The organism is Rhodococcus sp. IEGM 1408 (assembly GCF_033142235.1).
Lineage (GTDB): Bacteria > Actinomycetota > Actinomycetes > Mycobacteriales > Mycobacteriaceae > Dietzia.
The window spans coordinates 313,839-368,772 of the sequence record NZ_JAWLRW010000004.1; the positions used below are offsets into that span (position 1 = coordinate 313,839).

Annotated in this window: 58 protein-coding genes, 1 pseudogene and 1 riboswitch (1 of these 60 running past the window's edge); of the genes and pseudogenes, 31 read left to right on the forward strand and 28 right to left on the reverse strand. The window is 70.6% G+C overall.

All coding sequences use genetic code 11. From position 1 onward, the window contains the following. Positions 1-127 precede the first annotated feature (127 nt). Positions 128-1,150: a hypothetical protein gene (locus tag R4P08_RS08810; protein ID WP_317813422.1), complete on the reverse strand. Its 1,023-nt coding sequence runs from the start codon at positions 1,148-1,150 to the stop codon at positions 128-130. A 158-nt stretch (positions 1,151-1,308) separates the two neighbouring features. Between R4P08_RS08810 and R4P08_RS08815 the strand changes: the two genes are divergently transcribed. The 3 genes from R4P08_RS08815 to R4P08_RS08825 all read left to right on the forward strand — a co-directional run bounded on the left by R4P08_RS08815 (position 1,309) and on the right by R4P08_RS08825 (position 5,542). After that, a complete protein-coding gene (locus tag R4P08_RS08815; RefSeq protein WP_317813423.1) occupies positions 1,309-2,064 on the forward strand; it encodes an ABC transporter ATP-binding protein in 756 nt (251 codons plus the stop codon). Beyond that, the gene (locus tag R4P08_RS08820) at positions 2,061-4,625 is read left to right on the forward strand and encodes an ABC transporter permease (protein WP_317813424.1); all 2,565 of its coding nucleotides are present in this window, start codon (positions 2,061-2,063) and stop codon (positions 4,623-4,625) included. The genes R4P08_RS08815 and R4P08_RS08820 overlap by 4 nt, the downstream gene beginning before the upstream one ends. Before the next feature lie 185 nt (positions 4,626-4,810). Further along, complete coding sequence (locus R4P08_RS08825) at positions 4,811-5,542, forward strand: hypothetical protein (protein ID WP_317813425.1); 732 nt, start codon at positions 4,811-4,813, stop codon at positions 5,540-5,542. A 70-nt stretch (positions 5,543-5,612) separates the two neighbouring features. Here the strand turns inward: R4P08_RS08825 and R4P08_RS08830 are convergent, their stop codons facing one another. Next, positions 5,613-5,957, reverse strand: a complete 345-nt coding sequence (locus R4P08_RS08830) for a DUF4229 domain-containing protein (RefSeq protein WP_317813426.1) — start codon at positions 5,955-5,957, stop codon at positions 5,613-5,615. Between the two features lie 39 nt (positions 5,958-5,996). Between R4P08_RS08830 and R4P08_RS08835 the strand changes: the two genes are divergently transcribed. Beyond that, positions 5,997-6,167 (forward strand): hypothetical protein, encoded by a 171-nt coding sequence (locus tag R4P08_RS08835; RefSeq protein WP_317813427.1) that lies wholly within the window; start codon positions 5,997-5,999, stop codon positions 6,165-6,167. Between the two features lie 16 nt (positions 6,168-6,183). On the opposite strand, the gene R4P08_RS08840 is transcribed toward R4P08_RS08835, so the two are convergent. Further along, positions 6,184-6,708 (reverse strand): protein-tyrosine-phosphatase, encoded by a 525-nt coding sequence (locus R4P08_RS08840; protein WP_317813428.1) that lies wholly within the window; start codon positions 6,706-6,708, stop codon positions 6,184-6,186. Between the two features lie 30 nt (positions 6,709-6,738). Next, entirely contained in the window at positions 6,739-7,515 is a 777-nt protein-coding gene (locus tag R4P08_RS08845) for an enoyl-CoA hydratase (RefSeq protein WP_317813429.1), read from the reverse strand. Between the two features lie 237 nt (positions 7,516-7,752). On the opposite strand from R4P08_RS08845, the gene R4P08_RS08850 reads away from it, so the two are divergent. Then, a complete protein-coding gene (locus tag R4P08_RS08850; protein WP_317813528.1) occupies positions 7,753-8,484 on the forward strand; it encodes an alpha/beta hydrolase in 732 nt (243 codons plus the stop codon). Between the two features lie 18 nt (positions 8,485-8,502). Here R4P08_RS08850 and R4P08_RS08855 read toward each other — a convergent pair whose 3' ends face one another. From R4P08_RS08855 to R4P08_RS08870, 4 genes are all read right to left on the reverse strand, one after another. Further along, positions 8,503-8,634, reverse strand: a complete 132-nt coding sequence (locus R4P08_RS08855; RefSeq protein ID WP_317813430.1) for a hypothetical protein — start codon at positions 8,632-8,634, stop codon at positions 8,503-8,505. 43 nt (positions 8,635-8,677) lie between these two features. Next, a complete protein-coding gene (rfbC, locus tag R4P08_RS08860) occupies positions 8,678-9,334 on the reverse strand; it encodes a dTDP-4-dehydrorhamnose 3,5-epimerase (protein WP_317813431.1) in 657 nt (218 codons plus the stop codon). A gap of 68 nt (positions 9,335-9,402) precedes the next feature. Continuing rightward, the gene (locus R4P08_RS08865) at positions 9,403-9,954 is read right to left on the reverse strand and encodes an LpqN/LpqT family lipoprotein (RefSeq protein ID WP_317813432.1); all 552 of its coding nucleotides are present in this window, start codon (positions 9,952-9,954) and stop codon (positions 9,403-9,405) included. 1 nt (position 9,955) lies between these two features. Next, complete coding sequence (locus R4P08_RS08870) at positions 9,956-10,762, reverse strand: SDR family oxidoreductase (RefSeq protein WP_317813433.1); 807 nt, start codon at positions 10,760-10,762, stop codon at positions 9,956-9,958. 197 nt (positions 10,763-10,959) lie between these two features. Here R4P08_RS08870 and R4P08_RS08875 point away from each other — a divergent pair, with 197 nt between their 5' ends. Beyond that, a complete protein-coding gene (locus tag R4P08_RS08875; protein WP_317813434.1) occupies positions 10,960-11,826 on the forward strand; it encodes an oxygenase MpaB family protein in 867 nt (288 codons plus the stop codon). A gap of 117 nt (positions 11,827-11,943) precedes the next feature. On the opposite strand, the pseudogene R4P08_RS08880 reads toward R4P08_RS08875, so the two are convergent. The 5 genes and pseudogenes from R4P08_RS08880 to R4P08_RS08900 form a co-directional block, all read right to left on the reverse strand. Beyond that, positions 11,944-12,249, reverse strand: a pseudogene (locus tag R4P08_RS08880) (ElyC/SanA/YdcF family protein); the annotation flags it as partial. A 179-nt stretch (positions 12,250-12,428) separates the two neighbouring features. Continuing rightward, entirely contained in the window at positions 12,429-13,373 is a 945-nt protein-coding gene (gene rfbD / locus R4P08_RS08885) for a dTDP-4-dehydrorhamnose reductase (RefSeq protein ID WP_317813529.1), read from the reverse strand. Positions 13,374-13,432: 59 nt separating this feature from the next. After that, positions 13,433-14,314, reverse strand: coding sequence for a glucose-1-phosphate thymidylyltransferase RfbA (rfbA, locus tag R4P08_RS08890; RefSeq protein ID WP_317813435.1), 882 nt, complete (start codon positions 14,312-14,314; stop codon positions 13,433-13,435). After that, a complete protein-coding gene (gene rfbB / locus R4P08_RS08895) occupies positions 14,311-15,348 on the reverse strand; it encodes a dTDP-glucose 4,6-dehydratase (RefSeq protein WP_317813436.1) in 1,038 nt (345 codons plus the stop codon). Before rfbB ends, rfbA begins: the two co-directional genes overlap by 4 nt. Before the next feature lie 40 nt (positions 15,349-15,388). Next, complete coding sequence (locus tag R4P08_RS08900; RefSeq protein WP_317813437.1) at positions 15,389-16,450, reverse strand: YihY/virulence factor BrkB family protein; 1,062 nt, start codon at positions 16,448-16,450, stop codon at positions 15,389-15,391. A gap of 309 nt (positions 16,451-16,759) precedes the next feature. On the opposite strand from R4P08_RS08900, the gene R4P08_RS08905 reads away from it, so the two are divergent. The 6 genes from R4P08_RS08905 to R4P08_RS08930 all read left to right on the forward strand — a co-directional run bounded on the left by R4P08_RS08905 (position 16,760) and on the right by R4P08_RS08930 (position 23,567). Then, the gene (locus tag R4P08_RS08905; RefSeq protein WP_317813438.1) at positions 16,760-17,980 is read left to right on the forward strand and encodes a C4-dicarboxylate TRAP transporter substrate-binding protein; all 1,221 of its coding nucleotides are present in this window, start codon (positions 16,760-16,762) and stop codon (positions 17,978-17,980) included. Positions 17,981-18,005: 25 nt separating this feature from the next. Beyond that, positions 18,006-18,542, forward strand: a complete 537-nt coding sequence (locus R4P08_RS08910; protein ID WP_317813439.1) for a TRAP transporter small permease — start codon at positions 18,006-18,008, stop codon at positions 18,540-18,542. Beyond that, the gene (locus tag R4P08_RS08915; RefSeq protein WP_317813440.1) at positions 18,535-20,037 is read left to right on the forward strand and encodes a TRAP transporter large permease; all 1,503 of its coding nucleotides are present in this window, start codon (positions 18,535-18,537) and stop codon (positions 20,035-20,037) included. Before R4P08_RS08910 ends, R4P08_RS08915 begins: the two co-directional genes overlap by 8 nt. A gap of 84 nt (positions 20,038-20,121) precedes the next feature. Next, positions 20,122-21,279 carry an acyl-CoA dehydrogenase family protein gene (locus R4P08_RS08920; RefSeq protein WP_317813441.1) on the forward strand — a complete coding sequence of 386 codons (1,158 nt, stop codon included), beginning with the start codon at positions 20,122-20,124 and terminating at the stop codon, positions 21,277-21,279. Between the two features lie 31 nt (positions 21,280-21,310). Next, positions 21,311-22,849: an acyl-CoA synthetase gene (locus tag R4P08_RS08925; RefSeq protein ID WP_317813442.1), complete on the forward strand. Its 1,539-nt coding sequence runs from the start codon at positions 21,311-21,313 to the stop codon at positions 22,847-22,849. Between the two features lie 118 nt (positions 22,850-22,967). Continuing rightward, entirely contained in the window at positions 22,968-23,567 is a 600-nt protein-coding gene (locus R4P08_RS08930; protein WP_317813443.1) for a TetR/AcrR family transcriptional regulator, read from the forward strand. A 14-nt stretch (positions 23,568-23,581) separates the two neighbouring features. On the opposite strand, the gene R4P08_RS08935 is transcribed toward R4P08_RS08930, so the two are convergent. Continuing rightward, positions 23,582-24,655 (reverse strand): YihY/virulence factor BrkB family protein, encoded by a 1,074-nt coding sequence (locus R4P08_RS08935; protein WP_317813444.1) that lies wholly within the window; start codon positions 24,653-24,655, stop codon positions 23,582-23,584. 155 nt (positions 24,656-24,810) lie between these two features. On the opposite strand from R4P08_RS08935, the gene R4P08_RS08940 reads away from it, so the two are divergent. After that, positions 24,811-25,206 carry a hypothetical protein gene (locus R4P08_RS08940; protein ID WP_317813445.1) on the forward strand — a complete coding sequence of 132 codons (396 nt, stop codon included), beginning with the start codon at positions 24,811-24,813 and terminating at the stop codon, positions 25,204-25,206. 111 nt (positions 25,207-25,317) lie between these two features. Here R4P08_RS08940 and R4P08_RS08945 read toward each other — a convergent pair whose 3' ends face one another. Further along, a complete protein-coding gene (locus tag R4P08_RS08945) occupies positions 25,318-26,130 on the reverse strand; it encodes a 3'(2'),5'-bisphosphate nucleotidase CysQ (RefSeq protein ID WP_317813446.1) in 813 nt (270 codons plus the stop codon). 419 nt (positions 26,131-26,549) lie between these two features. Between R4P08_RS08945 and R4P08_RS08950 the strand changes: the two genes are divergently transcribed. From R4P08_RS08950 to R4P08_RS08960, 3 genes are all read left to right on the forward strand, one after another. Next, the gene (locus tag R4P08_RS08950; protein ID WP_317813447.1) at positions 26,550-27,479 is read left to right on the forward strand and encodes a sulfite exporter TauE/SafE family protein; all 930 of its coding nucleotides are present in this window, start codon (positions 26,550-26,552) and stop codon (positions 27,477-27,479) included. 82 nt (positions 27,480-27,561) lie between these two features. Then, positions 27,562-28,044, forward strand: a complete 483-nt coding sequence (locus R4P08_RS08955; protein WP_317813448.1) for an Rrf2 family transcriptional regulator — start codon at positions 27,562-27,564, stop codon at positions 28,042-28,044. 110 nt (positions 28,045-28,154) lie between these two features. Beyond that, positions 28,155-29,294, forward strand: coding sequence for an NAD-dependent epimerase/dehydratase family protein (locus tag R4P08_RS08960; RefSeq protein WP_317813449.1), 1,140 nt, complete (start codon positions 28,155-28,157; stop codon positions 29,292-29,294). Positions 29,295-29,334: 40 nt separating this feature from the next. Here R4P08_RS08960 and R4P08_RS08965 read toward each other — a convergent pair whose 3' ends face one another. The 4 genes from R4P08_RS08965 to cysD form a co-directional block, all read right to left on the reverse strand. Further along, positions 29,335-30,597 (reverse strand): cation:proton antiporter, encoded by a 1,263-nt coding sequence (locus tag R4P08_RS08965; RefSeq protein WP_317813450.1) that lies wholly within the window; start codon positions 30,595-30,597, stop codon positions 29,335-29,337. Between the two features lie 115 nt (positions 30,598-30,712). Next, on the reverse strand, positions 30,713-31,624 hold the full coding sequence (locus R4P08_RS08970; protein ID WP_317813451.1) for a sulfite exporter TauE/SafE family protein: 912 nt from the start codon (positions 31,622-31,624) through the stop codon (positions 30,713-30,715). Between the two features lie 4 nt (positions 31,625-31,628). Beyond that, positions 31,629-33,524: a sulfate adenylyltransferase subunit CysN gene (cysN, locus tag R4P08_RS08975; RefSeq protein WP_317813452.1), complete on the reverse strand. Its 1,896-nt coding sequence runs from the start codon at positions 33,522-33,524 to the stop codon at positions 31,629-31,631. Continuing rightward, positions 33,524-34,441, reverse strand: coding sequence for a sulfate adenylyltransferase subunit CysD (gene cysD / locus R4P08_RS08980; protein ID WP_317813453.1), 918 nt, complete (start codon positions 34,439-34,441; stop codon positions 33,524-33,526). Before cysD ends, cysN begins: the two co-directional genes overlap by 1 nt. Positions 34,442-34,608: 167 nt before the next feature. On the opposite strand from cysD, the gene R4P08_RS08985 reads away from it, so the two are divergent. The 4 genes from R4P08_RS08985 (at position 34,609) to R4P08_RS09000 (ending at position 40,416) form a co-directional block, all read left to right on the forward strand. Next, positions 34,609-35,547, forward strand: a complete 939-nt coding sequence (locus tag R4P08_RS08985; RefSeq protein WP_317813454.1) for an IclR family transcriptional regulator — start codon at positions 34,609-34,611, stop codon at positions 35,545-35,547. 88 nt (positions 35,548-35,635) lie between these two features. After that, positions 35,636-37,480, forward strand: coding sequence for a helix-turn-helix domain-containing protein (locus R4P08_RS08990; protein ID WP_317813455.1), 1,845 nt, complete (start codon positions 35,636-35,638; stop codon positions 37,478-37,480). A gap of 151 nt (positions 37,481-37,631) precedes the next feature. Then, positions 37,632-39,191 (forward strand): aldehyde dehydrogenase family protein, encoded by a 1,560-nt coding sequence (locus R4P08_RS08995; protein WP_317813456.1) that lies wholly within the window; start codon positions 37,632-37,634, stop codon positions 39,189-39,191. 112 nt (positions 39,192-39,303) lie between these two features. After that, complete coding sequence (locus tag R4P08_RS09000) at positions 39,304-40,416, forward strand: NDMA-dependent alcohol dehydrogenase (protein WP_317813457.1); 1,113 nt, start codon at positions 39,304-39,306, stop codon at positions 40,414-40,416. A 218-nt stretch (positions 40,417-40,634) separates the two neighbouring features. Here R4P08_RS09000 and R4P08_RS09005 read toward each other — a convergent pair whose 3' ends face one another. Then, positions 40,635-41,537: an SDR family oxidoreductase gene (locus R4P08_RS09005; protein ID WP_317813458.1), complete on the reverse strand. Its 903-nt coding sequence runs from the start codon at positions 41,535-41,537 to the stop codon at positions 40,635-40,637. 168 nt (positions 41,538-41,705) lie between these two features. Here R4P08_RS09005 and R4P08_RS09010 point away from each other — a divergent pair, with 168 nt between their 5' ends. Continuing rightward, entirely contained in the window at positions 41,706-41,930 is a 225-nt protein-coding gene (locus R4P08_RS09010; RefSeq protein ID WP_317813459.1) for a hypothetical protein, read from the forward strand. A 142-nt stretch (positions 41,931-42,072) separates the two neighbouring features. Here R4P08_RS09010 and R4P08_RS09015 read toward each other — a convergent pair whose 3' ends face one another. From R4P08_RS09015 to R4P08_RS09025, 3 genes are all read right to left on the reverse strand, one after another. Further along, entirely contained in the window at positions 42,073-42,573 is a 501-nt protein-coding gene (locus R4P08_RS09015; protein WP_317813460.1) for a hypothetical protein, read from the reverse strand. A 67-nt stretch (positions 42,574-42,640) separates the two neighbouring features. Continuing rightward, the gene (locus R4P08_RS09020) at positions 42,641-43,006 is read right to left on the reverse strand and encodes a hypothetical protein (RefSeq protein ID WP_317813461.1); all 366 of its coding nucleotides are present in this window, start codon (positions 43,004-43,006) and stop codon (positions 42,641-42,643) included. A gap of 134 nt (positions 43,007-43,140) precedes the next feature. Further along, entirely contained in the window at positions 43,141-43,905 is a 765-nt protein-coding gene (locus tag R4P08_RS09025; RefSeq protein ID WP_317813462.1) for a 3-oxoacyl-ACP reductase, read from the reverse strand. A 115-nt stretch (positions 43,906-44,020) separates the two neighbouring features. Beyond that, a riboswitch (TPP riboswitch) is annotated at positions 44,021-44,118 on the reverse strand. Between the two features lie 74 nt (positions 44,119-44,192). Here R4P08_RS09025 and R4P08_RS09030 point away from each other — a divergent pair. From R4P08_RS09030 to R4P08_RS09050, 5 genes are all read left to right on the forward strand, one after another. Next, positions 44,193-45,812, forward strand: coding sequence for a GMC family oxidoreductase (locus tag R4P08_RS09030; protein WP_317813463.1), 1,620 nt, complete (start codon positions 44,193-44,195; stop codon positions 45,810-45,812). Further along, positions 45,809-46,303, forward strand: a complete 495-nt coding sequence (locus tag R4P08_RS09035) for a hypothetical protein (protein ID WP_317813464.1) — start codon at positions 45,809-45,811, stop codon at positions 46,301-46,303. Before R4P08_RS09030 ends, R4P08_RS09035 begins: the two co-directional genes overlap by 4 nt. After that, on the forward strand, positions 46,300-46,608 hold the full coding sequence (locus tag R4P08_RS09040) for a hypothetical protein (RefSeq protein WP_317813465.1): 309 nt from the start codon (positions 46,300-46,302) through the stop codon (positions 46,606-46,608). The genes R4P08_RS09035 and R4P08_RS09040 overlap by 4 nt, the downstream gene beginning before the upstream one ends. 3 nt (positions 46,609-46,611) lie before the next feature. Continuing rightward, positions 46,612-47,148, forward strand: a complete 537-nt coding sequence (locus R4P08_RS09045) for a hypothetical protein (protein WP_317813466.1) — start codon at positions 46,612-46,614, stop codon at positions 47,146-47,148. A 141-nt stretch (positions 47,149-47,289) separates the two neighbouring features. Then, the gene (locus tag R4P08_RS09050; RefSeq protein WP_317813467.1) at positions 47,290-47,808 is read left to right on the forward strand and encodes a DUF6114 domain-containing protein; all 519 of its coding nucleotides are present in this window, start codon (positions 47,290-47,292) and stop codon (positions 47,806-47,808) included. Here the strand turns inward: R4P08_RS09050 and R4P08_RS09055 are convergent. Then, positions 47,762-48,235 (reverse strand): SRPBCC family protein, encoded by a 474-nt coding sequence (locus R4P08_RS09055; protein ID WP_317813468.1) that lies wholly within the window; start codon positions 48,233-48,235, stop codon positions 47,762-47,764. The genes R4P08_RS09050 and R4P08_RS09055 overlap by 47 nt on opposite strands. Before the next feature lie 275 nt (positions 48,236-48,510). On the opposite strand from R4P08_RS09055, the gene R4P08_RS09060 reads away from it, so the two are divergent. Beyond that, positions 48,511-48,810: an EthD family reductase gene (locus R4P08_RS09060; RefSeq protein WP_317813469.1), complete on the forward strand. Its 300-nt coding sequence runs from the start codon at positions 48,511-48,513 to the stop codon at positions 48,808-48,810. A 61-nt stretch (positions 48,811-48,871) separates the two neighbouring features. Here R4P08_RS09060 and R4P08_RS09065 read toward each other — a convergent pair whose 3' ends face one another. Next, positions 48,872-49,264 (reverse strand): hypothetical protein, encoded by a 393-nt coding sequence (locus R4P08_RS09065; RefSeq protein WP_317813470.1) that lies wholly within the window; start codon positions 49,262-49,264, stop codon positions 48,872-48,874. Between R4P08_RS09065 and R4P08_RS09070 the strand changes: the two genes are divergently transcribed. From R4P08_RS09070 to R4P08_RS09080, 3 genes are read left to right on the forward strand one after another with little or no spacing between them, the layout of a single operon-like run. Next, entirely contained in the window at positions 49,263-50,132 is an 870-nt protein-coding gene (locus R4P08_RS09070; protein ID WP_317813471.1) for an aspartate dehydrogenase domain-containing protein, read from the forward strand. The genes R4P08_RS09065 and R4P08_RS09070 overlap by 2 nt on opposite strands. A 36-nt stretch (positions 50,133-50,168) precedes the next feature. After that, positions 50,169-50,435 carry a hypothetical protein gene (locus R4P08_RS09075; RefSeq protein WP_317813472.1) on the forward strand — a complete coding sequence of 89 codons (267 nt, stop codon included), beginning with the start codon at positions 50,169-50,171 and terminating at the stop codon, positions 50,433-50,435. Between the two features lie 3 nt (positions 50,436-50,438). Continuing rightward, entirely contained in the window at positions 50,439-51,647 is a 1,209-nt protein-coding gene (locus tag R4P08_RS09080) for an FAD/NAD(P)-binding oxidoreductase (RefSeq protein WP_317813473.1), read from the forward strand. A 72-nt stretch (positions 51,648-51,719) separates the two neighbouring features. Here R4P08_RS09080 and R4P08_RS09085 read toward each other — a convergent pair whose 3' ends face one another. From R4P08_RS09085 to R4P08_RS09095, 3 genes are read right to left on the reverse strand one after another with little or no spacing between them, the layout of a single operon-like run. Beyond that, on the reverse strand, positions 51,720-52,406 hold the full coding sequence (locus tag R4P08_RS09085) for a TetR/AcrR family transcriptional regulator (RefSeq protein ID WP_317813475.1): 687 nt from the start codon (positions 52,404-52,406) through the stop codon (positions 51,720-51,722). A 19-nt stretch (positions 52,407-52,425) separates the two neighbouring features. Further along, positions 52,426-53,382 carry an ABC transporter permease gene (locus R4P08_RS09090; RefSeq protein ID WP_317813476.1) on the reverse strand — a complete coding sequence of 319 codons (957 nt, stop codon included), beginning with the start codon at positions 53,380-53,382 and terminating at the stop codon, positions 52,426-52,428. Beyond that, positions 53,375-54,493, reverse strand: a complete 1,119-nt coding sequence (locus R4P08_RS09095) for an ABC transporter permease (protein WP_317813477.1) — start codon at positions 54,491-54,493, stop codon at positions 53,375-53,377. Before R4P08_RS09095 ends, R4P08_RS09090 begins: the two co-directional genes overlap by 8 nt. Positions 54,494-54,768: 275 nt before the next feature. On the opposite strand from R4P08_RS09095, the gene R4P08_RS09100 reads away from it, so the two are divergent. Next, a protein-coding gene (locus R4P08_RS09100; protein WP_317813530.1) for an ABC transporter ATP-binding protein crosses the window boundary here: on the forward strand, positions 54,769-54,934 show its 5' portion. Its footprint extends 797 nt past the window's final position; the window shows 166 of its 963 coding nt (coding positions 1-166); it begins with the start codon at positions 54,769-54,771; its stop codon lies beyond the right edge, outside the window.

Sequence of the window (54,934 nt, forward strand, 5' to 3'; positions counted from 1 at the left end):
TGCCCCCCGGGGGGGGGGGGGGGGCCGGGGCCCCCCCACCAGGGTGTGGGGGGCGCGGGGGGGGTGGGGGGGACGCACGGGGGCTGGGGGGCCCCGGGGGGGGGCTTCCCCGGGGGCGCCCCGGGGGTCATCCGCCGAGACTGCCGGCACCCGTGGTGAGCATGCCGAGCAGCGCCGCGGGGGCCCCGCCGAGGTCGGCGCCGGCCGTGGTGTCGCCGCCGGTTGCGGCGCCACCGGCCTGGTCGGCGGGCGCACCGCCGAGGAGCGCGGGCGAGATGGTGCACAGGAGCTGACCGGCCGAGCCGAGGTCCTCGGTGGAACCGCTCTCGCCGAGGAGCGAGGGCAGCATGCCGACGATGGCGTTGACCAACATCATGACCAGCCCGGACGAGGCCGACTCGTCGCCTCCGGTGAGCATCGGCACGAGACCGCTGGCCAGCGAGGCCGCGTCCGTCCCGCCGTCACCGAGGACCGCGCACAGATCGGGCGAGGTGCCGGGCTCGTCGTCGCCCTCGGTCGCCTCTCCCGCGTCGTCCCCGGCCGGGGCGCCGTCCAGCGCCGGGTCGCCGGGCGCCGCGGACAGGGTCGGTACGGCCTGCGCGGCGGTCGTGGAAGGGCTGGTCGTGGCGGACGGGCTGGTCGTGGTCCCGTCGGCACCCGACTCCCCGTCGGCCCCAGCGGTCGCGGCGCCGCGCGCAGCGGAGGGAGCGGACGTGGTCGTGGGCGCGGCGGCCGGCGAGAGCTCGTCGGTCACGGTGATGGTGACCTTCTGGGACTGGGAGACGCCGGCATTGGAGACGGTGACCAGCACGTCGTAGTCGCCCGCATGGGAAGGCGTCCCGGAGATCACCCAGCCGTTCTGGGTGAGTCCGTCGGGCAGCCCCGTGACCTGCACGGTGGTGCCGGCCGGAACGGCGCCACCGGCCGCGCGCGCCACGACGGGCTCGAGGTCGAGATTCACCGGCGCACCCAGCTCCATCTCCTGGGCGCCGGTGTTCTGCGCCAGGAGGATGTCGCCCGCGACGACCTCGGCCGGGGCAGATACCACGGCGACGGTGCCGCCGCCGACCACGGCGAGCGCGGCCAGCGCGCCACCGAGGGCGAGCGAGCGGGTACGAGGGGCGGAGCGGTGCGAGCGGCGCTGGAACATGGGGTCACCTTGTCGTCCGGGAGCTGGGCACGACGGTTCCGGCCCAGTCACATCTGCACCATACGTCACACCATTCACATGAGCCACAGATTGGGGCGCGTGTTCCCGGGCTGTCCCTACACTCGCCTGCGGATGCCACGCCCGATGGAAGGACACCTGTGACCCCACCCCCCGAGATCGCGATCCGGGCACACGGCCTGCGCAAGACCTATTCTCACGGCCGAGTGAAGGTCCGGGCGCTCGACGGAGTGGACGTGGCGGTGGACAAGGGGCGGTGGACCGCCGTGATGGGACCCTCCGGCAGCGGCAAGTCCACCCTCATGCACTGCCTGGCCGGACTCGACTCCCCGGACGGCGGCACGGTGACCATCGGATCCACCGAGATCACGCGGCTGGGTGACGCCGGCCGGACCAGGCTCCGCCGCACCCGGGTCGGGTTTGTGTTCCAGTCCTTCAACCTGGTCCCCGCGCTCTCGGTGCGGGAGAACATCGTGCTGCCCGTGCGGATGGCGTTCAAGCGCCCGGATCGCACGCGACTGGACGACCTGGTGAGCGAGCTCGGCATCGGCGACCTGCTCCGCCGGCGTCCGCACGAGCTGTCGGGCGGCCAGCAGCAGCGGGTGGCCATCGCCCGTGCCCTCCTACCGCGCCCGGACGTGGTGTTCGCGGACGAGCCCACGGGCAACCTCGACTCCGAGTCGGGCGAGACGGTCCTGGGGCTGCTCGGGGCGTGCGTCCGCGAGGCCGGCCAGACGGTCGTCATGGTCACCCACGACGCCCACGCCGCCGCGTACTCGGACCGGGTCCTGGTGCTGGCCGACGGCCGGATCGCTGACGAGGTCGACTCCCCCACCCCCGACGCGATCGATGCCGCGATGCGCCAGCTGACCGCCCGCCGGTCGGCCACGGCGTGAGTCCCCGGCTGGTCCTGGGCCAGCTGCGCGCGCACGCGGGCAGGTATCTGGGCACGATCCTGGCGATCGCGGTGGCCGTGGCGTTCGTACTCGCCTCGGTCGGCGTGCTGCGGACGATGTCCGCCAGCGCCGACGCCACCTTCGGCATGCGCTACTCGGACACCGCCGTGCTCGTGCAGAACCTCGGCGACCGCACCTCCGCCGGCTCCGATGCCACCCGGGAGGAGGCCGCCGAGGCGCAGCGGCTCGGCCTGGCGGCCATCGCCGCCACCCCCGGCGTCCGCGCGGTGACGGTCGACGCCCAGACCTACGTCCGGGTCCGCGCCGAGGGACGTCCACAACAGTTGACGACGGCAACAGCGCTCTCCCCCGACGACGGCCTGCGTTGGCAGCCACTGGCGTCGGGGCGCCTGCCCGCCGGACCCGGCGAGGTCGCCGTGCGCGCGGACGCCGAACTGCCGCTGGGCGCCACCTTCGACGTCCAGCCGGCCGAACGCTCCGAGCCCGCCCCGGTCACCGTGGTGGGGCTGTTCGACCTGAGCGGTCAACCGGACCTCGAGGCCGCGTTCCCCCTGTACACCGTCGACGATCAGGTCCAGCAGTGGTCGGCCGCGGGCGCGGGCGGGGACGTCCGCGTGGCGGGGGACGGGTCGGTCCCCGACGCCGAACTCGCGGCACGGATCGGGACACGTCTGGCCCAGATCCCCGGGACCTCCGCGGTCGCGGTCTCCACCGGCACCGCCGAGGCGGACGCGCTCGCGGAGTCGTTCATGGGTGGCCGCGACGTCTACACGCGGGCCCTGCTCGCCTTCACCGTGTTGGCGGTGGCGGTGGCCGCCCTGGTGATCGGCACGACCTTCGCGGTGGTGTTCGCCGCGCGGGTGCAGGAGACGGCACTGCTGCGCTGTCTGGGCGCCTCGCGGTTGCAGCTGCGCCTGTCCGGAATGCTGGAGGCGCTGGTGGTTGCGGTGCTGGCCACCGCGATCGGCCTGGCCCTGGGCAGATTCGGGGTCTCCCTGGCCTCCCGGGAGGCGCCCAGGCTCGGGGTGACGATCCCCCTGCAGGAGGTGACCGTCCCGGGGCCCGCGTACGTCCTCGCCGCCGCGGTCGGGGTGGGTGTCACCCTGCTCACCGCCCTGCCCTCGCTGTGGCGGGCCACCTCGGGCAGCCCGCTGGTGGCACTGCGCCCGGCGGATGTCCGCCCCGACCCGTGGTGGCGCCGGGCCGTGATGGTCGTGGCCGGGGCCGGGGTGGCGGCGGCCGGATGGGTGGGCATGACCGCGGCGGTGGACTCCCGGTCCGTCGTGGCGGCCGGCGCCTGGGGGGTGCTGATGTTCTCCGGCGTGCTCGCTCTGGCCGCCGGGGCCCTGCCCACCCTGCTCGGCGCGGTCGGCACGGTCATCGGCGTGCCCCTCGGCCCGGTCGGCCTGCTCGGCGCGCGCAACACCGCGCGCAGCCCACGCCGCACGGCCGCCACCTCGGCCGCGGTCCTCGTGGGCGTGACGCTCACCGCGACCATGGTCACCGGGATCGCGGTGCTCGGCCCGGCCATCCAGGCGAGGTTGGTCGAAAGGGTCCCGCTCGACGTGGTCGTCACCGCGCCCGACGGCGTGTTGCCCGCCGGGCTGCCCGATCAGCTGGCGGGCCTGCCCGGGGTGTCGGGATCCCTCGTCGTCGTCGACATGTACGCCGAGGACGCACAGGGCAAGCGGACGGTCCTGCGCGTCGCCGAGCCCTCCGGGATCGAGGCGGTCATGCGCCGCGACGTGGTCCTGCCCGGCCCGGGCGAGATCGTGCTCCCCGAGTCCTCCCCCGTGGCCGCGGGGGCCCGAGACGGCGAGACGGTGCGGTTCACCTTCTTCTCCGACGACGACGGCCGCGACCTCGTCGTGCGCCGCTCGAACGACCAGTGGGCCCTGGCCGCGCCGGGGAGCGTGCCCGCCTGGCCGGTCGCGCAGCTGCCGGACGGGTCGCCCTGGCCCGAGGGCGTGGAGGTACCCACGCAGTTTGTGCCCCGGTCCGAACAGTGGCTGCGGATGGACGGCGGGCTCGAGGGCGACCGACTCGACGCCGCGCTCGAGGGCGTGCGCTCCGCCGTGGTGGACGCCGGACCGTCACTGGCCGTCACCGAGACGTTCGCCTCCCGCGAGCAGATCGCCGGATCCGTCCGGACGGTGCTCACCTCCAGTTCGCTGCTGCTGGCGGTGGCGGTGGTGCTGGCGCTGGTGGGGGTGGTCAACGCGCTCACGCTCGCCGTCCGCGAACGCACGCGGGAGGTCGCCCTCCTGCGCGGTGTCGGGGTCACCCGCGCCGGGGTGTGGCTGATGCTCGTGCTGGAGACGGTGCTGGTGGCGGCATGCGCATCCGCACTCGGGGTGGCCCTGGGGGCGATGTTCGGCCGACTCGGAGCGGTCGCCCTCGTGGGCCCCGGGACGGCCGGTAACATTTCAGTACCGGTCGGCGATCTGGTCATGGTGGGCGTCGCGGGGGTCCTCGCCGCGGTCATCGCGGCCGCGGTAGCCGCCCTGGGCGCGGTCCGGACTCGAGTGGTCGGGATCTGACGATCCGGTCTCCTCGCCTGGCCGATCCGGTAGCCATTCCTTGACAGAACTGAGACACTATCGTTATGCGAATTTGGGTGCCCCTCTCAGCCTGCGCGTTTGCGCTGGTGGCGGCGTCATGCGCACAGACGGAACCGCAGGTCCTCTCGGAATCTCCGCGATCGGCCTCCGCGACCGAAGTGTCCGTGTCGACCGAACCGACGGACCGTGAGTCCCCGCCCGGACGGTTCATCGCCCGATGCGCCACCGAGGCCGACGGCGGCACCCCGGGGATGACCTTCTTCACCGACGGTTCCCAGAACGTCACCGATCACTGCCTCAGCCGCTATTACATCGGGGTGCAGCCCGACCCGGGCGCGCTGTACGTGGCGGACGAGGACGCGGGCACCTATGCCCCCTCGCGCGGTACCGAGAGCGTCACCGAGGACACCACCGCCCAGTGGACCCCGGCGCAGCCGCGGACGGACGCCGGAGCGCTGGACCCCACCCTCGAGGGCCCGGACGGTCGGGATCCCCTCGACGGCGACCCCCGGAACGACGACGACGAGACGGATGCCGACGGCACCGAGCCCACGGACTCTGAGACGAGCACCCCGGCCACCCCGACCGATGGCACGACGCCCACCACCGCGCCGCCCGCCACCCCGGGCGTGCCGGGAACCACCTCCCCCGAGGGCACCGTCCCCGCGAATCCCGACCAGAGCGATCCGGCCGCCCCGGGCTCCTCAGAGGAGCCCACGACCGTCCCGACGGTCACCGAAGCCCCGGCGCCGCAGCAGTCCGCGCCGCCGACGTCGGTGCTCTCCACCAGTCCGTTCGAATCCGCAGGACAGGGCTCGGCCGGTTCGGAGGGCTCGCACCGGCTCCCTCCGCTGCCGTGGCCCCTCGCGCCGCGGCCGGGCGGTTCCGCCGGCTAGGTCCGCTGGGGCAGCCGGGTCAGCCGGGTCAGCGTGATCGACGGGTCAGCCGTTCCGCCAGGCCTGACTGTCAGGCCTCGTCCATCCGGCGACGCAGGTCCTCCCGCTTCTCACGCCGCCCGACGTCCACGGCGGCGATGTCGGAGTTGATGTCCGCGCGCATCCGGGTGAACAGGATCATCGACAGCGGCAGCGCGATCACCACGGCGATGATCGCGGCCACGATCACCGGCACCTTGACGTCGACCAGCAGCCCGATCCCGATGATGAGCAGGGCCAGCGCCAGGACGAGAACCAGTCTCAGGACGGTGTAGAGCGCCATGTTCCGGGCCAGGCGGCCGCCGGGCTTGGCCCCCACCTCCGACGGTGCGGGGTGCGTGGACGCGGCGTGTGTCGAATTGTCTGGCTCGCTCATGAACTCAAGGATACGTATCGTGGTGGAAAGGAGGTTCCAGTGATCTGGCTGTTCGCACTCATCGGCGTGATTACCGTGGCGATCCTGCTGTGGCGTGCCTTCGGGCCCGGGTCACGGCCGGATCCGCGGATGATCGCACCGGACGACGACCCCGACTTCTTGCGCGACCTCGACCGGCGTAAACCGCTCGACCCGCCCCTGGACCCGTAGGGACCGCGGCCGGGGGTCAGCCTCGGGCGAGGAGCCGCACGATCGAATCGACGGCGTCGCTGATCTGCGCGCCGGTCCGGTCGAACACCTCTGGCTCGCGGCCGATCGGGTCCTCGACGTCCATCGCGGGGTCATCGGTGTCGATCCCCAGCCGGGCCCTGGCCAACCCGGCGAGGGTCAACGACTCGTCGGCGTCAGCCAGACGGGCGGCCTCGAGCAGTGTGTACGTCCGCTTCCACAGCAGCGGCGCGATCTCCTGCACGGCGTTGCGGTGGGCGCGGGTGGCGGTGAGGACCAGGTCGCGGCCCGTGAGCAGCCGGGACGAGAGGAGCCGGGACGCGAAATCGCCGGCGTTGCCGCCGTAGCCCTCGAGCACCCTCCGGGTCTCGCGGTGGATCTCCACCCCGTTGGCGGCCCGGGTCCCGGCCGAGTCCACCACCACCTCGAGCCCCGCCTCGGCCGCACGGGCGGCGAGCAACCGCTCGGCCAGCGGCGATCGACACATGTTGCCCGTACAGACCGTCATCACCGCGAGCGCCATACCGCCGATCCTAGTCGGCGGCCCCCTCAGTCACTCCCCACGCCACTGCGGCGAGCGCTTCTCCAGGAACGCGCTCATCCCCTCCTGGGCGTCGCACGTGACCGCGTTGGTGGCCATGGTCTCGGCCATCTCGCGGTAGGCCTCCTCCTGCGGGAGATCGATCTGCCGGTAGAAGGCCTGTTTGCCGATCTCCAGGGTGAGCGGGCTGGCGTCGGCGATCTGCGCGGCCAGCTCGTCGACACGGGTGCGCAGCCGGTCGGCGGGCACGGCCTCGTTGACCAGGCCCCACTCCACCGCGGTGGCCGCGTCGATCGTCTCGCCGGTCAACAACATCTGCAGCGCGCGCTTGCGGCCGATGCTGCGGGAGACCGCGACCATCGGGGTGGAACAGAAGAGCCCGATCTTGACCCCCGGGGTGCCGAAGCGCGCGGTCTCGACGGCCACCGCGAGGTCGCAGGTCGCCACGAGCTGGCACCCGGCGGCGATAGCGTGGCCCTGGACCTCGGCGATCACCGGTTGGCGGATGGCCTGGATCGACTCCATGAGCTCGACGCAGGTGTCAAAGACCTCGCGCTCCTGCTCCAGGGTGCGGTCGATCATCTCGCTGATCTCGTGCCCGGCCGACAACGCCGGCCCGGAGCCGGTGAGGACCACGACACCGCAGGTCGGGTCGCTGCCGAGCTCGCCGATCGCGGCGGTGGCCTCCCGCATCATCTGCATCGACAACGGGTTGCGCCGGTCGGGGCGGTCGAGGGTCACGCGCGCGATCGGACCGCTGCGGTCGACGAGGACGTATGGGGTGCTCACTTGAGGGCCTCCTGGAGGGACGGGAGTGCGTGTCCCCTGGTTCTACCCCGCCCGCGGTCACGGTGACCCCGGAGTCGGTCGTGGCCGCCCCCGCGCGGCACCGCCGACGAGGCCGACCGGCCCGATCGACAGAGCCCCGGGTCGGCGAGTTCGCACCTTCCGCCCGCCCTCGTGGAGGACTATCGTCGACCGTTGTCCCCACGGGACCGGGAGGTGATGATCGTGACCGGTGCGGCGCTGCGGTTCACCTCCGAGCAGAGTGACGACGACGTCGCGGAGCACGCGTTCACCGTGGGCGAGGTGCCCGGCATCCTGTGGATGCCCCCTGCCGACTCCGCACCCTCCGCCCTCGTGTTGCTGGGCCACCCCGGCGGTCTGGACCTGATGTACCCGCGGGTGGCCGGGCGGGCGCGGTACTACGCGAGCCGGTTCAACTTCGCCGCCGCGACGATCGAACTACCCGGCGGCGGCGACCGGCCCCGCCTGCCCGATGTCGAGCAGGCGCGGAGCGAGTTGCGCCGAAGGATGTCGGACGGGGTTCCCGTCACCGACGAGATCGTCGACGCCCTCGTCCTCCCGCTGGTCCACAGGGCCGTCCCGGAATGGCAGGAGACCCTCGACGCACTCCGGTCGCTCCCCGGGCTCGGGTGCCCGGTCGGGGTCGAGGGCGGGGTGATCGCGGTCGGCGTCCGGATGGCCGCCGTGGAGAGCAGGGTCTCAGCGGCAGTGTTCTTCGCGGGCAGCGCCGTCCCCCGTGCCACCTTCGAGGAGGCGCGGCGGGTGACGATCCCGCTCCAGTTCCTGCTGCAATGGGACGACGAGTGGAACGACCGGGGCCGGAGCCTGGAACTGTTCGGGGCCTTCGGTTCCACTGAGAAGACGCTGCACGCCAACCTCGGCGGGCACACCGGAGTCCCGGCGTTCGAACTCGAGGCCGCCGGCCGGTTCCTCGCCCGCCACCTCACCTGAGCCGGCGGCCGGGTCTACTCAGCCCGCGTCGGCGTGCTGGCCGCCGCACCACTGCCCGGCGGGCACGGAGGCCTTGACTGCGTCGATGTGCTCGCCGCAGCCCTCCCAGGTGGTCTTGCCGCAGACGGGGCAGGGAACGGGGTAGCACATGGTGGTCTCCTCGTGATCGGTGATACCCCGCAGGGTATTGGATTCAGGGGTTCGGGCGCCACTCGTCGTCGACACGGGCGGTGGCCTCGCGCAGTCGCTCCACGTGGGCGGTGCAGTCCTCCCACTGGGGAAGCAGGCCGGCGGCCGCCGCGTCCAACAGGCTCGGGGCGTCGCGGTCCTTCTGGCTCATCAGGTGCTCGATCGGGGTGCCGTCGAGGGCCATCGACGGCCAGTCGATCGCGATGTGGGGGTCGAAGGCGTCCACCGCGTGCTCGGCGCCGGGCCGCCAGCCCTCCGAACACAGGTACATGACCGTGGACTGCGGTTCGAGCGCGAGGAACCCGTGCGCCACACCCTCCGGGATGTAGACCGCGCGCTGCTCCTGCGCATCGAGGATCACCCCCGACCACTCCCCGAAGGTCGGCGACCCCACGCGCACGTCCACCAGGACGTCGAACACCGTTCCGGACGGGCACAGGACGTACTTGGCCTGCCCGGGCGGCACGTCGGCGTAGTGCAGGCCGCGCAATACGCCCTCCCGCGAGACGGACACGTTGAGCTGCGCCAGATCGAAACGGTGCCCGGTCATGCGCCGGAAGGCGGGGTCGGTGAACGCCTCGTGGAACACCCCGCGGTCATCGGTGATCTGGCTCGGCGTGATCTCCCACGCCCCTGTCACGCTGAGTTCGCGTAGCTGCACCCGGTCCCGCCTTCAACTAGTTGGTCGCCGCCCATCGTATCGAGGTCAGGCGCCGTGGCGCCCGCGCGTCAGCCCCGCATCGCCTCGACGATCTGCGCGGCCGACCATTCGCCGATCAGCAGGCAGTCCAGGGCCGATTCGTGCAGCGACGCATCCTCGCGCCAGCCGGTGACGACGAACTGGAAGACATAGGTCGCCTCGTCGTCGCTCCATCCCACGATCAGGCTCGAGGTGGCCATCTCCCCCGGCTCGGCGGTGTAGGTGCCCCGCAGGAACCGGTAGACGCTGCGGACGGCGCCGGCGTCCTCGTCGCCCTCCCCCGCCACCTGTTCCAGGGGCGTCCAGTCGGTGAGGACCTCCGCCGTGACGACGATCTTGGCGACCGCGTCGTCGGTGGGCATGGCCGGCGCGATGCGGGCGCACGTGGCGATCGCGTTGGGCGAGAAACCGTCCCGGTGGGCGCCCGGGTCCACGTAGATCACCGCCGAGGGCTCCGGGGACTCGATCCGCTCCCACGGCGGGCTGTCCACCCAGGTCAGCGGCTGCGCGGCCACCGCCATGGGCGGACTGGCCTCGAGGGTGCGGCCGGTCGAGGCGCAGAACTCCTGGATCGAGATCATGTCAGCCCTGCAGTCCGGCGCCGACGATGTGGGCGCCGCCGTCCACGACGATGGTCTGCCCGGTGATCCAGTGGGCGTCGTCGGAGAGCAGGAACGCCACGGGCCCGGCGATGTCGTCCGGCACCCCCAGCCGACCGGCCGGCAGCGCCGCGGACATCTGCTCCTCGCGCCCGGAGTAGAGCGCCTCGGCGAACCGGGTCTTGACCACGCCCGGGGCCACGGCGTTGACGCGCACCGCGGGACCGACCTCCACGGCGAGCTCCTGCGTCAGCCGCATCACCAGTGCCTTGGTGGCGCCGTACCACCCGATGCCGGGCGAGGGCGCCAGACCGGCGATGGAGGCGATGTTGACCACGGCACCGCCGCGCTCGCCGAGACCGGAGTGATAGACCTTCTGCGTCCAGGCCAGGGTGCCCAGCGCGTTGACCTCGGTGATCTTTCGGGCCGCAGCCAGATCGACGTCGATCGTCCGGCCGAACACCGGGTTGATGCCGGTGTTGTTGACCAGCAGGTCCACGGGGCCGAAAGCCTGCTCGGCCCGCGCGATCACCTCGTTCTGGTGGCCCTCGTCGTCGGCCTTCCCCGCCACCGCGAGCACCCGGTCCGGCGCGCCGAGCTCGGCGACGGCCTCGTCGAGGCCCTCCTGACCGCGTGCGGTGATGACCACCGCCGCGCCCTCGGCCAGGAGACGGCGCGCGACACCCAGACCGATCCCGCGGCTGGCACCGGTGACGATCGCGGTCCGGCCGGCGAACCGGCCGGGCACGGCGGGCCCGGTGCGGGGGGCGGGGAGGGGGGTAGCGGTCACGTCGGTCTCCTCGTTCATGGCAGAAAATTGTTGTGGCGGGTAACCCGCAGCCTAGAGGTCACGACCTGTCACAGGTTCTCGGGATTACCTCAGCCTGCCAGCAAAAAGTCCTTCGTATCGCGGCGAGTCCGCGTTAAAGTTGCCGCAACGAACCAGCCAGCCGCCGAGCGCGGCGCTCCGACCCCGAGGCGTGTCTGATGTCACCACTCGCTCCACACGGTGCAGCCGACACCCTCGCGTGTTCGATCCTGGACATCCCCGGGCCCCGCTGGTTCCACTCGGGCGAGCCCATCTGGCGCGTCCACGGCGACGCCGCCACCCCGATCGGCATCACCACCGGACTGCTCATGCTGGCCGCCAACCCGGCCTACGCCGCCATCCTGGACGCCAGCGACGTGGTGGAGAAGCCCTGGGCGGCCGATGACTACCTGCACGACCTCACCGAGATCAGCACGTTCGGCACCGTCGACGACGCGATGGTCACCATCGACCACGCGCACCGGGACCGCGGCTCGTACCGCGGCACCACCGAGCACGGGGACTACTTCTACGGCTCGGATCCCGAGCTCGTGGAATGGGCCCACTCCGCCACCACATGGGCTCTGCTCGCCGCCTTCCAGCGGTTCGCCGTCCGGCCCCTCACCCCGGCCGAGTCGGACCACTACGTCCGGCAGTGCGCGAGCATCGCTCGCCTCCACGGCGCCCGGACCTCCCCCACGACGGTCCGCGAACTCGAACAGTTGCTGCGCGGGTCCCGCGGACGCGCCCGCGCCACGGCCACCGGTCGCCGGGCCGCCGCGCGCCTGCGCGAGACCGCCCTCGACTGCTCCGACGTGGTCGACACCTCCGCCACCGCTCATCGCTCGTGCGTGACCGTGGTGGACGCCGCCGCCAGCCTCGTGCCCTCGGATGTGCGCCGCGCCCTGGACCTACCGCACCGACCCATGGACCGGACTGCCGTGTTCGGCCGGATCACCCGGGCCCACCAGGGTCTGGACGCGCCGATGCTCACCACCCGCGCGCCCATAGCCGCGCCGTCCGCACTGCGGGCGCGACCCGCCTGAGCCTCTCCAGTGGCCGTTGATGCGGCCTTCGACGAATCCCGCGATCTCCCACACCAGGTGCACCGGCAGCATGGTCCGGTCGATCTTCCTGATGGGCGTCATCCGCACGTCCAGCCCGGTCGCGGCGCGCATCCAGCGGCCGGCGCGCAGTGTGTGGGGACGGTTTGTGACGACGAGGACCCGCTCCCATCCCCGCGCCCCGGCGATCGCCGCGATCGCCTGCGCCTCACCCCACGTGGTCCGCGGCTCCGGGGAGAAGCAGACGACCTCGGCGTCGGCGGGGCGGGCGATGCCGGTGCACAGCCGGCGGGCGACGAACTCGGAGTTCCCGCCGGGGTTGCTCACCAGCAGCGTGTCGGCGTAGCCGGCCTCGACGAGGTCACGGGCGTGGAGATGGCGGCCGTCGTCGGCGCCGGCGAGCATCACCACCGCGTCCGCGCGCACCGGTTCGTCGGCACGGGGCTGCAGCAGGAACGCGCCCCAGGCGGTCAGGGCGAGGGCGGCGACGGCGACGGTGGCGGCCGTGAACGCGGTGGCCGTGCGCAGGGCTCGGCGCCGGCCGGGGCCGGGACCGGGGTCGGCCCCGCGGCGGCTAGCCCTGGTCACGCATCCCGGTCCCGCGCCGAGCCACGGGACGACTGGTTCCGGGACGAGGCCAGGTAGGTCAACCCCGGGCCGAGGTCCTCGCGCCACTCGCCCAGGGGGTCCAGGCCCAGGTCGCGCCACGATCTGTCCGAGAGGACCGAGAACTCCGGGCGGGGCGCCGGGCGCGGGAACTCCTCGCTCGTACAGGGCTGCACCCGCTCGGGGTCGGCGCCCAGGAACTCGAACACCGCGCGCGCCAGCTCGAACCACGTGGCCCGCCCGCCGCCGGCCAGGTGCAGGGTGCGCCCGCGGGCGTCGACCGAACCCGCTTTCTCGGCGGAGAGCAGGCCGAGCAGCTGGTCTGCCATGCTGCCCACGTAGGTGGGTGAGCCCCACTGGTCGTTCACCACGTTGACCGTCTCGCGCTCGGACTCCAGGCGGATCATGGTGGCCACGAAGTCGCCTCCGGGCTGATCGAGGATCACCCGCCACGGGCCCGTGTACAGCCAGGCCGTGCGGATGATCGTCGCCTCCGGGTAGGCGGTCAGTACCGCCCGCTCCCCCGCCAGCTTGGTGCGCCCGTACGCCGTGGTCGGGCCGGTCGGATCGTGCGGCTCGAACCCGGGCGCCGTGGCCGGGTCGCCGCCCCGCGGAACCTCACCGGAGAAGACGTAGTCGGTGCTGATGTGGATCAGCCGGATCCCGCGATCGCGGCAGGCCACGGCCAGCGACTGCGCGCCGTCTGAGTTGATCGCCCGGGCGCCGGCCTCGTCGGACTCCGCGCCGTCGACGTCCGTGTACGCGGCGGCGTTGATCACGACCTCGGGCGTGTACGCCTCGAGCGCTGCAGCGATCGAGGCGGGTTCGGTGAGATCCAGATCGTCGCGGCCAGGGGTGTCCGCGTACCGGGAGAGCGCCACGCCCAGCTGACCTCGGCCTCCCGTGACCAGCAGCCGGGGCAGATGCGGTGAGCGGTACGGCTCGCGCCCGTCCGACCCGGGATCACGGGTATCGCCGGCGCTCACCGCTGCCGGCCCATCTCGCGACGGAGTATGTCGAGGAGGTAAGAGCCGTATCCCGATTTCCTGAGGGCGTGGGCGCGCTCCGTCAGCTCGTCGTCGTCGAGATACCCCATCCGCCACGCCACCTCCTCCGGGCAGCCGATCTTGAGGCCCTGCCGGTCCTCGATGGTCCGGACGTAGTTGCCGGCGTCGAGCAGCGAGTCGTGCGTGCCGGTGTCGAGCCAGGCGGTGCCGCGCGGGAGGACCTCCACCTGCAGCCGCCCTGCTCGGAGGTAGTGGCGGTTGATGTCGGTGATCTCGTACTCCCCGCGCGGCGACTTCCCCAGGTTCCGGGCCACCTCCACCACGTCGGAACTATAGAAGTAGAGACCCGGGACGGCGAAGTCCGACGACGGGTTCTCCGGCTTCTCCTCGAGGCTGATCGCGCGGCCGTCGGAGTCGAAGTCGATCACCCCGTACTCGCTCGGGTTGGAGACCCGGTAGGCGAACACTGCTCCGCCGTCGGGGTCCGAGAACCGCCGCAGCTGCGTGCCCATGCCGGGGCCGTAGAAGATGTTGTCGCCCAGGACCAGCGCCACCGGCTCGCTGCCGATGTGGTCGGCTCCCAGCACGAACGCCTGCGCCAGGCCCTCGGGCTCGGCCTGCTCGACGTAGCTCAGGGTGATGCCGAACTGGCTGCCGTCGCCGAGTAGCCGGCGGAACTGCGGGGCGTCCTGGGGGGTGGTGATGATGAGGATCTCTCGGATGCCGGCGAGCATGAGCGTGGTCAGCGGGTAGTAGATCATCGGCTTGTCGTACACCGGCATGAGCTGCTTGCTGGTGGCCAGCGTGAGGGGCCTGAGCCGGGTCCCGCTCCCGCCGGCCAGGATGATCCCCTTCACAGCACCCTCTCCGTCTGCGCGTACCTGGTCTCGACGCGGGCCTTGACCGGCTCCCACCAGTCGCGGTTGTCGCGGTACCAGTCGATGGTCTGGCGCAGCCCCTCGCGCAGGTCGGTGTGCTGCGGCTGCCAGCCCAGCTCCTCGCGGGTCGCGGTGGAGTCGATCGCGTACCGCAGGTCGTGGCCGGGGCGGTCGGTGACGTGGTCGAAACCGGGATCCCCCCCGGCGGTGTCGCTGCCGCCGACGCCCATGAGCTCGCAGATCATGCGCATGACCTGGAGGTTGGAGCGCTCGCCGTCGGCGCCGATGAGATAGGTGCGGCCGGGCTCGCCGCGTTCCAGGATCCGCAGGACGGCGGAGTTGTGGTCGCTGACGTGGATCCAGTCCCGGACGTTGGCTCCGCTGCCGTAGAGGCGGGGGCGGTGGCCGGAGAGGATGTTGGTGATCTGCCGGGGGATGAACTTCTCCACGTGCTGGTAGGGACCGTAGTTGTTGGAGCAGTTGCTGATGGTGGCCCGTACCCCGAAGCTGCGCACCCACGCGCGGACCAACATGTCGGCCCCGGCCTTGGTGGCCGAGTAGGGGCTCGACGGGTTGTAGGCGGTGTCCGGGGTGAACTTGGCCGGATCATCCAGCTGCAGGTCGCCGTACACCTCGTCGGTGGACACGTGGTGCAGGCGCACGTCGTGGCGGCGGCACGCCTCCAGCACGGCGTAGGTCCCCACGATGTTGGAGTGCACGAACGCTCCTGGCGAGGCCAGCGAGTTGTCGTTGTGGCTCTCTGCGGCGAAGTGCACGACCGCGTCGCCCGGCCCGGTGAGCCCGGCGACCAGCTGGTCCGTGGCGGCGGTGTCGGCGCAGTCGGCCTCCACCAGCTCCACCCGGTCCGACGGCAGGTCGGCCAGGCTCGCGCGGTTGGCGGCGTAGGTCATGGAGTCCAGCACTGTGACGTGGGCGTCCGGGAACTGACGGACCACGGTGCGGACGAAATTGGCGCCGATGAACCCGGCTCCCCCGGTGACGACGAGGCGCATGGGCCCAACCCTACCGCCGCGCTCGGCCCGCCCCCGCCGGCTACCCGTCGTCGTCGGCCCCCGGGTACGCGCCACGTTCCGCCGCGTCAGCCCCGCCGCCCTCGGTCGGCGCTCGGCGCAGGTCCCGGTAGGCGGCGAGCATCGTCTCGCGGCGTCGGGTGTGGGCGTTGTAGGCGCTGGTGTCGCGGGGGGTCACCTGAACCGAGTCCTCCGCGGCGATCCCCGCCCGCAGCTGGCGGACGCGCATCACCTCGATGTCCAGTCGCGCACCGAAGACGACCGCCATGTTGACCAGCCACAGCCACAGGAGGAACACGATGATCCCGGTGAGCGAGCCGTAGACCCGGTTGAAGTTGCCGAAGTGCGAGACGAAGTAACTGAAGCCTGCGGTGGCCACACCCAGGATCGCCAGCGCGGCGGTCGCCCCCACCGAGATCCACCGGAACCGACGCCCCGATACGTTGGGCGCGAAGCGGTAGAGGATCGCCAGCGCCGCGAGCGCCGACACCAGCGCGGCGGGCCACTGGGCCAACCCCCACACGTACAGCGCGGTGTCGCCGAGCCCGATCCACCCACCCACCGTCTCGGCGACCGGCCCGGTGAACACCAGCGCCAACCCGCCGACCACGACGAGCGCGATGAGCAGGGCCGTGAGCAGCAGGCACTCGGGCAGCAGCTTCCACAGCGGTCGGCCCTCGTCGACGCCGAAGACGGTGTTCATGGCGCGCCCGAGCGCCCACACGTACCGCGAGGCGGTGTACAGGGCGATCACCGATCCGACGACCAGCGCGGTCCCGGCGGCGGGCGTGGTGACCAGCACCTCGACGGGCCCGCGGATCGGGTCCAGGACCTCCGGCGGGGCGACGTCCGAGAGCAGGGTCATGATCGCGTCGACGGTCCGGGTGCCCTGGCCCAGCACGCCCAGGAGCGAGATCACCACGAGGATCGCCGGGAACAGCGAGAGCACTCCGTAGAAGGTGAGCGCGCCCGCGAGATCCGGGCCCCGATCGCGGAGGAACTCCGTGACCGACCGCACGAGCACCAGCCGGAGGGTCCGCAGTCGTCTGCGCGCAGTCGCTGCGGGCCCATCGGACTTGGTCATCCCCTGATTGTGCCGCTGTAGGCGCCGATCCCGCGTCGGGCGCGCTCGGCGACGAGCTCCCGCCATGAACGAGACCCAAGGCGAGGTTGTGAACCGGGATCAGGGGGTGCGCAGCGCGGCGGCGAATCTCTGACAATCAATTTATTGACAACACTCCCGGTTGCCACTAACTTAACGAACGTTCGAAACGTGACGCGGGTTACACCTCCGCCGCAGTCGCGCGACCGCTCAACCCGCCCCTCAGGCCATCCATCAGGACCCCGGACGCCCCTCTTCCCAGCGCCCGGCCCGGAACCAGAAGGATCCCCGATGCCCAGCAGCAACCGAAGCCGCGTGGCCCGACGCGCGGCGCTCGCCCTGACGATGATCGGAGCGCTCGCCGCCACCGGCTGCTCCGGCGGCCACAGAATCACCGGCGACAGCCTCGAGACGATGGAACCGATCACGCTGCGGTACGGCGACTACACGACGGTCTCCTCTGCAGGACCGTTCCACGCCTTCGAAGAGCAGGTCGAGAGGGAGTCCGGCGGCAAGATCACCTTTGACGAGTACTGGGGCGGCAGCCTGGTCAAGGGCGCCGACATGGCGCAGGGGGTCCGCGGCGGGATCGTGGACATGGGGATGTTCACCCCCAGCTACTACCCGTCCGAGTTCCCCATGACCGACTGGACCAGCCAGATGGCAAGTGTGGTGGAGCCGGAGTACCCGCTCGGCATGATGCAGGCCTTCGCCGGCGGCAACGAGTTCGCGCTCACCGAGCCACTGATCGAGGAGCAGTTCTCGGACCAGGACATCAAGCTCCTGTTCACCTGGACCCCGTCGACCAACTACCACCTCGTGTGCAAGGACCCGGTCAACAGCCTCGAGGAGGCCAAGGGCAAGCGGGTGCGCAGCGGCGGCGCCTTCAACTACGGCGAGATCGAGGCCCTGGGGATGGTTCCGGTGACCCTGCCGACCGGCGAGATCTACGAGGGCCTCCAGCGCGGGGTGATCGACTGCTCCCTGGCCAACGGCAAGATCATGATCTCGCTCGGCCTGTGGGAGGTCGCCAAGCACTACGTCGACATCCCGTTCTCGAGCTACACGCAGTACGTGATCATGAACAAGGACGTCTGGGACGAGCTCCCCGAGGACGCCAAGAAGGTCATCGACGACGCCCGCCAGACGTGGTTCGACGGGTACCTCCGGTCGGAGGGGATCATCCTGAACCAGCGACTCCTCGCCGAGGGCGCGGGCAAGGGCGTGAGTTTCTACGACGTTGACCCGGAGGTCAAGGCCACCCTCGAGGCCTACCAGGAGGAGTCGCTGCGCACCCTGCCGGACCGCGCACCCGACGACCTCGAAGATCCGCAGGGCACCGTCGAGCGATACCGCCAGATCATGGCCGACTGGAAGACGCGCCTGGAGGACATGGGGTACGACGACCCGGCCCTCGCCGAGATCCCGCAGGACCCGAAGTCGGTCCAGATCGATCTGGCCCCCTTCGAGCAGACCGTCCGGTCCGAGATCTTCGACCGCACCGCGCCCTGACCCTTCTGAGCAGTTGGAGAACATGATGGACACCACCACCACCGACACGGAGCGGCGCGTTCCGGGGCAGCGGGCCCTGGCCCGGGTGCTGTACGCGTGCGCCGTGATCGCGGGGCTCGTCACCCTGTTCATGGCCCTGCACATCGCTGCGGACGTCACCTCCCGCAACCTCACGGGCACCCCTCTGTCCGGCACGCTGGAGATCACCCAGAACTGGTCGATGGTCCTCATCGTGATGCTGGCCATGGGGTACGCGGAGCAGGTCGGCGAGCACATCAACGCCACCATCCTCACCCAGTACCTGGACCCCGTCTCCCAATGGTGGTCGGACCTGATCGTCAAGGGTCTGATGTTCTTGTTCGTCTCGGCCCTCACCTACTACTCGATCACCGCGGCCGTCTTCGCCGTCGAGGTCCAGCAGGTCGCCCTCGGGGCGATCACCATCCCGATCTGGCCGGTGAAGATCCTCCTCGCCATCGGATTCGCCCTGTTCGCCCTCCAGCTCCTGATGTCGATCATCAGCCTGCTGATCAACGACCGTCCGAGGAACTCCGATGTCTGACACCACCCTCGTCACCGACCACACCGGCCTCGCGCGCACCGACGATCTCCACACCCCGGAGCCCAAGCGCAACTTCATCCGGGCCTACTGGGGCAACTTCGGCTTCTCGCTGGTCATCGCCGCGGTCATCCTGTTCACCCCGGAGTTGCCGGACACGGTCGTCGGCGTCCTGACCATCCTGCTGTCGATCGTCGCGATGGTCTCCGGTATCCACGTGGGCATCGCGATCATGGGTGCCGGCGCGGTGGGCCTGTGGAAGCTCGCGGGCACCAGCGCCGTCGCCGTGACGTTCGAGGACGTCCCGTTCACCTCCGCCGCCAGCTGGAGCCTGTCGGTCATCCCGCTCTTCATCCTCATGGGCGTGGCGATGGGCCGGTTCAACCTGACCGGCAAGCTGTTCACCTCCGCCCAGGCCTGGCTCGGCCGGTTGCCCGGCGGACTGGCGGTCTCGACCAACTTCGCCGGCGCCGGACTGGCCGCCTCGAGCGGCAGCTCCATCGCCATCTCCTACGCGCTGGGTCGCACGACCATCCCCGAGATGCTGCGCGCCGGATACAAGCCGTCGCTCGCCACGGGCGTCGTCGCGATGTCCGGCACCCTCGGGATGCTCATCCCGCCGAGCGTGGTGCTGGTGATCTACGCCGGTGTGGCCGAGACGCCGGTCGGTCCGCAGCTGCTCGCCGCGCTCGTCCCGGGACTGCTCACGGCCGTGGCGTACGGCGCCCTCATCGTCGTCAGGTGCACCATCGACCCGACCCTCGCGCCCAGGTCCACGGTCCAGTACACGTGGGGACAACGGTTCCGGTCCCTCGTGGACGTCACCCCGGTGACCCTCATCCTCATCCTCATCATCGGAGGCATGTACACCGGCATCTTCACGCCGACCGAGGCCGGCGCCTTCGGCGCGATCGCCGCGATCCTGCTGGGGTGGCTGTTCGGTGACGACCGGTCTGTCGGCCACCTGGTGCGGACCGTACTGACGTCGCTCCGCGAGACCGCGGCCGGCGTCGCCTCGATCTTCCTGCTCCTCATGGGCGTGCACGTGCTCACCCGCGTGGTGGCGCTGTCCGGGGTCGCCGACTGGATCACCGAGACCATCACCTCGCTCGGCCTGAGCCGGACGCTGTTCCTCATCGGGCTGATCTTCGTGTTCCTCATCCTGGGCATGTTCATGGACGGCCTGGCGATGATCCTGCTCACGGTGCCGATCCTCATGCCGGTGCTCGAGACCTTTGACATCAGCCTGCTGTGGTTCGGCGTGTTCATGGTGATCCTCGTCGAGCTCGCGCTGGTCACGCCGCCCATCGGGATGCTCAGCTACATCGTCCACCGGATCGCGACGAACCCCGAGGTCAACCAGGGGGTCACGATCAGGTTGTCCGACGTGTTCAAGGGCGTGTCCTGGTTCGTCGTCACCAGCGCCGTGATCCTCGTCGCCCTGATCTTCTTCCCCGATATCGCCCTCTGGCTGCCCGAGACCTCCGCCGCGGAGTGACCGGGTCACCGCCATCCGCCACCCGCCGCGGCCAGAAACCCAGCCCGTGACCCGAGCCCGTAATCCGAGCCCCCAGGAGTAGCAATGCAACGGACGATCTTCACCCAGGAGCAGGACGAGTTCCGCCAGCTGGTGCGCGACTTCATCGCCAAGGAGGTGGCCCCGCACCGCGAGGAGTGGGACGAGTTCGGCCACCCCCCGCGCGAGTTCTTCCGCAAACTCGGTGAGCTGGGCATCCTGGGTGTCCAGGTCCCCGAGGAGTTCGAGGGCGGCGGCGAGACCAGCTTCAAGTACAGCGCGATCGTGTTCGAGGAGGTCGCCCGCGCGGGCGTGTCCTTCGGCTCCTACACGGTGCACTGCTGCCTGATCCTGCCGTACCTCCTCGAATACGGGACGCCGGAGCAGAAGCAGCGCTGGCTGCCCGGCTTCGCCTCCGGCGACCTGATGACCGCCATCGCGATGACCGAGCCCGGCACCGGGTCGGACCTGGCGAACATCGCCACGACCGCCAAGCTCAGCGCCGACGGGACCCACTACGTGGTCAACGGTGCCAAGACGTTCATCACCGGCGGCGTGACGGCGGACATGATCCTCACGGTCTGCCGTACCTCGCCGTTCGACCCGGACAACCGCCGTCACGGCCTGTCCATCCTCTGCGTCCCCACCGACTCCGAGGGCTTCTCCGTGGGCCGCAAGCTCGACAAGATCGGCCTGCGCCAGCAGGACACCGCCGAGCTGTCGTACAACGACGTCAAGGTCCCGGCCGAGAACCTTCTCGGCGAGAAGGACGCGGCTTTCTCGTACCTCACCCACAACCTCCCGCAGGAACGCCTGAGCATCGCGCTCAACGCGGTCTCCCAGTCCGAGGCCGCGCTGCGCCTGGCCACCGAGTACACGCGCGAACGCGTGGTCTTTGGCAAGCCCGTCTCCTCCTTCCAGAACACCAAGTTCGTGCTGGCCGAGTGCGCGACCGAGGTCGAGGTGGCGCGGGTCTATGTGGACCACTGCCTGGAGTTGCTCGACCGGGGTGAGCTCACCGTGCCGGACGCCGCCAAGGCCAAGCTGCACGCCACCGAGATGGCCGCGCGCGTGATCGACCGGTGTCTGCAGCTGCACGGCGGGTACGGCTACATCACCGAATACCCCATCGCCCGCCTCTACACGGACACCCGCGTCTCCCGGATCTACGGCGGAACCAGCGAGGTCATGAAGACGATCATCGCCAAGAGCCTCGGGCTCTGACGCTCCGCACACCCGCCACAGGAGGACATTCATGTACCCAGGAAAATGGGCGGCGACCACACCGGACAAGCCCGCCGTCATCGAGGACGCCACCGGCCGCGTGATCACCTACGCCGAGCTCGAGGCGCGTTCGGCGCGGTTCGCCAACTGGCTCCGGGCCCGGGGGCTGCAGCCGGGCGATCGGATCGCCGCGCTCTCCGTCAACGACGCGACCGTCTTCGAGCTGTACTGGGGCGCGATGCGCTGCGGCCTGTACTTCACGATGGTCAACACCCACCTGGCCACCGACGAGGTCGCCTACATCGTCGCGGACAGCGGCGCCCGGGTGCTGCTCGTCTCGGCCCCTCTCGCCGAGCTCGGTGAGGCGATCGTCGAGCAGACGCCGCACGTCGAGCACCGGCTCGCGTTTGCCGGCGAGATCCCCGGCCACCTCGACTACGAGACCACCATGGCCGCCCTGCCCACCACCCCGCCGGCGGATCAGCCGCGCGGCGCGGACATGCTCTACTCCTCGGGCACCACCGGCCGCCCGAAGGGCATCAAGCCGGCGATGGACGGAGCCCAGGTGGGCGACGAGCCGGGCCCGTCCCTCACGGCGCGGATGAAGCGCAACTACGGGTTCGACGACGACACCGTCTACCTGTCCCCCGCCCCGATCTACCACGCCGCGCCCCTGCGGTACGCCACGGGCGCGCAGGCCCACGGTGGCACGGTGATCCTCATGGACCGCTTCGACCCGGAGAACTGCCTGGCCGGGATGCAGAAGTACGGGGTCACGCACAGCCAGTGGGTCCCGACCCACTTCATCCGGATGCTCCGCCTGCCCCGGGAGGTGCGGGAGTCCTACGACGTGTCGTCGATGCGGTTCGCGATCCACGCCGCCGCGCCGTGCCCGGTGGAGATCAAGAAGGCCATGCTGGACTGGTGGGGCCCGGTGATCTACGAGTACTACTCGTCCACCGAGTCCAACGGGGCCACCACCATCTCTCCGGAGGAATGGCTGCGGAAACCCGGCAGCGTCGGCCGCGTCGGAGCGGGCTCCTCAGGCATCGTCCACATCTGCGACGAGCTCGGCGCGGACCTGGCCACGGGCGAGGACGGGTGGATCTACTTCGAGCGCGACGACTACTCCTTCGAGTACCACAACGATCCGGAGAAGACCGCCGAGACGCGTCATCCCGACCACCCGAACTGGACCACGCTCGGCGACATCGGCCACCTCGACGAGGACGGGTACCTGTACCTGACCGACCGGGCCAAGTTCACCATCATCTCCGGCGGGGTCAACATCTACCCGCAGGAGATCGAGAACTGCATCGCCGTGCACCCGGACGTCCTCGACGTCGCGGTGATCGGGGTCCCGGACGAGGTGATGGGCCAGACCGTCAAGGCCGTGGTCCAGCTCGCCCCGGGCATCGAGCCGACCGACGAGGCGGCCGAGCGCATCAAGCAGCACTGCCTCGAGAAGATCGCCCGCTACAAGTGTCCCCGCACGGTGGCGTTCACCGAGGTCATCCCCCGCACCCAGACCGGGAAATTAGTCAAGGGGCGCCTCGACGCGACCGTCTGACCGCGGGCCGTCCGGGCGGCCGAGCTACCGGGCCGTCCGGGCGGCTGAGTAGATTATGTCCCGGTCACGTGACGGAGAAGCGGGCCCCTCTGCGGACAGTGACTCGGAAGGATCGACGATGACCATCGGCTCGGTGCAACACGATCTCCTGGCGGTCGCCCGCCGCGAGTTCGTGGAACGCGGCTACGGGGGCGCCTCGATCCGATCGATCGCCCAGAAGACCGGGGTGAGCCTGTCTGCCATGTACTACCACTACTCCAGCAAGCAGGAACTGCTGGCGGCCATGCTCAATGCGGGTATGGACTCCTTCGAGGGTCGCGTCGCCGAGGAGTTCGAGGCCAAGGACTCCACCCCCACCGGCCGCCTGCTGGGTTACGTCGCCTCGCTGGTCCGGTTCCGCACCCTCGAGCAGGAGCAGTCCCAGCTGGTCCAGACGGAGACCCGCAACCTCGAACCGCAGCATCTCGCCGCCTACCGCGAGCGGCAGCGCCGGTCCAGTGAACCACTGCGCCGAGCGGTCGCCGACGGCGTCGAGAGCGGCGAGTTCCGCACCCCGTACCCGGAGGACTCCTACCGGTCCATCCTGGGCATGTGCAACGCGATCGCCCACTGGTACGAGCCGGACGGCGACCTGGCGGTCGAGGAGATCGTGCGCCGCTACCAGGAGATCGCCCTGCGCGTGGTCTACCACCGGGACGCCGACGCTCCTACCTCCTGACCCCCGTGACGCGGTCAGTCGTGGTTGCGGGCCTGCTCGACCTGGGCCTCGCGCCGGACGTCAGCGGCGTCGTCGATCGTCTTCTGTCGCTTCCCCTCCGCCTTGTCGCTGGCGGTGGTGTCGCGCGGCGGCAGCTGGATGGTCTCCTCGGCGGGCAGCCCTGCCTGCAGCTCGCGGGCCCGCTCCACCTCGGCGTCGACCTCCGCCCCGAACAGCAGCGCGTTGTTGGTGATCCACAGCCAGAGCAGGAACACGATGACGCCGGCCAGCGAGCCGTACGTGGCGTTGTAGCTGCTGAAGTTGGAGACGTAGAAGACGAACCCGGCGGTGGCGACCGCCCACACGATCAGCGCAACGATGGCCCCGACGGAGATCCACCGGAACTTCGGCTGCTTGACGTTGGGTGAGAAACCGTAGAGCACGGCCAGGATGACGACGACGACGAGGATCAGCACCGGCCACTTGGCGATGCCCCACACGGTCACGGCCGTCGAGCCGAGGCCCACGAGGTCACCCACCCATTCGGCGATCGGCCCGCTGACCACCAGCATCAGGCCCGCCAGGCACACCAACAAGAGGAGGACCGCGGTGAGGAGCAGCGTGACGGGCTTGAGCTTCCAGAAGGGTCGCCCCTCCTCGACCTCGTAGATGCGGTTCATCGCCCGGCCGAACGCGCCGACGAACCCGGAGGCGGTCCACAGCGCGCCCGCCAGACCCGTGATCAGGGCGATCCCGGCCGCAGGGGTGTTGACCAGGGCGTCGATCGGCCCGCGCAGGGCGGCGAGGGTCTCCTCGGGGGCGGCGCCCTCGAGCAGTTCCATCACGGCGTCCACGGTGGCCTGGCCCTGGCCGAACACGCCGAGCAGGGAGACCACCGCGAGAAGCGCCGGGAACAGCGACAGCACGGCGAAGTAGGTGAGCGCGGCGGCGAGGTCGGTGCACTGGTCCTTGGAGAACTCCCCCGCCGCCCGCTTGAGGCCGATCTTCCAGGTGCCGCCCTTGAGCGAGGTCGGGGACTCGGGCTTACCGGCGTCGGGGTCGGTGTCCGGGTCCGGTTTGTTGGCGATGTCACGGTTGCTGGTGCTCATACCTGAGACTGTTCCACCGCCGGGTCGTGTGCGCATCCTGTGTCGGGCGTCTCCGCGGGATTGCCTGCGGCGATTTATGCGTTAGCCTTATTGGTGTCACGTCACCGAAGTGTCACGTCAGCAACTAGTCACAACGCCAACCATCGGAGATCACCATGAGTCTGTCCAACGCCATCCTCCGCGGAGTCACCGGCGCCTTCGTCCTCAACTCAGGGCTGTCCAAGCGCAACCTGCCCACCGAGGCCGCCCAGGGCCTCCAGGGCTTCGCCGCCACCGGCGTGCCGCAGGTCGCCAAGATGACGCCGGACATGTTCGGCAAGTTCGTGGCCTACTCCGAGATCGGCATCGGCGCGGCACTGCTCACGCCGGTGGTCTCGCCGCGGGTCGCGGGCGCAGCGCTCGGCACCTTCTCCGCCGGCCTCCTCGCGATGTACTTCCGCAACCCGGCGATGACCGAGTCCGACGGCATCCGCCCCACCCAGGAGGGCATGAGCCTGGCCAAGGACGCGTTCATGGCCGCCATCGCCGGCGCGCTCGTCACCAGCAGGTAGGCACCCGCTCGTCGCCACAGACGGCCCGGCCCGGCAACCACGGGGCCGGGCCGTCGCGCGTCGCGAGGCGGGCACTGTGAGACACGCGTGGTGCCGGTCGGACCCGGCGACTCACACCGAGGCGATGGCCGCCAGCACGGCGTCGGCGAGGTCGGCCCGGCACACCACCAGATCGGGCAGGTACGTGTCGAAGACGTTGTACTCGAGCGGCGAACCGTCCACCCGCAGTGCCACGAACCCGCGGGCGAGCGCGACCCCGGCCGGCGCGGCGGAATCCCACTGGTACTGCCCGCCGGCGTGGATGTAGGCGTCGGCCTCGCCGCGGACGACGGCCGCCACCTTGGCGCCCGCCGAGCCCAGCGGGACCAGATCCCCGCCCACCGCCCGGGCGACCGCCTCCGCGAACGCCGGCGGGCGGGTGGCCGACAGAACGATCCGCGGCCGGGAACCCGAGCGTGGCGGGAGGAGGCCTCCCCCGTCCACCCCGCTGTTGCCCACGGGAGCGGCGTAGACCTCGTCGTCGTCGACCCCCAACACCACCCCGAGCGCCGGCAGCGACACCGCGGCGGCGGTGAGCCGTGACCGGGCCGGATCCCCCGAGCGTTCCCACAGCGCCACGTGGACGGCCCAGTCCGGGCGGTCGCCGAGACCGTACTCGCGGGTGCCGTCGACGGGGTCGATGATCCACACGCGGTCGGCGTCGACGCGCGAGGGGTCGTCACGGGACTCCTCGGAGAGCACGGAATCGCCCGGCCGCTCGGCGGCGAGCCGGTCCAGGATCAGCGTGTTGGCGCGGCGGTCCCCGAGATCGCCGAGCTCGCGCCTCGTGGGACCGGACGTGCGCAGTTCCACGAGCAGGCGCCCGGCGTCGGCGGCCAGTTCGACGGCGAGCTGTTGATCCGTGGAGCGCGATGAGGTTGCCATGCTCTCCACACTAGGAGGTTCAGCGACGGCGTGAGCGCAGGCCCCGACGGCGGCCACTCCCGTACTCCCGCACGACGCGCGCCGGCTCGTCCGGGCAGCGGTGGGCATCGGCCGCGACGCGGGCCGCCCCACGCGACGGGAGGGTACCGCTCTGCGCATTGCAGCGACGACATTCCCATCGGGCCCCGTCAGTCGTTTCCTCGACAACGCACGACCGCTCGCCGACCTCGTTCATTGGGCTCCTCCGGTCCTTGCAGCACCGGCCCCGAGCCGGCACGAAGAAACTCATCATGTCATGAATTTCTTATGTGTAGCTCTCCCACATCCAGGCGACCAGACAGGTCTGTCTAGACATGCCGCGACCCTTATGTCTACTGTGTTGGTCTACTTAGTCCACACACAAGGAAATGGGAGCGCTCGTGAAGACACTCATCGTGCTCGGCGTCGTCGGCGCCATCGCCCAACTCATCGACGGCTCCCTGGGCATGGCGTACGGCGTGACGTCCACGACGCTGCTGGTCGCGGCCGGGATCGCCCCCGCCGCCGCGTCGGCCTCCGTGCACTTCGCGGAGATCGGCACCACCCTGGCGTCCGGCATCTCGCACCACAAGCTGGGCAACGTGGACTGGCGGATCGTGCGCATCCTGGCAGTGCCGGGCGCGATCGGCGCGTTCCTCGGGGCCACCATCCTCTCCAACCTCCCCGCCGAGGTGGCCAAGCCGGTCGTCGGCGCGATCCTGCTCACGCTCGGCCTGTACGTGCTCTACCGCTTCCTCGCGCTGGGCGGGCGACGGCCGGAGTTCAAGGGGCGCGTCCGCACGGGCTTCCTGGTCCCGCTCGGGCTGGTCGGCGGCACGCTGGACTCGCTCGGCGGCGGCGGCTGGGGCCCGGTCGGCACCACCTCGCTGCTGTCCTCGGGTCGGGTCGAGCCGCGCAAGGTGGTCGGCTCCATCGACACCTCGGAGTTCGTGGTGGCCGTGGGCGGTTCGCTCGGGTTCCTCCTGGGCCTGGGCGCGGCGGGGATCGAATGGGGATACGCGCTGGCGCTGCTGATCGGCGGCGTGATCGTGGCGCCGCTGGCGGCCTGGCTGGTCAAGCACCTGCCCGCGCGCGTGCTCGGCACCGCGGCCGGCGGCCTGATCGTGGTGACCAACGCCCGCACCCTGCTGCTGTGGGCCGAGGTGCCCGCCTCCCTCACCAATCCCGTTCTGATCGCCCTGCTCGTCGTGTGGATCGCCCTGATCACCTGGGCGGTGCGTGTGGAGCGAGCCGCCCGGGACGACGACGAGGCCGGCAGCAGCCCGTCCGGGCCCACCGCGACCCCGGCCGGCGTCAACGCCCCTGCCTGACTGGTCAGCCGTCCAGCAGAGCCGGCGGCCGGCGAGCCCGTCGCTTCGCGCGCCCGGCGGCCCCTCTGGGAGACTGTCTCCCATGAGGGTCACCGCGAAATCGGACTACGCGCTGCGTGCGCTCGTCGAACTCGCCACGGCCCAGCGCGACAACCCTGCCGGCAGGCCACGCGAGAACCCGGTGAGCGCCGAGGAGCTGGGGCGGCTGCAGGACATCCCGCACGGCTTCCTCCAGGCCATCCTGTCGGACCTGCGGCGGGCGGAGATCGTGGCCAGTCGGCGGGGTAAGACCGGCGGCTGGACCCTCGCCCGGGACGCCGCGGAGATCACCGTGGCGGACGTGCTGCGCGCGGTCGACGGCCCGCTGGTCAGCGTCTACGACGTGCGCCCGGAGGCGGTCGACTACAACGAGCGCGCGGCGGTCCTGCAGCACGTGTGGATCGCCTCCCGGGCCGCGCTGCGCCGGGTGATGGACGCGGTGACGATCGCTGATCTGGCCGCCGGACACCTGCCGGGGGACGTCCACGAGCTCACCCTCGACAGCGACGCGTGGGAACCGCGCTGAACCCGGGTGCGGACCGCTGACCGCGAGTGGGGCCCGCTGACTGGTTGGGCCCGCTGACTGGTGAGGCCCGACCGGATGCGTCCCGCGCACGATGCGCCCACCATGAACGGATGACGGACCCTGCCGAGACCGACCCCGGAGCCGAGCCACGAGGGGGACGGCCGATGCGCCTGGTCGTCACCGGAGCGAGCGGCAACGTGGGCACCGCCCTGCTCCGCCGCCTGGTCGCGGACGGTCACTCCGTCGTCGGCGTGTGTCGTCGCATCCCGCCCGCCACCGACCCGTACGACTCGGCGGAGTGGCACTCGGTGGACCTGTCCTCCGCGAGCGCGGCCGACCTCGTCGAGGTGTTCCACGGGGCCGACGCGGTCATCCACCTGGCGTGGGGATTCCAACCCACCCGGGACCCCGACTACCACCACCGACTCGGCATCGGGGGCACCACGGCGGTCGTCGAGGCCTGCCGGCTGGCCGGGGTGCCGCACCTGGTGCACCAGTCCTCGGTCGGCGTCTACGCCCCGGTCTCCGACGGCGGGCCCGGGATCTCCGAGCGCGCCCGGGTCACCGAGGGCGCGGCCCGGGGCGGCGTGCCGACCTCGGTGTACAACCACGACAAGGCCGCGGCCGAGGAACTGCTCGACCGCCACGAACTCGACCACCCCGGCACGCCGACGATCGCGCGGGTCCGGCCCGGGTTCATCGTCCACGGTGAGGCCGCCTCGGGCCTGCTGCGGTACTTCACCCCGGCCGTGACCCCGGCGAGGTTCCTCCGGCTCCTGCCGGTCCTGCCGCTGGACCGGCGGTTCGCCGTGCCGATCCTGCACGGCGACGACATGGCCGAGGCGCTCGCGCTGGCGGCGACCTCCGGTCACGAGGGTGCGTTCAACGTGGCCGCCGAGCCGCCGGTGACGCGGCAGACCCTGGCGCGCGAGTTCGGGGCGAGGCCGGTCCACGTCCCGCACCGGGTGCTGCGTCTGCTGGTCGCCCTGAGCTGGCGGCTGCACCTGCAGCCGCTGTCACCGGGGTGGGTCGACCTCGCCTTCGCGGCACCCCTCATGGACACCTCGCGGGCCCGGGACGTGCTGGGATGGTCGCCGCGGGTCCCGGCGGATCGGGCACTCCACGAGGTGGTCGACGGCATCGTCGCCGGACGCTCCGGGTCGTCGGCTCCCCTGCGCCGCCGCACCCTGCGCGACGCGCTGGCCGGGCTGCGCCGCGGCGGACCGGTGGACGTCCGCCGGGAGCCCTGACGCCGCGCCGTCACCGGTGTCGTCTCCGGGCGACGTGGTCTCAGGTCGCCTTGGTGCGCCGACGGTAGCGGTCGAGCGCGGTCATGGCCGGGGACGCCGCCGCACCGTGCAGGACGATGGAGGCGACGATGACCAGGGAGACCGCCGGCCAGAGCGACCAGCCGTCGTCCTCGGAGAAGTAGCCCATGGCGTAGCAGAGGTAGAACAGTGAACCCACGCCCCGGACTCCGAATGTCGAGACGAACAGGCGCTCCGGGAGCACGAGCCGCCCGTCCCCGAGGAGGGCGATCCAGGCGGTGAGGGGCCTGATCACGAACAGCACGCCGGCCGCCACCGCGACGTGCGACCACTCCAGCCGGAAGACCGCGTCCGAGATGAACGACGCCCCGATCACCAGCAGGACCAGCAGGGTGAGCAGGTGTTCGGTGTACTCGATGAACTCGTGGAAGCGGGCGTGCTTCTCGCTGGTGCGCTCGACCGCCCGGACGCCGAGCGCCGCGCAGAACACGGCGAGGAAACCCCACCCGCCCACCAGTTCGCCGACGCCGTACGCGAGCGTCAACGTGGCCACCGCCGCCGCGGGTTCGACGTACCCGACCAGTCGATGATCACCGATGTGGACGCGGTAGAGGGCCACGCCCACGACTCGCCCGATCGCCCAGCCGGCCACGGCCCCGATGACCGTCTTGCCGACGAGATCCCAGGCCAACCAGGTCCAGATCCACTCCGTCGGCGGCCCCTTGGTGGCCAGGTAGATCGCGAGGTAGACAAAGGGGAAGGCGAGCGCGTCGTTCAGGCCCGCCTCGGAGGTGAGGGCGAAACGGGCCTCGTCATGCTCGTCGTCGTCCCCCTCCCCCTTCCCCGGCCCCTCCACCTGCACATCGGAGGCGAGGACCGGGTCGGTCGGGGCGAGCACGGCGCCGAGCAGGATCGCGACCGCGGGGGTCACACCCAGGACCCACCACCCCAGGACCGCGACCCCGGCGATGGACAGCGGCATCCCGATGGCGAGCAGGCGCCAGGTGGTGGTCCAGCCGCGGAAGGACAGCGGACGATCGAGCGCCAGGCCGACGCCGAAGAGCGCGACGATCACGGTGATCTCGGCCATCCGCTCGGCCAGCTCGGCGTGCTCGATCACGTCCACCAGCTGCGACTCGTTGGGCATGAGCCAGCCGATGAGCATGCCCACGCCCACCACCACGATGGGCGCGGACAGGACCCGCTCGCGGAGCAGCTGGGGCAGGATCGACCCGATCAGCAGCGCCGCTCCGATGACCGCGTAGATGAGGTCGGTGTTAGCCACGGCAGAAGTGTGGCCGCAGGGGGGACCCCTGCGCCACCGCACCGACGCCCGGGGGCCCCGCTGGACCATGAGAATCCGCTACTCCGCCGCGGCGGGACTCAGCCGCGGGCGGGACTCACGTCCGGGCGGGCGCGGGCGACCGGTCCAGGTGAGCCGAGTACCGGCGCACCAACACCCGCCACACCAGCGGGCCCCCCACCACGAGCACCAGCGCGATCGCGCCGATCAGGGCCGGCGACGCCCCGAGCATCGCGGACGCGGTCACCGCCAGCACGATCGTGATGCCCCGCCGGATCAGGCCCTGCGGGACCCGACTGGCGAAGCGCGAACCGAAGAACGTGCCGATCGATCCGCCCAGGATCAGCGGCACCAGCAGGTTCCAGTCGACGCCGGTGACCATCACGTGCCCGATCGCCGCCGCGATCACCAGCGGGACCGCCTGCACGAGGTCGGTGCCGACCAGTCGCAGCGCGGCCAGCGTCGGGTACAGCAGCATGATGCACATCATGATCACGGTGCCGGAGCCCACAGAGGTGATGCCCACCATCAGCCCACCGATGACACCGACCAGCAGCGTGATGAGCGGCTTGACCGGAGGGTCGGGGTCGTCGCCGGTCCGGATCCTGCCTGCCATCTCGAAGAAGGCCCGCAGGAAGTAGGCCGACGACGCCACGATCAGCGTCGCGCCGATGGCCTTCTTCAGCAGGCCCTGCACGTCGTCAGCACCGATGGCGTGGACGAGCCAGGCCCCCAGGTACGCCGTGGGCACCGAGCCCAGGACCAGCCAGAACGCGATCTTGAGATTGGGCTTGCCGTGCCGCCAGTGCACGCCCGCCCCGACGACCTTGTTGACCGCGTTGACCACGAGGTCGTTGGCCACGGCGGCGGTCGGCGGGATGCCCACGAGGATGAGCGCGGGCGTCATCAACGCACCGCCGCCCATCCCCGTCAGACCGATCACCACGCCGATCACGGCGCTGACGACGAGCAGCCCCAGGGACTCGTAGCTCAGGAGTACCTCGGGCACCAGCTCAGATCCCCAGGAGCGTGCTGACGATCCGCTGAGCGACCTCTTCCGCGGTGCCGTCCTCGGGACGGATGTGCAGGTCGGGGGTCAGCGGCGGCTCGTACGGAGCCGAGACACCGGTGAACTCGGGGATCTCGCCGGCGCGTGCCTTGGCGTACAGGCCCTTGGGGTCGCGGGCCTCGCACTCCGCCAGGGGGGTGTCCACGAAGACCTCGGTGAAGGGCAGGTCTGCCGCGGCGTGGACGCTGCGCGCCTTGTCGCGGTCGGAGCGCATCGGGGAGATGAGAGAACAGACGACGACGACGCCGGCGTCGGCGAACAGCGCCGCCACCTCCGCGGTGCGCCGGATGTTCTCCGCCCGGTCATCGGCCGAGAACCCGAGGTCGGCGTTGAGGCCGTGCCGCAGGTTGTCCCCGTCGAGGATGTAGGCGGGGTGCCCGGACTCGATGAGCAGCCGCTCCACCTCCGAGGCGATGGTGGACTTGCCGGAGCCCGAGAGCCCGGTGAGCCACAGCGTGCGGCCCTGTCCCCGGTCGCCACGCTGGACGGCGCCGGCGTGCCAGACCACGTTGGACCCGGTGGTGGCGGGCCCGATGATCATGCCCGCGCCCACGGTGTTCCCGGTGAGCTCGTCCACGAGGATGAAGGCGCCCGTGTCGCGGTTGCGGCGGTACGGGTCGTACATCAGCGGGGTCTGCGTGCGCAGCGCGATGCGCCCGATCTCGTTCAGCCCGAGCTCGGTGGACTTGGGGTCGCGGTGCAGGGAGTTGATGTCGAGTCGGTACTCCAGACTCGTCACCACGGCCTTGGTGTCGCGGGTGGTGTGCTTGACGATGTACCGCTTGTTGGCGCTCAGGGTGGTCTCGTCGGCGAACCAGCAGACCATGGCCTCCAACTCGGTGCCCTGGTGCGGGCGGTTGCCGGGACGGGCGATCATCTCGCCGCGGACGATGTCGATCTCGTCGTTCAGCGCGATGGTCACGGCCGCGGGTGCAGCCGCCTCGTCCAGCTCGGCCCCGCCCGGGCCCCAGATGGCCTTGACCGTGGACTGCCGACCGGACGGCATGACCACCACGTCGTCGTCGACCTTGATGATCCCCCCGGCGACGGTCCCGGCGAAGGACCGGTGGTCCAGGCCGTCGGCGCGCTGGGGGCGGATCACGTACTGGACCGGGAACCGGACGTCGGTCAGGTTGCGGTCCGAGGCGATGTGCACGTGCTCGAGGTGGTCCAGCAGCGCGGGCCCGGTGTACCAGGGCATGGTGTCGGTCTTGTCCACCACGTTGTCGCCCCGGAGCGCGGAGAGCGGCACGAAGGTGACGTCGTGCACCTCGAGCTTGGCGGCGAAATCGGTGAACTCGGTGCGGATGGCCTCGTAGGTGGCCTCGTCGTAGTCGACCAGGTCCATCTTGTTGACGGCCACCACCAGGCGCGGGATGCCCAGCAGCGCGGACAGGAAGGCGTGCCGGCGGGTCTGCTCGAGCACCCCCTTGCGGGCGTCGACGAGGATGATCGCCACGTCGGCCGTGGAGGCGCCGGTGACCATGTTCCGCGTGTACTGCACGTGACCCGGGGTGTCGGCGATGATGAACTTGCGCCGCGGGGTCGAGAAGTAGCGGTACGCCACGTCGATCGTGATGCCCTGCTCCCGCTCGGACCGCAGGCCGTCGGTGAGCAGCGCCAGGTCGGTGTACTCGTCACCGCGCTTGGCCGAGGTGGCCTCGATCGCCGCGAGCTGGTCCTCGAAGATGCCCTTGGAGTCGTACAGCAGGCGGCCGATGAGGGTCGACTTGCCGTCGTCCACGGACCCGGCGGTGGCGATGCGCAGCAGCTGCGCGGTCTCGGACATGGTGTGGAGTTGCTCGGTGGTGAGCGCCGAGGAAGTTGTCGCGGTGGTCATCAGAAGTAGCCCTCTTTCTTGCGGTCTTCCATGCCGGCCTCGGAGATGCGGTCGTCGGCGCGGGTGGCGCCCCGCTCGGTGACGCGGGTGCCCGCGACCTCGGCCACCACGGCGGCGTTGTCGGCGGCGTCGGACTCGACGCAGCCGGTGCAGGTGGCGTCGCCGACGGTGCGGAAACGGACCAGCTCGGTGCGGGGCTCCTCGTGCGGGAGCGTTTCGAGGAAACGGGTCTTGGCCAGCAGCATCCCGTCGCGCTCCACCACCTCGCGCTGGTGCGCGTAGTAGATGGGCGGCAGGTCGATGTTCTCGCGCTCGATGTACTGCCAGATGTCCAGCTCGGTCCAGTTGGACAGCGGGAACACGCGGATGTGCTCGCCCTTGCGGTGATTACCGTTGTAGAGCTTCCACAGCTCGGGGCGCTGCGCACGGGGGTCCCAGGCGCCGAACGCGTCACGGAAGGAGAACACGCGCTCCTTGGCGCGGGCCTTCTCCTCGTCGCGGCGGGCACCGCCGAAGACGGCGTCGAAGCGATTCTCCTGGATTCCGCGCAGCAGGGCCGCGGTCTGGAGGCGGTTGCGGCTGGTGCCGACACCGGTCTCCTCGATCACCCGGCCGGCGTCGATGTCGTCCTGGACGTAGGACACGAGCAACTGGACGCCGGTCTCGGCGACCACGCGGTCCCGGTACTCGATGACCTCGTCGAAGTTGTGCCCGGTGTCGACGTGCATGAGGGGGAACGGCATCGGCGCGGGCCAGAACGCCTTGCGGGCCAGGTGGAACATCACCACGGAGTCCTTGCCGCCGGAGAAGAGCATCCCCGGTCGTTCGAACTGCGCGGCTACCTCGCGGAAGATGTGAACGGACTCGGCCTCGAGTGCATCGAGGTGCGAGAGCGTCACCGCCGTTCTCGTCGTCATGCGACCTCCAGTGTCGTGGGCCGGCCCTCACGGACGGGGACGGCGCTCGATAGACAGAACTGTCTACCAAGGGGTTCGACTCATCGTGCGCCCCCGGGGGGCTGATTTCCATCTCGCTGACGTGAATCACGCCCCGGTTGTCGTATTACCGACATAGTGTGTCGACTATGCGACACGAACCAACGAATCGCGTGCTCGCGGTGATCGAGGCGATTGCCACCGACGGCCCTCCGCTGCCGCTGGCCGAACTCGCGCGGCGGACCGGGGCCAGTCGGTCCACGCTCCACGCGGTGCTGGCCGAGATGCAGGCGGCGGGCTGGGCCGAGAAGATCGCCGGCGGGTGGCGGCCCGGGCCCCGCATGCGGGCGGTGGGCGAGTCGCTGTCCATCGGGGTCGACCTGGTGCGCGCCGCCCGGCAACCCCTCGAGGCACTGGTCGACGCGACGGGGATCGCCGCCGTCGTCTTTGAGGTCCGCGACGGGATGGCCGAGGTGGTCGACGCCGTGGGCGCGGGGATGCGGACCGCGTCCAGGGGGACGATGCCGGTCGGACACGTGGTCCCCGTCCGGGCACCGTTCGCCCGCGAGCTGGCCGCCAGGTTGTCGGCGAACGACCAACGTCGCTGGTTGGCGGACTCGGGCGGCGTGACCTCGGCGGCACGGGACCGGCTGGAACTGGTACTCCCGCAGGTCGCTCGGCGCGGCTGGTCCATCGAACGGCTCACCCCCGCCCGTCGCGAGTTGCTCCGGATGGCCGATTCGCTGGAGTCCTCGGGCGTGGGCGCCCTGGTGCGCGACCGCGTCTCCGAGCTGTTCGTCGAACTGTCCGAGATCGACGTGACCGACGCCGAACTCCTCGCCGCCGCCGATCTCGCGATCGCCTCGGTGGCCGCACCCGTACTGCGCGCTGACGGCCGGGCCATCGGATCGGTGGCCGTGACACCGGGGCGGCGGATGACCGGGCGGGCCGTCGCGCGCGCTGTCGACGCCGTGACCGAGTGCGCTGACGCGGTGTCGGCCCGGCTGGCCGCGCATCCGCGCCCCGCTCGCCCGGCCCCGCTCCCCGCACACCTGGTCCACCCGGCCCACGCCGCCCGGAACCCCTGACCTGCCGGCTCCCGCCCTGAACAGCCGGCGCCCGCCCTGAAATGGGTATGGTGTGCGTCACACCCCCTGCAACTACGGAGGTGGTCTGTTGACCGCGCTCATCCATCCCGCCTCGCCAGGACCCGGCGAGGACCAGCTCGGGATGTCATGGCGCAGGTCCGCCTCGTGCGGGCTCACCCCGCAGAGTGCGCGTCCCGGCGCCCCTGATCCCGGCGCCACCCGTTCCCACCGCCTCGCTGAGGCCGCCCGCCCGGTGATGGACAGCCTGGACGAGGTCCTCAAGGACACCGGCGCGATGCTCGTGCTGGCGGACCGCGACGGCCGTGTCATCCGCACCGCCCGCGACAACGCCCGGGCCGCCCAGATGCTCCTGCGGCGCGGGGTCGACGACGGCGCCACGCTCACCGAGGACGCCGTGGGCAACAACGGCATCGGGACCGCGCTGGAGACCCGGGCCGGGGTGTTCATCCACGGCGAGCAGCACTTCGCCGAGGTCCTGCGCGACTTCGTCTGCTACGGCCACCCGATCATCGACCCGCTCACCCGCCGCCTGGTCGGGGCGGTGGACCTGACGGGCATGAGCGCGGACGCCTCGCGCATGTTCGCCCCGTTCGTGCGCAAGATCGTGGCGGACATCGAAGCCCGTTACATCGACACGGCCCGCGCTGACGACCGCGAGCTCTGGCACCGCTTTGTCGAGCGCACCCGCTCCTCGGACACCGCGACCTGCGCGTTCGGCGACGAGGTGGTGCTGGCCTCCCACTCGAGTCTGGAGCGACTGGACCCCCTGGACCTCGCCCGGCTCCGGCGCCTGGTCGCGCAGGATGAGGTGGGCGACGCGGTCGAACTCTCGGTGGGCACCGTGGGGGTGCGCTCGAGCCGGGTCGGTCGCTCCGGCCACCTGCTCGACCTGACCTTCCCGGACGTCCGCTACCCGGACCCCCTCCACCCGTCCGCCCTGCACCCGGACGCCCTGCGCCGATCCGCCGCCCCGCCCATCCCCTCCCTTCGCGCCTCCACCCGGCGCAACCCCGTACGCACAGGAACGACCGCGCGTTCCACGTCTGCGGATTCCCCGGGCACGGCCGCCGCGGCGAGCCCTCACCGGACCCCCGCGCGGGTCACCGCCGGCGCGCACGCCGTGGTGGGACCCCCGGGGTCGGGGCGGACCACGACAGCGAGGTCGATCGCCGGCCCGGACGCCCAGCACGTGCGGCTCGCGGCGGCGGACAGCGCCGAGGCCGCGTGGCGGGAGCTCGTGGTGCCCGCGCTCCGCGACCGCGGCGCTCGGGTCGATCAGGGCAGTCCGGGCGACCGTGGAGTTCGAGGCGACCAGAGCAGCCAGGGCGGGGCGCTGGTCCTGGACGACATCGACCTCCTCTCCGACGCCGATCTGCGCCGGTTGGCAGCCCGCCTGGGGTCGGTGGGTGCGGGCCTCGTCGTCGTCACCAGTCGCGAGGACCCCCGCGCGGCGGTGACGCAGGCACTCGACGCGTGCGGGACGCGGACCGTCCTGCGGCCGCTGCACGAGCGCGGGGCCGAGGGCGGCGAGATCGTCCGCCGGATGGTCGCCGACCTGTCCGCTGAGCACGGACTCGCCGAGCCGTCGGTGTCGCCGCGGTTCGTGGACGCGGTCTGTTCCACTGACCTGCCCAACGGGCTCGTGTCGCTGCGATCGATCCTGCTCGACTGCCTGACCGGGGTCGCGGCCGGACCCGCGGGGAGCCGCCGGGCCGCCCTCGACGTGGGCTCGCTCCCCTCCCGCGTCCGGGCCGCCCGGCCGCCCCGGACAGGCGAGTTGGCGCGCGGGGAGTACGACGCGGTCGTCGCCGCGCTCGCGGACTGCGACGGCGTGCGATCCCGCGCCGCCAAGCGGCTGGGCATCAGCCGCACCACCCTCTACGCGCGGATGCGGGAGTTCGGCCTGTCGTAGCGCCTGTCCGGTGTCCGGGTGGAGGTTGTCCGCCTGCCCGGTGTCCGGACAGAGGTTGTCCAGAAACTGAACACTCCGAGTGTTGCCCGCGACCCCATGATGGGTTGTGACCGGCATCACATCGAGCCGGTCTCCGATCTTGGAGGCAATCATGACCGGCACACTCTCCCGCGACACCGGCTCCGCGAACAGCAGCTCCACGAACAGCAGCTCCACGAACACTGTCGACGAACGGCTCAGCGCCGAGGCCCGCGAGTTCCTCGCCCGCCCGCACCAGCTGTTCATCGACGGCCAGTGGGTCGACGCCGCCGACGGCCGCACCTTCGGCACCTTCGACCCGGCCACCGGCGCCGAGATCGCGCAGGTCGCGCGCGGCGGCGCCGAGGACGTCAACCGTGCCGTGGCCGCGGCTCGCCGCGCGTTCGACGACGGCAAGTGGGCCACCATGAAGCCCAATCAGCGCGAGCAGATCCTGTGGCGCATCGGCGACCTGCTGGACGCCAAGGCCGCGCTCCTCGGGCAGATCGAGGCGCTGGACAACGGCAAGTCCGCGGCCATCGCGACCGCCGTCGACGTGGCGTGGGCGGCCGACGTGTTCCGCTACTACGCGGGCTGGTGCACCAAGATCGAGGGCACCACGGTCAACGTGTCCATGCCGTTCGCCGGCGACAAGCAGTTCCACGCGTACACCCAGCGCGTCCCGGTGGGCGTGTGCGGCCAGATCATCCCGTGGAACTTCCCCATCCTCATGGCCTCGTGGAAGCTCGCGCCCGCCCTGGCCACCGGCAACACCCTGGTCCTCAAGCCCGCCGAGCAGACGCCGCTGACCGCGCTGCTCCTGGGCGAGATCATGGCCGAGGCCGGGGTGCCGGACGGCGTGGTGAACATCATCACCGGCTTCGGCGACGCCGGGGCCGCGATCTCCGCCCACGACGACGTGGACAAGGTGGCCTTCACCGGCTCCACCGAGGTGGGCAGGTTGATCGTCGACGCCGCCAAGGGCAACCTCAAGAAGGTCTCCCTGGAGCTGGGCGGCAAGAGCGCCAACATCGTCTTTGCCGACTGCGACTGGGACGCCGCCGTCGCCGGGTCCGTGGCCGCCTGGATGTTCAACCACGGACAGGCCTGCACCGCCGGCACCCGGCTCTACGTGGAGGACTCGATCTACGAGGAGTTCACGCAGGCCGTGGCGGACGCCGCCGCCCAGGCCACCATCGGGCACGGTCTCGACCCCGCCACCACGCTCGGACCGGTGGTCGACCAGGACCAGTTCGACAAGATCTCCCACTACCTGCGGGCCGGGATCGAGGACGGCGGACGGACGCTGACCGGCGGCGGGCGTCATGGCGACACCGGCTTCTTCATCCAACCCACCGTCTTTGTGGACGTGAAGCCCGACAACCGGGTGGTCACCGACGAGATCTTCGGTCCCGTCGTGGCGGCCCTGCGGTTCACCGATCTCGACGACGCCGTCCGCCAGGCCAACAATTCCATGTACGGCCTCGCCGCCGGGGTCTGGACCCAGGACATCTCCAAGGCCCACAAGGTCGCCAGCCGCCTGCAGGCCGGATCGGTCTGGGTCAACCAGTACAACGGCTTCGACACCGCCATGCCGTTCGGCGGGTTCAAGCAGTCCGGCTGGGGCCGCGAACTGGGCAGGGGCGCGCTGGACCTCTACACCCAGACCCGATCGGTCAACATCCAGCTCTGATACCGGGACCCGGCGTCCCCGTGCCCCCTCCAGGGACGTCGGCGACTCCCCCCTTGTCCGTTCACTCTTGCTCTCAGTTTCTCCACTGCGTTCTCCGAAAGGAACACCCTCTGTGAAGACCAAGGCAGCAGTCCTGTTCGACCTCCACAAGCCGTTCGAGCTGATCGAGCTCGACCTCGATGAGCCCGGGCCCGGTGAGGTCCTCATCAAGTACACGGCCGCCGGCCTGTGCCATTCCGACCTGCACCTGTCCGACGGCTCGCTCCCGCCGCGGTTCCCGATCGTCGGCGGACACGAGGGTGCCGGGGTGATCGAGGCCGTCGGCGTGGGCGTCACCAAGGTCAAGGAGGGCGACCACGTGGTCTGCTCCTTCATCCCCAACTGCGGGACCTGCCGCTACTGCTCGACCGGGCGGCAGAGCCTGTGTGACATGGGCGCGACGATCCTCGAGGGCCACATGCCCGATGGCACGTTCCGCTTCCACTCCGACGGAAAGGACTTCGGTGCCATGTGCATGCTCGGCACCTTCTCCGAACGCTCGGTGATCTCGCAGCACTCGGTGGTCAAGGTCGACGACTGGCTGCCGCTGGACAAGGCGGTTCTGGTGGGCTGCGGCGTGCCGTCGGGCTGGGGCACCGCGACCTACGCCGGCAACGTCCGCCAGGGCGACACCGTGGTGATCTACGGCATCGGCGGCCTGGGCATCAACGCCGTGCAGGGGGCTGTCCACTCGGGGGCCCGGCACGTCGTGGTGGTGGACCCCGTCCAGTTCAAGCGCGACGAGGCACTGAAGTTCGGCGCCACGCACGCGTTCGCCGACGCCGCCGAGGCCCACGCCGAGGTGGAGAAGCTCACCTGGGGCCAGATGGCAGATCAGGCCCTCATCCTGGTGGGCACCGTCGAGGAGCAGGTCGTCTCCAGCGCCTTCGACGTGATCGGCAAGGGCGGCAGGGTCGTGATCACCGGCCTGGGCAACATGACCGACAAGACCGTGCAGGTCAGCGGCACGATGATGGCCCTGTTCGGCAAGACCATCACGGGCACCCTGTTCGGTTCGGCCAACCCGCAGTACGACATCGTCAAGCTCCTGCGGCTGTACGACGAGGGCAAGCTCAAGCTCGACGAGCTCATCACCACCACGTACACGCTCGACCAGGTGAACGAGGGTTACCAGGACCTCAAGGACGGCAAGATCATGCGAGGGGTGATCATCCACGAGGCCTGATCGGGCTCGGCCCGACACCGGCATGTGGCGCGCGCTGTCCTGTTCTCGGGGCGGCGCGCGCTGTAGTTGGCCGAGACAACGGTCCCAGGCGCTCGCGCGGATGGCGTCTCGCGCGAGCGCGTGCCCGGTCAGTGCATAGCCGCCCGCGAACCTGGCGTTTCGCCCGCACCGCAGCTCACGCGAGACGCCATGTCGGCGGGCAGCTGCGCTCGTCCGGCTCAGGGCGTGGGCGCACCGCCGGTCACGGACAGCGTGTTGCCCGTGGTGTACGAGGATTCGTCGGACGCCAGGTACACGTACGCGCCGGCCATCTCGACCGGCTGCCCCGGCCGGCCCAGCGGGTTCTTCTTCCCGAAGTCGGGCAGCTTCTCCGGCTTCTGGCCACCGCTGACCTGCAGCGCGGTCCAGAACGGCCCCGGCGCGACGGCGTTCACGCGGATCCCGCGCGGGGCGAGTTGCTGCGCAAGCGACTTGGACATGGTGTTCACGGCCGCGCGGGAGGTGGCGTAGTCCACGAGTCCCGGCGAGGGGGTGTACGCCTGCACCGAGGACGTGAAGATCACGCTCGCGCCGGGCTGCAGATGTGCCAGCGCCTCCTGCATCATCCAGAACGGCGCCGAGATGTTGACGTTCATCGTCTCGGCCCACTGCGCGGAGCTCAGGTCCTCGAGATGCTCCACGAAGGTCTGGCGCGCGGCGTTGAGCACCAGGATGTCGAGACCGCCCAGCCCGGCCACGGCGTCGCGGACGATCCCCCGCGCCACCTCTTCATCGCCCACGTCCCCGGGCAGCAGCACGCAGGTGCGGCCGGCCTCGCGGACCAGCGTGGCCACGTCGTCGGCGTCGGACTGCTCGTCGGGCAGGTAGCCGATCGCGACGTCGGCGCCCTCTCGGGCGTACGCGATCGCCACGGCCCGGCCGATCCCGGAGTCGCCACCGGTGATGAGCGCGCGCCGTCCGGTCAGTCGGCCGTGGCCGACATAGGTGTCCTCCCCGTGGTCTGACGGCGGCACCATCTCGGACGCGAGCCCCGGTACGGGCTGCGACTGCAGGGGGATCTCGACTTCGTATTTGCTGGTGGGGTCGACGAGCGGGGACTGCTCTTCGGATGGATTGGTCATACTGCCTCCTCGAGACGGGAGTTCGACCGTACCCACCCCATCCCCGATCCGCACTCGTCGATGCCGCTCGCGAGGCTGCCCCCGGCGCGAACCGTCCGGATGCGGGACCGCCCCGAATCCCCCACACTGCGGAAGACGATCGACTTCCCTCGAGACCAAGGAGCAGCCATGCCCCGTTACCGCGTGATCGACCCCGAGCAGAACGTGATCGACGAGAAGGAGTTCGCCGACGACACCAAGGCCTACGACTGGTTCAAGACGGTCGAGGTGCCGGAGGACACTCTGGGCTACGCCATGGAGGTCGACATGGACGGCAAGTGGACGCGCTTCGAGGTCAACGACGGCGGCACCAACACCTCGCCCGCCGCCGATCCGGGCACGGGCACCGCCTGAGCCGATCTCGTCGGGTCGGGCCCGCTCGCTGAGGCGGCCCGACCGACAGCCCCTCACCGCTACTCCGTTTCCGCGGCGCCCACCCAATGTGGGCGCCGCGAGGCGGAGTGGTTCTGTCAGTGGGACATGTTGGCCGTTGTTTTCAGCCGGCCGACCCGCCGTCGAGCCCGCGTCGCGGCGACCGCCCCGCCCGGTGGACGTGCCCGCGGATGGCGAGGGTGAGGGAGTCCATCCGCGCGGCCTCACCGAGTAGGTCGGCGACCGTGTCCGGATGCCTCGATCGGTTATCGAGGCAGGCGGAGTTCGCTCGCTCCAGCAGCCCGGCGAACTCGGGATCGGCATCGGTGCGGTCCCGGATGTCGAGGTACTCGTCCTCCAGCGGCGTCCCGATGCCCAGCGTGGCCCGGAGGCCGAACCAGCGGTCGACGGTCTCGGTCAGCGCCTCCAGCGCCAGGAGGTAGGACCGCCGAGCCGAATCCACCGCTCGCTCCGCAGTGAGCTGGACCGGATCGGTGCCCCTCCGCAACCGGCGCCGTCGGGCCAGGTCTTCCAGGCCGGAGCGCACGAGCCAGCCCGTCGCCGCGATCCAGACCACGAGCCCGGCGATGACCGCGAGAAGGAGCAACGCGAGGATCAGCGGCACGTCGCCACCACCAGCCAGCCCGGCCGCTGGTCCAGCCGCCGCTCGTCCCCGCCGTCCCACAGGCCCCTCATGCTCCCCCCAGCGAGTGCAGGACGAGCGTAAGCGGGACGGACAGCAGCACCGCCGCCGAGATCCCGGCGCCGATCAGCTTTCCCGCGGCCGACCACCGGAGCTCTGAACACTCCGCCTCGATGGCGGCCCGGGACAGCGGGGCCGCGAGACGCCCGGCTGACGAGGCCCGGGACTCCGCCACGGCGGGCCAGGTCATGGGGACGTGATGGAAAGGATCGCTCCCGAGCTCGTCGGCCACCATGCGAGCTCTCTCCTCGTCCCATTCGGCCAGTCGCTGGTCGAGCTCGAACACCGCCGCCTCGGCCATCTCGATCCGCCGCCCCTCGGCCGTTCGAGAGGAGGAAATCGACGGGATCTGCATAAACCCAGCTTCCTCCACCCGGGCGGGGTCGGGCAAGGGCAAACTGCACAGGTGCTGCGGCTATGCGGGCGCGGGGAGGACGAGCCGTTGCCACCCGCCGCCGCCTCGGCCCGACCCCACCCGTCGCCGCGGCCTCAGCCCTTGACCAGTCCCCCGTCCACGATGAGGTTCTGGCCCGTCACCGCGCGCGCCCACGGCGAGGCGAAGAACAGCACCGCGTCGGCGAGTTCGGGCGGTGTGATCGCGCGCCGCAGCGGAGTGCTGGCGGCGATGAGGTCAAACACCTCGTCAGGTGTAGCGGCGCTGGCGTCGGTGGTGCGCAGGAGCCCCCCGGAGACCATGTTCACCGTGATGCCCGCCGGGCCCAGGTCCGCGGCCAGGGTCCGGGTGAGCGAGAGCGCGGCGGCCTTGGCGGCGGTGTAGTCGTGGTACGGCACCACCGGGTTCTGGAAGAGGTTGGTGCCGATGGTGACGATCCGGCCGAACCCGGTCTCGCACATCCCGGGCAGCGTCGCCTGGGTGGTGGAGAGCGTGGCCTTGACCGCGCCACGCAGCTGGGCGTCGAAGGCGTCCCAGGTGATGGTCTCGGGGCCCGGACGGGCGTCGCCGTTGAACTGGAAGTCCGCGAGCGCGTTGTTCACCACGGTGGTGATCGTTGCGCCGAAGTGGGCACGCGCGGCCCGGACGAGTTCGCGGACCTCGTCGTCGTCGGTCACATCGGCTCGAACGGCCACGGCACGCTCGGCGCCGATCTCGCGGACCAGGTCGGCGGCAGCGTCCTCACTGCGCCGATAGTTGACGACGACGCGAGCACCTTCTCGGGCGAACGCCCGGACGATCTCCACGCCGAGCCCGCGGGCTCCGCCGGTGACCAGCACGACCTGCTCGTCGATACGCATTGTTTCTCGCTTCCCGGCGGCTCCACCCACGGGAATGCGATACCCCCCGGTCGGCCGTTCGAGGACCGTCCGGGTCCGAGGCGACGACGCCCGGAGGGACACCGCCATGACGCTCGGGGCGCCGTATCGACATTCCTTCGCTGGAACTACCCAGATCAGGTTCGACGGGTGTGTTCTCAGCTGTCCGGATGGGCAGCACCCCGTGTCGCAAGACACCATAGGCCACGCGGCGTCTAAACCCACTCGATCCGCCCCCGCTTCTGGACGCTCGTCCTAGGCTTCGCGGAATGAACGCTCGTCAGAAGAACGACGGCCCGCCGCGGCAAACCACCGAACCCGATGTCATCGTGATCGGCAGCGGTTTCGGCGGCGCGGTCAGCGCCCTCCGGCTGGCCGAGCAGGGGCGATCGGTCCTCGTCCTGGAACAGGGTCGTCGTCATACTCCGGACGATCTCCTGGCCGCCCGCACCGACCCGCGCAAGTATCTGTGGATGCCCTCGGTAGGGATGCGCGGCTTCTTCTGGCAACGAGTGCTCGAGCATGTCGGCATCATCGGGGGCGCGGGGGTCGGCGGCGGCAGCATCGTGTGGGCCGGCGTGCTGCTCGAGCCCAAGGACGAGTTCTTCACCGACCCCGCCTGGCCGCACGCCCCCGCCGGCTGGCGCGCCGAGCTGGTCGAGCACTACGCGACCGCCGCGCGGATGCTCGGCCGCGAGACCACGCGCTTCGTCGGCCCGATGGACCTGCATCTGGAGGCCACGGCACGGTCGATGGGCACGGGCGAGACGTACGGCCCCACACCGATGGCCATCTGGTTCGGCGAGGAGGGGGTCACCGTGCCGGACCCGTTCTTCGGCGGCGAGGGGCCCGATCGCACCGGCTGCCGCCTCTGCGGCGCCTGCCTGGTCGGCTGCCCCTACGGCAGCAAGAACACCCTGGACCTCAACTACCTGTGGCTGGCCGAGAAGCGCGGCGCCCGGATCCGCCCCGACACGCGCGTGGACACCATCGCCGAACTCCCCGGCGGCGGTTACGAGGTGCGGACCGGCAGCGGCGAGGCGATCCGGGCGCCCGAGGTCGTGCTGGCCGCCGGCGTCCTGGGCACGGTCGAACTACTGTTCCGCTCCCGCGAGCAGGGCCTCCTCCCCCGCGTCTCGGCGCGGCTCGGGGAAGGCGTGCGCACCAATTCCGAGGCCATCACGGCCGTCCTGGCCGCCGACCCCGCCGCCGACCTCACCCGCGGCCCCACCATCTCCAGCGAGTTCTACCCCGACGACTCCACGCACGTCACGCAGAACCGCTACGTCGGTGGGTGGCACATGCGGTTCCAGTTGGGCCCCCTTGTCGACGGCGAGGACCCGGCCGCGCGGCGGCGGGCGGCGCTGGCTCAGCTCGCGCGAGCGCCGTGGCGGCAGCTGCGGCTGATGACCGCCCGCAACTTCATCGAGCGCCTGAGCGTGTTCACCGTGATGCAGAACGTGGAGAACGAGATCCGGCTGGTGTTCGCCCGCTCGCCGGTCCGCCCGTGGCGGCGGGTACTCCGATCGCAGGCCTCGGGCAGCGCCCAGGCGCCGAGCTATCTGCCGCAGGCCAACGAGGTCGCGCGGCGGTTCGCCGAGTCGGTGGGCGGGCGACCCCTCAACCTGCTGCTGGAGACCGTGGGCGGCAAGTCCATCACCGCGCACATCCTCGGCGGCGCGGCCATGGGCGCGGACGCCACCGACGGCGTGATCGACACCGACCACCAGGTCTTCGGCCATCCCGGGCTGTACGTGGTCGACGGCTCGGCGATCCCGGCCAACGTCGGCGTCAACCCGAGCCTGACCATCACCGCGATGGCCGAACGCTTTGCCACCCGCTACCGCGCCCGCCGCGCTCAGCCTCTACAGACGTCCGGAGCCTCATGACCCAGCCCTCTCCCGCTCAGCCCTCTCCCACCCAGCCCCTTCCCACCACCCTCGGCGCGCTGCGCACCCTGTTCACGCAGGCGACGCCGGCAACGAACCTGCCCGAGCCCGGCGACTACCGCATCTCCTTCATCGGCCCGGCTGCCCTGCGGGTCGCGGCCCCGCGGGCGATCGCGCTCGGCGGGATGCCGGGCTGGCAGGGCAAACGGTTCGGCGACGGCGGCACTGCCGTCAACCTGCTGGACGACGGCAACGGCAGCAACCGCGAGGCACTGCCGATGCGGGTGACGCTGGAGCGCTCGTGGCTCGACGGCCTGCCGACGATCGTGTGCTCCTACGGGTCCGACGGCCCGGTCCCGTGGCGCTGGGTGCGCGACGAGTTCCGCGCGCTCGACGACCGCCGCCTGCTGGGGCTGACGTTCGTCGGCGGGCCATGGTCCAAGGTCGCCGCGGCGCCGCTGCTTCTCACGCGCGGGAATGTCGAGTCGTGACCGCTCGATCTGAAGTCATCGGCTCTTTGGAATTATTTCGTGAGCGTCAATCGGACTCCGCCCGAAAACGCGCACTGGTGATGGCACGACCCCTGGGAGAAGATCGGTTCGCTAATGCTGGCCGCCTGGTGGGGACAGTTGACACTCAGTCGTTGATCGTGGCCGCAAGCACTAAATGGACCACCCACGATGAGTCCCAGCCGGAGGACTATCGCTGGAACGGGACAGTGAAACTCCTCGAGGCAGTTGCCTTGGCCATCATCGGTACGCTACTGGCAATCTGGCTCGTCGGATTGGTGGTGTGACAAATGCTCTACCAGTGGAGTCGAGTCGCCGGAATTGCGCTGTTCGTCATACTTCTCGGCCTGATTCTCGGCGCTGTGGCTGTCATAGTCGCGATCGTCGCGGTTGTTTCTTGTGTGGTGGGCGCCGTACTGCTCGTGCAAGGCGCGCGTGAAGACTTCTCGAGATCGGAACCGAGCAAACCCGGAAACTCTCCCGAGGAGCTGGATTCCGCGAGGTCAGAAATCTCGGAATCAGTAGAACTGGATTACCAGGACGCATACCGAGCGCTGGAGGAAACACTCCTCGAATGGGAAGCGATCGTAGACACCACCCTCGGTCTGAACATTTTCGACGGCGTTTCCGATATCGACAGGTGGCCCCTCAATAAGTATGAGATCCGGCTCACGACCGGACTGGCCGTGGAGGCGTACTTGGACGTCACCTCGAACCCGCCTGTCACCACCCTCAGCAAGTCGCAACGCGCAAGTCACCTCGACGTGAAGAACTTCCGGTTGCGTGCTGCGATAGGAGAGCATGCCGGCGGTAGGTTGTTTCGATGACCGGCGAGGACATAGGGGCGCACAGCATCTAGATGCAATCGAACGCTGTTGGTGGCGGCAGCAATGTTGGCATACCGTACGGTCGGCACTTCGGCCCCGGCAGGCGTCGTCACCTCCGCGAAGGCGGCTCAGGACGCGACCATGGGCAACGCGCGCATCGAGCTCATCGCGATGAACGCCACCGCGCTTTCTCAACCAGTTCACCATCGACGTCGACAAGGGTGCGAGCGGATGCTGATTCGCCTACCCGCGGATGCCCGGACGCGATTCCGGGACTGGCGCGGCGGGCGCCCCTTCTGGGGCGCGGCAACCGTGCTCGTGTCCGGCCTGTTCCTGTTGCTACCGGCCTACACCTCATTCCATGTCGGCGATGTGCTCATCAACATCAGCACCATCGCCGGGTTATCGACGCTGTTCCTAGGCGCCTTCATGTTCCTGCGCGGGGCGCTGTCGCTGCTGCGGCCGACCCGGCGCGTGCCGACTGGAGTCGGCGCGGGCCTGATTCTCACCTGGACGCGCTCCCCCACTGCGGCCGAACCCGCGGCTGCCCAGGAACTAGCGGAACTACCGGAACTGCCCGGATTGACGCCCACACCGCCGGGGGCGGTGCCTACTAGGCCTTCGAGTACTTTGCGGCGAGACGCTCGAGCGACGCGGTGATCCCGGCCGCGTTCTGATCCGCCACGCCGACAATCTCGAAGAACTTGCCGAGCTTGGACGCCCGGTTGTCAAAGCTCTCGGTGACCTCGGTCGTCTCGGCGGTGACGGGCGCGAACTCCCAGCGCCACCGGTGTCCGGCCGGGTGTTGCCACTCGACGACCTTGCTCTCCGGGGTGTCGGCGTGATCCGTGACCTTGCAGGTGATGCGGTACGGGACGCCGTACATGCGCATCTTGGTGGTGAACCGGGCTCCCGGAGACAACGTGGAAGGACCTTTGACGTTGTCCTTGACCGTTCCCGATCCGTCGACGATGCCGTGCTTACGGGGGTCGTTGACGAGGGCGAACAGCTCGGCCGCCGGGGCGTTCACGGTGACACGACGGGCGACGACGCGGGGGCCGCGGTCGACGGTGGTGACTGGAGACATGGGTGGACAAGTCCTTTCGTGAGTCGTCCGGGGCGTATTGCACGAGTATGACGGCGCTCGCCGCGAGCCGGTGTCGCTACCGGTCGTTTCCGTCCCATTTTCGTGGGCGTCAGTGCGACGACGGGTCGGGCGTACAAGCGCGCGAGTCCGCCGCCTCACCCCTGGCCTCCGGTCCGAAACGGCGCGGCGCACGACGCGCTGAGCCTAGGCTGCGGTGGACCCCGAGATCCCCTCGATCACCGAGGGGCCGTCGCATAACTGACAGAGGAAGAACCATGATCACCCTCACCGTCCTCTACGGAACTCCCGACGACGTCGAGAAGTTCGACAAGCACTACACCGAGACGCATATCCCCCTCGCCCGCGCGGTGCCGGGTCTCGATGACGCCAAGGTCACGCGCTTCCTGCCCGGTCCGGACGGGGCAGCGCCGGAATACCACCTTATGGCCCAGCTGATGTTCGCGGACGCCGACGCGATGGGCGCAGCGATGTCCACCGACGAGGGCCTGGCTCTGGTCGCTGACACCGCGAACCTCGGGATCACCCCGACCATGCTGGTGGGCACCACCGAGTAATTCGGCAGTCTCGCCGCGCGGTTGCTGATGCTGATCATCGAGCAATCCATCGCGGTGGGCCTCACCCCGCGGCGACCGAGGCCCCCCACGCCTCCAGCCAGATCGCCTTGACGAAGGTCAGCATCCGCGCCGACTCCGCCTCGGCGAGCGGCAAGGAGCGGTCCTTGTAGAAGGCCATGACGATCATGTCGGTCAGCGTCTCGATCAGGGCCCCGTGGTCATCGGACAACGGGATGATCAGCCCGGCCTCCGCATCCCGCCCCATCTGAGCCGCGAGATGACGGTTCAGGTCGGTGACCAGTGCCGTCCAGCGCGACCTCAGCTTGTCGTCGTACCCCGTCGCGAAGATCCCGGCCACCATCACCCGCCCGAGGAGGACCCACGCGGCGTAGGACGCAAACTGGCCGCAGCCGGCGACAGCCGACAGTCGCCGTGGGTACGGTGGCCTCACCATGTCCCCTACCCGTGCACCCAATACCCGTGCACCCTCGAGGCCTGCACAACCCGACCAGGCGCGCGCCTCAGCCCGCCCCCTGGCGGTGGCCGTGATCGGCGTCGGCGCGATCGGCGGCGCGGTCGCCGAGGCACTGGAGAACGGCGACGTCCCCGGTGCGCGCCTCGTCGCGGCGCTCCGCTCGAGCAGCACTTCCGGCCAGGTCACCGCGGCCCTCGAGGCGGCCGACGTGCTGGTCGAAGCCGCGAGCGTCGAGGCCGCGGAGGAACTCATCCCCCGCATCACGAGCGCCGGCAAAGACGTGATCGTCTGCTCGTGCGGGGTGTTCGCGCGGCACGAGACCAAGCACGACCTGGTCGGGTCAGGCCCCGGCCGGGTCCTCGTGCCCGCCGGGGCCGTCGGCGGACTGGATGTACTGGCCGCCGCCGCACGGGCGGGAACCGAGTCCGCGGTGCTGCGGCACTTCACCATCAAGAGCCCGGCGGCACTGGGCGTCGACGAACCGCTCGACGCTCCGCGCGAGGTCTTCCGCGGCTCGGCACGCGAGGCGGCGCTGGAGTTCCCGCGCACCTCCAACGCCTCGGTGGCGCTCGCGCTGGCGACGATCGGCCTGGACCGGGTCGAGGTGATCGTGGTGGCCGACCCGGAGGTCGAGCGCACCCGCCACGTGGTGGAGTGGGAATCCCCGATGGGCAGCTACGACATGCGGTTCGAGAATTCGGTGGACCCGGACTCCGGCGGTCGCACGTCGGCGATCACCGCGTGGTCGGTGATCGAGGTCCTGTCCGCGATCAGCGCGGGCGTCGGGCCCGGAGTGGTGGTCGTGGGCGTGGGCAGACCGGTGGAAGGCACCTCTGGATCGTCTTAGGGTCGAGGTCCTAGACGACGACTCGAGAGGTGTCCCATGACACACACAGGACCGTCCGATCCCGATCCCCGCCAGAGTCCGGATGTCGACGCCGGCGGCTCGCCGACCGGCCCACAGACCCCCGATTCCGATTCGACCTCCATGGAGTCCGACAGTGGACCGCGGAAGCTGAGTCCGACGGAGCGGCAGAGCCCCACCAAGACGAACTCCAGCAAGGGGCCGGTGGTGTGGATCGTCGTCATCGCCCTCGTCGTCCTCCTCGTGGTGGCCGGCCTCGTCGGCTACATGTTCGAAATCCTGTAGCCCATGTCCGCCGCATTCGACACCGTGATCATCGGGGCGGGGAACGCCGGGGTCTCCCTGGCCGCGCGGCTGCGCAACGACGGCCGGCATAACATCGCCCTGGTCGACCCGAACCCTGTCCACCGCTACCGGCCGATGCTCAACTACGCCGCGGCCGGAACCGCGCGGATGGATCGGTACGAGCGCTCGATGGCCCAGGTGGTCCCGGACGGCGTCCAGCTCCTCCCCCACGCGGCCACCAAGATCGACCCGGCCGGCCGCACCGTCACGCTCGGGTCCCGCACCGCGGCCGACTCCGGCCCCACGCTGAGCTACGACAACCTGGTGCTGTGCCCCGGGCTGACCCCGCGCTGGGACGCGATCCCCGGGCTGGACGAGGCCTACGTCAACGGCTGGGCGATGTCGGCACACGTGCCCGAATACGCCGGTCGCGCGTGCGCCGCGCTGGTCCGGGTGCGCGAGGGCACCGTGGTGTTCGCGGTGCCGCCCGAACCCGCCTCGTGCGGGGGCACGGTGCTCAAGGCGCTCTTCCAGGCCTGCGACCACTGGCAGCGGGAGGGGGTTCTCGACCGGATCGACGTGCATCTGGCGACCCCGTTCAGTGGCATCCTCGGCCTCGAGCCCACCGATGCCCGGTTGCGTCCGTACATCACCCGGTACGGGATCACCGTCCACGAACAGACCCACGTCTCGGCCGTGGACCATCACGCCCGCACCGTTCGGCTCGACGGATCAGACACTGCGCAGCTCAGCACTCGGGAGATCAGCAATGTGAACCTGGCCTACGTGACCCCGCTGAGTCGGGCACCCCAGTTCGTCGCCGAGTCGGGTCTGGGCGACGGCGGCGACGCCGGACTGATCGAGGTGGACCCGGTCACCCTGCGCCACACCCGCGCCGAGTCGGTGTGGGGCCTCGGCGACGCGGCGACCGTGGACACCCGCCCGTCGGGCGGCGCGCTCCGCCCCCAGGTGGCGGTGGTGGCCGACGACCTGCGCACGGGCGGGCCGGCGACCCCCTACGACGGCTACACGATCATTCCCATCGCCGTGAGCCGGGACCGGCTGATGCTGGCCGAGCACGATCGGGACGGTCGGCCGGCGCCCTCGGTGCGCGGGATCGACCTGACCAGGCCCCGGCGGATCACGCATCTGTTCGACCGGTACGTGCAGCCGGTCATCTACTTCCGGAAGCTGCTGCGCGGGCGGGTCTGACCGCGCACGGGGTCACGGCAGGCTGGGTCGCCGCAGGCTGGGTCGCCGCAGGCTGGGTCGCTGCAGGCTGGGTCAGGACCCGCGCGCCTCGTCCCGCGGGCCGACCCCGGCGCGCAGCGCGGCCTCGACCATGTCGTACAGGTGCGCCACCACGTCCTCGAATTCCGAGTTGACCACGGTGTTGCCGGCGTCCCGGCGGTCCTCGTATACGGCCAGTGCGCCGGTGAACATCTGGGTGGCCAGGTCGATGCGCTCGAAGGCCACCCGCCGCGGCAGGTGCGAGAGCGCGTCGATCAGGCGCACCACCACGTCGTCGGTGGCGGTGCGCAGATTCGCCTCCGGGACCCCGGGCGCCATGACCGGGCCGACCCGCTGCAGGAATCGCGCATAGTGGGTGGCCTCGGGCTGGGCGCGGAGGAGGTCGACGATCGGCTCGAGGAGCACCCGCACCAGCGTGGTCAGGTCCGTCCCCAGGCCGTCGTCGTCGATCACCGCCAAGCGCTTCTGCCTGTTGGCGTCGAGCGCGACCAGCCGGCGGCGCAGGACCTGCATGATGAGGCCGTTCCGGCTGCCGAAGTGGTACTGCACGGCCGAGTTGTTGCGCTGACCGGCGGCCGTGGCGACGTCGCGCATGGACACCTGGTCGATGCCGCGCTCGCCGATCAGTTTCTCCGCGACCTCGATCATCGCCGTCTTGGCGTCCTTGTTCTCGGTGGAGGACGAGGTCTTGTCGGCCGGGTCCTCGCCCATGTCCGCCATGGCACCACCTCCGTCCGGCTCAGATCTTGGCTGCACCGGGACTCCACTTCCGTCCGGCCGCCTCGCCCACCTGGTTGAAGCTCAAGACGGTGAGGAACAGCACGACCGCGGGTATCCCCACGAGGTACGGATACCGCTGGAAGTCGCTCTGTCCGGCGCTGATCATGTTCCCCCAGGTGGGCTCAGGCCGGGGGATGCTCAACCCCAGGTAGCTCAGCGATGCCTCGGCCACGATGAGCACGGCGATGAGCATGAAGCTATATGAGAAGACCGGTTGGACGATGTTCGGGGTGACCTCCCGCAGCATGATCCGCAGCTCACCGGCCCCGAGTGACCTGGCGGCGGTGACGAATTCCCGACCCGCGAAACTCATCGCATTGGCCCGGACGAGCCGAGCGTAGGCCGGCACCACCATGATCCCCAGCGCCAGCGTGACGTTGATCAGCGTCGGTTCGAGGACCGTGATGATCGCGATCAGCAGGATGAGCGAGGGGAAGGCCAGCAGGGTGTCGACCAGGATCGAGACGACCCGGTCGGTCCAGCCGCCGCGGTACCCGGCCAGCAGCCCGAGTGCGCCGCCGATCAGCGCGCCGATCAGGACCCCGCCGATGCCCACCACCAGGGAGACCCGCGCGCCGTAGAGGAGTCCGCCCAGGATGTCCAGACCCTGCCCGTCGGTGCCGAAGGGGTGAGCCGTGAACAGGTCGGGCGGCATCAGGGAGCGCGTCGTCAGCGCGAGCGAGGGATCGCGCGCCTCGCTCAGCGGCAGGAAGTCCACGACGAGGGCGCCCAGCAGGATGAGGAAGGTCCACCCCAGCGCCAGGGCGGTGGCGAGCCCGGAGAGCGTGGGCATCCGTGGGCGGCGGCGGGCGGGGCCGGGCGCGGGACCGGAACCGGGGGCGGGGGCGGGTGCCACGACAGGGTCCACGATGGGGGCCGCGGCGGCGGTTGTACGGGTCGGAGCGGTGTCAGCCACGGCGGATCCTCGGGTCGATGAGTGCGTAGGTGACGTCCACGATCATGTTGACCAGGACGTAGAAGATGGCGATCACGAGTACTCCGCCCAGGACCACGGGCAGGTTCTGGTTCTGCACGGCGTTGACGATCATGCTGCCCATCCCGGGGAGGTTGAACAGGCGCTCGACCACCACGGTCCCGCCGATGAGCCGGCCGAGGCTGATGCCCGCGAGCGTGATGATGGAGACCGTCGACGGCCGCAGCGCCTCCGAGACCAGGACATGGCCGGTGGGCATTCCCTTGGCGCGGGCCGAGAGGACGAAGTCCTGCTGCAGGGTGGAGATCATGTCGGTCCGCAGGACCCGCGTGAAGATCGCGACCTCCATGAGCGCGAGCGTGATGGCCGGCAGGGCGATGCTGCGCAGGTTCTCCCCCAGCCCGTCGGCCAGCGGCGAATAGCCCTGGCGTGGGAACTCGGGCAGGAACAGTGCTGCCAGGGCCAACACCACGCCCACCCCGAGCCCACCGAGCAGGGCCCGGCCCCACATCGCACCGGGCGCCCCGCGACCGCCGCGACGGCCGACGGGGGACAACGCGACGGCCAGCCCGATCACGACCGCGGCACCCAGGATCAGCTGCTGCGCCAGGGAGTGGTTGAACACGAAGAGGTAGATCAGCAGCAGGCCCGCCACGAAGCTGGGCACCGAGATGAACGCGAACGCCACGAGGGAGGCGACCTGGTCGAAGACCCCGCCCCGGCGGTAGGCCGACCACACGGCGACGGGCACGGCTATCGCCAGGGAAAGGATGATCGACAGGAAGGCGAGCTGCATGGTCACGGGTAGCGCGTTGCCGATCATCTCGGTCACCGGCTGGTTGGGCTGGATGAGCGAGCGACCGAGATCGCCGGACGCCAGTCCACCGGCCCAGTCCCCGAACCGGGTTGTCACGGGGTCGTCCAGCCCCATCTCCTCCCGGGCCGACTGGTACTGCTCGGCGGTGGCTCCCGGACCGACAGCCGAGGCCGCGGAATCTCCTGGCACCGCCTCCATCAGGAAGAACGCGCCGGTGGCGGCGAGTAGGACGACGACGACCGCGTGCAGAGCGCGTTCGCCAATGAACCTGAGCACGTGGGGGACCCTTCGGTTGAGGCACCGCATGAGGCGGTTTCTTAATTGCCTTGACGAAAGACACACTATGCCGTGATACTCGTCACAGCAACACGTTTTAAGTACACGACTTAGACGTCGGACCGAGACACCCACACCAGGAGGCAGTCATCGCCGCCGCACCGCCCCGCGGGCCCGAAACCACGGCCGACACCGACCTGCTGCTCAAGGTCCGCGACCTCCGCACACACATCGACACGCCGGCGGGTCGGATCACCCCGGTCGACGGGGTCGACATCTCGCTACGCCGCGGCGAGACCATCGGCATCGTCGGGGAATCCGGGTCCGGCAAGTCGATGCTCGTGCGCTCGATCATGGGGATCGCCCCGACCGCCGCGACGGTGGATCCCACCTCGACCGTCGACTTCGCCGGCCGGGACGTGCTCGCCCTGACCCAGCGTG

Excerpts from the sequence above, each read along its gene's own strand:
- R4P08_RS08920 (WP_317813441.1), top strand. The coding sequence starts at position 20,122 with ATGCAACGGACGATCTTCACCCAGGAGCAGGACGAGTTCCGCCAGCTG.
- R4P08_RS09030 (WP_317813463.1), top strand. The coding sequence starts at position 44,193 with ATGAACGCTCGTCAGAAGAACGACGGCCCGCCGCGGCAAACCACCGAA.
- R4P08_RS09005 (WP_317813458.1), bottom strand. The coding sequence starts at position 41,537 with ATGACCAATCCATCCGAAGAGCAGTCCCCGCTCGTCGACCCCACCAGC.
- R4P08_RS09080 (WP_317813473.1), top strand. The coding sequence starts at position 50,439 with ATGTCCGCCGCATTCGACACCGTGATCATCGGGGCGGGGAACGCCGGG.
- R4P08_RS08910 (WP_317813439.1), top strand. The coding sequence starts at position 18,006 with ATGGACACCACCACCACCGACACGGAGCGGCGCGTTCCGGGGCAGCGG.
- R4P08_RS09060 (WP_317813469.1), top strand. The coding sequence starts at position 48,511 with ATGATCACCCTCACCGTCCTCTACGGAACTCCCGACGACGTCGAGAAG.
- R4P08_RS08935 (WP_317813444.1), bottom strand. The coding sequence starts at position 24,655 with ATGAGCACCAGCAACCGTGACATCGCCAACAAACCGGACCCGGACACC.
- R4P08_RS08900 (WP_317813437.1), bottom strand. The coding sequence starts at position 16,450 with ATGACCAAGTCCGATGGGCCCGCAGCGACTGCGCGCAGACGACTGCGG.
- R4P08_RS08915 (WP_317813440.1), top strand. The coding sequence starts at position 18,535 with ATGTCTGACACCACCCTCGTCACCGACCACACCGGCCTCGCGCGCACC.
- R4P08_RS08930 (WP_317813443.1), top strand. The coding sequence starts at position 22,968 with ATGACCATCGGCTCGGTGCAACACGATCTCCTGGCGGTCGCCCGCCGC.
- R4P08_RS09085 (WP_317813475.1), bottom strand. The coding sequence starts at position 52,406 with ATGGCGGACATGGGCGAGGACCCGGCCGACAAGACCTCGTCCTCCACC.
- R4P08_RS09065 (WP_317813470.1), bottom strand. The coding sequence starts at position 49,264 with ATGGTGAGGCCACCGTACCCACGGCGACTGTCGGCTGTCGCCGGCTGC.
- R4P08_RS09050 (WP_317813467.1), top strand. The coding sequence starts at position 47,290 with ATGGGCAACGCGCGCATCGAGCTCATCGCGATGAACGCCACCGCGCTT.
- R4P08_RS08875 (WP_317813434.1), top strand. The coding sequence starts at position 10,960 with ATGTCACCACTCGCTCCACACGGTGCAGCCGACACCCTCGCGTGTTCG.
- R4P08_RS09055 (WP_317813468.1), bottom strand. The coding sequence starts at position 48,235 with ATGTCTCCAGTCACCACCGTCGACCGCGGCCCCCGCGTCGTCGCCCGT.
- R4P08_RS09020 (WP_317813461.1), bottom strand. The coding sequence starts at position 43,006 with ATGCAGATCCCGTCGATTTCCTCCTCTCGAACGGCCGAGGGGCGGCGG.
- R4P08_RS08985 (WP_317813454.1), top strand. The coding sequence starts at position 34,609 with ATGCGACACGAACCAACGAATCGCGTGCTCGCGGTGATCGAGGCGATT.
- R4P08_RS08945 (WP_317813446.1), bottom strand. The coding sequence starts at position 26,130 with ATGGCAACCTCATCGCGCTCCACGGATCAACAGCTCGCCGTCGAACTG.
- R4P08_RS08840 (WP_317813428.1), bottom strand. The coding sequence starts at position 6,708 with ATGGCGCTCGCGGTGATGACGGTCTGTACGGGCAACATGTGTCGATCG.
- R4P08_RS09045 (WP_317813466.1), top strand. The coding sequence starts at position 46,612 with ATGCTCTACCAGTGGAGTCGAGTCGCCGGAATTGCGCTGTTCGTCATA.
- R4P08_RS08905 (WP_317813438.1), top strand. The coding sequence starts at position 16,760 with ATGCCCAGCAGCAACCGAAGCCGCGTGGCCCGACGCGCGGCGCTCGCC.
- R4P08_RS08855 (WP_317813430.1), bottom strand. The coding sequence starts at position 8,634 with ATGTGCTACCCCGTTCCCTGCCCCGTCTGCGGCAAGACCACCTGGGAG.
- R4P08_RS08810 (WP_317813422.1), bottom strand. The coding sequence starts at position 1,150 with ATGTTCCAGCGCCGCTCGCACCGCTCCGCCCCTCGTACCCGCTCGCTC.
- R4P08_RS09035 (WP_317813464.1), top strand. The coding sequence starts at position 45,809 with ATGACCCAGCCCTCTCCCGCTCAGCCCTCTCCCACCCAGCCCCTTCCC.
- R4P08_RS09010 (WP_317813459.1), top strand. The coding sequence starts at position 41,706 with ATGCCCCGTTACCGCGTGATCGACCCCGAGCAGAACGTGATCGACGAG.
- rfbB (WP_317813436.1), bottom strand. The coding sequence starts at position 15,348 with ATGCGCCTCGTCGTCACCGGGGGAGCCGGGTTCATCGGCGCCAATTTC.
- R4P08_RS08865 (WP_317813432.1), bottom strand. The coding sequence starts at position 9,954 with ATGATCTCGATCCAGGAGTTCTGCGCCTCGACCGGCCGCACCCTCGAG.
- R4P08_RS08955 (WP_317813448.1), top strand. The coding sequence starts at position 27,562 with ATGAGGGTCACCGCGAAATCGGACTACGCGCTGCGTGCGCTCGTCGAA.
- cysN (WP_317813452.1), bottom strand. The coding sequence starts at position 33,524 with ATGACCACCGCGACAACTTCCTCGGCGCTCACCACCGAGCAACTCCAC.
- R4P08_RS09075 (WP_317813472.1), top strand. The coding sequence starts at position 50,169 with ATGACACACACAGGACCGTCCGATCCCGATCCCCGCCAGAGTCCGGAT.
- R4P08_RS08940 (WP_317813445.1), top strand. The coding sequence starts at position 24,811 with ATGAGTCTGTCCAACGCCATCCTCCGCGGAGTCACCGGCGCCTTCGTC.
- R4P08_RS08925 (WP_317813442.1), top strand. The coding sequence starts at position 21,311 with ATGTACCCAGGAAAATGGGCGGCGACCACACCGGACAAGCCCGCCGTC.
- R4P08_RS08960 (WP_317813449.1), top strand. The coding sequence starts at position 28,155 with ATGACGGACCCTGCCGAGACCGACCCCGGAGCCGAGCCACGAGGGGGA.
- R4P08_RS09025 (WP_317813462.1), bottom strand. The coding sequence starts at position 43,905 with ATGCGTATCGACGAGCAGGTCGTGCTGGTCACCGGCGGAGCCCGCGGG.
- cysD (WP_317813453.1), bottom strand. The coding sequence starts at position 34,441 with ATGACGACGAGAACGGCGGTGACGCTCTCGCACCTCGATGCACTCGAG.
- R4P08_RS09070 (WP_317813471.1), top strand. The coding sequence starts at position 49,263 with ATGTCCCCTACCCGTGCACCCAATACCCGTGCACCCTCGAGGCCTGCA.
- R4P08_RS08830 (WP_317813426.1), bottom strand. The coding sequence starts at position 5,957 with ATGAGCGAGCCAGACAATTCGACACACGCCGCGTCCACGCACCCCGCA.
- R4P08_RS08995 (WP_317813456.1), top strand. The coding sequence starts at position 37,632 with ATGACCGGCACACTCTCCCGCGACACCGGCTCCGCGAACAGCAGCTCC.